Source organism: Photobacterium alginatilyticum (assembly GCF_009910675.1).
Lineage (GTDB): Bacteria > Pseudomonadota > Gammaproteobacteria > Enterobacterales > Vibrionaceae > Photobacterium > Photobacterium alginatilyticum.
Genome location: NZ_RSEJ01000005.1, coordinates 173,014 through 221,420, shown reverse-complemented (window position 1 = coordinate 221,420; position 48,407 = coordinate 173,014). Strand labels below are relative to the sequence as shown.

The window sequence follows — 48,407 nt, the reverse complement described above, 5'->3', positions numbered from 1 at the left end:
CTGGACCGTGTCTCAGTTCCAGTGTGGCTGATCATCCTCTCAGACCAGCTAGGGATCGTCGCCTTGGTGAGCCGTTACCCCACCAACTAGCTAATCCCACCTGGGCTAATCCTGACGCGAGAGGCCCGAAGGTCCCCCTCTTTGCTCCCYTCTMSYWAAAGAAAGGAGATTATGCGGTATTAGCCATCGTTTCCAATGGTTATCCCCCACATCAGGGCATATTCCCAGGCATTACTCACCCGTCCGCCGCTCGCCGCCCACAAACGCACCCGAAGGATTGTTTATGTCGCTGCCGCTCGACTTGCATGTGTTAGGCCTGCCGCCAGCGTTCAATCTGAGCCATGATCAAACTCTTCAATTAAAGTTTTGTTGGTCTCTCGACCGGCTCAATGAATACTGATTGAGTTTCCATTACTAGAAGCTAGTAACGAGAACTCGAATTGACTGTGCCAAATAACCGAAGTTATTTGTATTGGTCACTCAGTTCACTGATAAATCTTTTGACTAATCATTTCACGAGTGCCCACACAGATTGCATGGTCAAATTGTTAAAGAACATTGTTATCTCGACTTTCTAACGAGTAGTTTGTCGTGACAACGGAAGCGAATTATAGGGAGATATTTGGAAGAGGCAATAGTTTTTTTAAGAAAAAACACCAAGCGAACAAAGTTTATACAGTAACCCTGTTTTTTGTATAAATCAGAGACAAGACTCGTGCTAATTAAACTTGGTTCGCATTGTTGATAATGCCAAACTTTGCTTTTCATCCCGCCTGTCAGACCATGTCACAGTAGTTTGCAATTGCTTCGCATCACCTGACATTACTGATTTATATGTCCGCACCCAGTCATAAGTCCCTTCGGCTCGGCTAATAGTGCCGCTGGCACCAGAGATAGAGGCAAAACTCAGGCTCTGAACATACTGCATGTCATTTTCAGCTATCTGCAAGGCAACCAACCCCATCTGTACATACTCACTTTTACGCTCAAGGAAAGTTTGCATTTTAACCAAACCAAGAGTCGCGATAGCCACGACAGACATGGCAACGACAACTTCCACCAGCGAAAAGCCGTAACCCCTTCTCTGCTGATAACTAATCACGCCAGGTTCCTTCTTTCCATTTAACCGCGCTGCCACCGGGTGTCGCCCCTCCCCCCGGAGAGATAATACCTTGCCACTTGCTGATATCGTATTCAGCCCAGAGCGAGCCAAACACTTCAAAAACCAAATCAGGCATATCCACTGCCAGTCCACCAAACGCATAAAGGGCGCCGTGAGTATAGAAGGCTTTATTTTTATAAGAGTCACCATGAGCAGAACTCGAGCAAAATCCCGCCTTCTCACAAGAGGTAACCATATCAGCCGTCATCACGCTATCCGCTCGATCTCCAGTTTTAAACTGATAGACCAGCCCTGAAATACCCACCTGCCCGGCCGAATAAATAATGCCGTCGCGTACAACGATCATCACTTCCATGTCTGGTTTATTATCTGCTGGCGTATTCAAATCTATCGGCATCCCATCTGTTGCCGGTTTGTCACTACTCCCTAGATTACAACTACCATCAATCCAGATACGTTTAGCACCATTTTTATAAGCCTCATTAATTTTATCGGCACAGTTTTCAACCATCACACTGGTGTTATCCTTGTTAATGATGGCTGTCTGATTTCCCGTAAATTGTGAGTCCCGCACTTCTTTCCATTTATCTCTAGTCACCCCAAACAAGTCTTTGAACATATCCATTGCCGGGTCTTCATTAATATCGTTCGCCAGGTACTCCCCCTCTCTTGTCCCCACCATATTGAAGCTCTGATATCCGGGCGCACAGGAAAAGTTACCAAGCTTAGCGCTGTTATTTAGTGCAGCCAGATCGACGCTGGGGGGAACCTGACCTTCGCTATACCCATCATTGTCGCGAATAATCAGCTTGGAGTTTGCAGTACTGTCGCTATGCACAAAATTCTTCTTGTCCTTTACCACCATGGTAATGCACTCGTTTTTCCCATCCTTAGTGTTTTTATTAGGGAGCAAGGCAAAATCGCCCGTCAGGCGAAGCATGGAGGAAGTCTTGAATATTCCGGGCATCACAGACTTTGTAGTCACTTCTATATCTTTTGAAACTGTACGCTCACCATTTCCACCATTTCGCCCATTACTTTCTGATGCTTTACTTTTAAGGGTAAAATGTGGAGAGTTAATCATCGGCGGGTCAACCTCTACTTGCACATCAAGCCTCCCCCGCTCGCCAACGGGCAAGACCTCTTTTTCACAATCGCTATAACTTTGCAGGGGAGGTGGCACTCCGGCATTTTGTTTATTCACGGCAAACGCACATTCCAGTCCCCCCTGCGCAGCCCAGTGAAGCTTCTTGGCCGCCAGGGTATTTTGGAAACGCTTGACAAGAAAAAGGCTGGTATCGGCAGATTCGAAAAATGCATAGCTGCCGATCAGCAACAAGATGACAGCCACCATCAACGTTAGAAAACCTGAAGTTCTGCTCACTCGCTTCATCCTTTTTCCTTAATTCATCCGGTGAACTTTGAACGCCATTTGTTCATCATGACCATCAAACTGCGATTGTGCTTGGATCACAACGTCATAAAGCGGCGAAGCACTGCCATCAAAATAGAGTGAAGTAACCGTCATACTATTACTGTCAGTAATCGCTTCTCCTGATTTATTGACCCCCTTTCCGCAAGCCTCAGTTACATTAGGTATAGGTATTGAAATATCATGAATTTTTTTCTCAAGTGTATACAAGCGTATAGCCTTGTCATCCGCAAAGTAAAACACAGTGGAATAACGCACCTTCTCCACTCCCGAATCCTCAAACTCATAGGCATAGGCAATGCACTGGCCTGATTCTAAGATCTCAAGTTCTGAAGCCGCGCCAGCCCACTTTACCTGCCCTTCGCGGGTGCCTTTTATGGCATAGCCGGCTCTGCGTATGTCATCAAGGATAAAACGTGAAACATCATAGAACTCGTGGAAAAAATACGAACCGTCAGTAACCCGTACCGCCGTTTGGGTACCACTCAAAAAGGTCGAGACCATAAGGGATAAAGCCAGAATACCAATAGCCATGGCGACAAGGCTCTCAATCAGCGTCATCCCCTTGCAGTTAGCAGGACTCAAAGCCCGGTATTCCATTCTTACTACACCGCCTTATTCGTGACTTTTTACTCACTATCACTTCAATCCTTTGATCCGCTGTCATACCATCGGTTTTCAACTCATAGGTCATTCCTTGGTTGACCATGCTGCGGGCTCCATCAAATGAACTGTAGTTTCTGTTACTGCTTATTAAAATCGAAGGGAACTGACCGCCATCAACCACGGCTAACGCCTGTGTCCAGTCCGAGGCAGAACATCCACCGGGCGTAGCGGCATTTGATGTCATTACTACGCACCACCCGGAATTTGTCGACGAGCTCATATTGACATTGTGAACATAAATAGTCTGGTTGGTGCGAACAGCTTCGGTACGCGCCAAATGCAAATTGGTCGCCAACTGATTGGCCAAACGCCTGAGCTTGTAGTGCTCAAGCGTCGATGTAAAAGACGGCGCAGCCGTTGTCAGCAAGACGGTGATGACAGAGAGAGTTATCAGCAACTCCAATAGGGTAAAGCCTTGATGTGATACCCAACTTCGCATGCAATCACCTTGATTAATACCAATTTAATTGCATATAGATTATCACTCTAGAACAATAGCCTTACTTTATATCAATGAGTTAGCGATGCACTTCAGGAGATCGTGGTGAGCCAGATTCACAATTGCCAAAAAGGTATGACACTGATCGAATTATTGGTCGTGGTTGCCATTGTCGGGATTATCAGTGCGTTCGCCTACCCGGCCTATACCGATCATGTCACTAAAAGCTATCGAGAGGACGCCAAAGCCGGACTCGTCCGGTTGCAGCTATGGATGGAAGAGCAATACACCACCAACGGCAGTTATCCGGCAGCTGTCGATAACACCAGCTGTCCGGGCTGCAATCTCAATCTGAAGCGGTATGACTACGGTGCAACCTCTGGTGCCGGGGCCAATATCTATAAGTTATCAGCCACTCCCAAACTAGATGATACATGCGGGACGCTTTATTTAAACGCTGCCGGTGTGGGATCCGCATCAGGAAGCGGAGATTGCTGGTAAGAAAGATCGATAGAACACCGGTAAAATGCAGGCACAAAAAAGCCGACTTAACGTCGGCTTTTATCATGGCGTTCGCCAGTGCTTAACCAGTCAGGTCATCAAAGAACTTTTTCACGCCGTCAAAGAAACCTTCTGATTTAGGCTTATGCTTCTTTGCCGCAGAGCCACCCAGGGTCTCTTCCAGCTCTTGCAGAAGCTCCTTCTGACGAGAGCTCAGGTTAACAGGCGTTTCAACCACAAGCTTACAGATCAGATCGCCAACCGTACCGCCACGTACTGATTTCACCCCTTTGCCACGCATGCGGAACATACGGCCAGTCTGGGTTTCAGTAGGCACTTTCAGGTTAACGCGACCGTCTAGGGTCGGTACTTCAACCTCACCACCCAGGGCTGCCATGGTAAAGCTCACAGGTACTTCGCAGTACAGGTTGCTGCCATCACGCTCGAAGATATGGTGCTGGGCAACGTGAACCTGTACATACAGATCGCCTGCCGGTGCACCAAACTCGCCCGCTTCACCCTCGCCGGATAGTCGGATACGGTCGCCCGTATCAACACCCGCCGGGATCTTCACAGACAGAGTCTTGGTTTCTTCCTTACGGCCCTGACCATGACAGGTGCCACAAGGCTCCTTGATGATCTTGCCGCGACCGTGACAGTGCGGACACGTCTGCTGGACAGCAAAGAAGCCCTGACGCATCTGCACCTGGCCCTGACCGTGACAGGTGCCACAGGTTGTCGCTGACGTACCTTTCTTGGCACCGGAACCGTCACAGGTATCACAGTGAACCAAAGTAGGAACACGGATCTCTTTGCTACAACCGCGAACGGCTTCTTCCAGTGTCAGCTCCATGTTGTAGCGCAGATCAGCACCACGCTGAGCACGCTGCTGGCCACCGCGACGGCCACCGCCACCACCGAAGATATCGCCGAACACATCACCGAAAATATCGCCAAAGTCAGCGCCGCCGCCGAAGCCGCCACCGCCGCCCATACCACCCTGCTCAAACGCAGCATGGCCATACTGATCGTATGCCGCTTTCTTCTGAGGATCGGTCAGGATCTCATAGGCGGTTTTCACTTCTTTGAATTTTTCTGCAGCCTGCTCGTCACCCTGATTACGGTCGGGGTGAAACTTCATCGCAAGGCGCTTATAGGCCTTTTTAATATCACGTTCTGACGCGTCACGGCCAACGCCAAGAACCTCGTAAAAGTCACGTTTAGACATACTTAACTGTCACCTGCCTGAATACAGCTACGGGCGCAAGAGTATTCCTCCAACGCCCGCGCGAAAATAAGATTATGAATTAACTATCTTATTTTTTGTCGTCTTTAACTTCTTCGAACTCAGCGTCAACAACGTTGTCGTCTTGTTGAGCTTGCTGCTCGCCAGCTTCACCAGCACCAGCTTGTGCCTGCTGAGCTTGAGCCTGCTGCTGAGCAATTTCCATTAGCTTCTGAGAAGCTGCGATTAGCGCCTGAACTTTCGCGTCGATCGCTTCTTTATCTTCGCCTTTGCGTGCTTCTTCTAGTTCAGAAACAGCGGCTTCGATTTTCTCTTTCTCATCAGCTGGAAGTGCTTCACCGGCTTCTTCGATCTGCTTGCGCGTACCGTGTACTAGCTGGTCAGCCTGGTTACGTGCAGTTACCAACTCTTCGAACTTCTTGTCCGCTTCTTTGTTAGCTTCTGCTTCTTGTACCATTTTCTCGATATCTTCATCACTCAGGCCGCCAGAAGCTTGGATAGTGATCTTCTGCTCTTTACCTGTGCTCTTGTCTTTCGCAGACACGTGCAGGATACCGTCGGCATCAAGGTCGAAAGTAACTTCGATCTGAGGCATACCGCGAGGTGCTGCCTGGATACCTTCAAGGTTGAACTGACCAAGAGACTTGTTGTAGTTCGCCTGCTTACGCTCACCCTGTAGAACGTGGATAGTTACCGCGTTCTGGTTGTCTTCTGCCGTCGAGAATACCTGGTTCGCTTTTGTAGGAATCGTGGTGTTCTTCTCGATAAGCTTAGTCATTACGCCACCCATGGTTTCGATACCAAGAGATAGTGGAGTAACGTCTAGCAGTAGAACGTCTTTCACGTCGCCCGCAAGAACACCGCCCTGAACAGCCGCACCAACCGCTACAGCTTCATCCGGGTTCACGTCTTTACGTGGTTCTTTGCCGAAGAATTCAGATACTTTAGCCTGAACCATTGGCATACGAGTCTGACCACCAACAAGGATAACGTCAGTGATATCGCCTACAGACAGGTCTGCATCAGCCAGAGCAACTTTTAGTGGCTCAAGAGAGCGCTGAACAAGATCTTCAACCAGAGACTCAAGCTTCGCACGAGTCACTTTGATGTTCATGTGCTTAGGACCTGTTGCATCAGCAGTAACGTAAGGTAGGTTTACGTCAGTTTGCTGTGCAGAAGACAGTTCGATTTTCGCTTTTTCAGCAGCTTCTTTAACACGCTGCATCGCAAGAGGATCGTTCTTAAGGTTGATACCCTGCTCTTTGTTGAACTCTTCTACCAGGTAGTTGATCATGCGGTTATCGAAGTCTTCACCACCAAGGTGTGTGTCACCGTTAGTCGCCAGAACTTCAAACGTTTTCTCGCCTTCAACTTCATCGATTTCGATAATAGAGATATCGAATGTACCACCACCAAGGTCGTAAACAGCGATAGTGCGGTCACCGCCTTTCTTATCAAGGCCGTAAGCCAGTGCAGCTGCTGTTGGTTCGTTGATGATACGCTTAACTTCAAGACCTGCGATACGGCCGGCATCTTTAGTTGCCTGACGCTGAGCATCGTTGAAGTAAGCAGGAACAGTAACAACTGCGCCAGTCACTTCTTCGCCCAGGAAGTCTTCTGCCGTTTTCTTCATCTTCTTAAGTACTTCAGCAGATACCTGAGGAGCTGCCATTTTCTGGCCTTTCGCTTCTACCCATGCATCACCGTTGTCAGCCTTAACAATTTTGAAAGGCATAATTTCGATATCACGCTGAACTTCTTCGTCTTCAAAACGACGACCGATCAGACGCTTGATAGCGAATAGTGTATTTTCAGGGTTAGTTACCGCCTGACGTTTAGCTGGCTGACCAACTAACGTTTCACCATCTTGGGTGTAAGCGATAACAGATGCCGTTGTACGCTCACCCTCTGCATTCTCAATTACACGTGGTTTTTCACCATCAAGTACTGCTACACAAGAGTTAGTTGTACCCAAGTCAATACCAATGATTTTACCCATCAGGCTCTCTCCGAAATTCATTTAGTTCTACTAACCTGCCCGAAGTCAGATTGGGGCAGGCGGTGCGGACTCAGCCGCAGAAAATTGATTTACGATGTCGTATGACTACTAGATAAGGGCAGCCATTTTGTTTTCAAGGGCAACATCGAAAAAAAATTCAAAAAAATAAAAACCCGCTTAAAAATTGCGGGTTTTCCGATCCTAGCCGCTCAGCTTACGCCTGAGTATCAACGTTGCCCGCAGCAGCTTTAGATACCATTACCATTGCAGGGCGCACAACGCGGCCGTTCAGCTCATAGCCTTTCTGCATAACCAGGATAACCGTGTTCGGCTCGTGCTCGGCACTTTCCTGGATAGACATCGCCTGGTGGAACTCAGGGTTGAACGCTTCACCCATAGGGTCGATTTGCTTCAGGCCGAACTTCTCGACGGTATCCGTCATTGTCTTCAGCGTCAGCTCGACACCTTCAAGCATTGGCTTGATCGCTTCGTCGTTCTTGTCTGACATTTCGATCGCACGTTCCATGTTATCGATAACCGGCAGCAGCTCTTCGGCAAACTTGTTCAGGGCAAATTTACGTGCCTTGTCAACTTCCTGCTCGGTACGGCGACGCATGTTGTCGATATCAGCGCGAGCACGCAATACACTGTCTTGCTGCTCTTTCACTTTCGCTTCGCTGGTTAGCAGAGCCGCTTCAAGTTCAGCAATACGTGCTGCCTGAAGCTCTTCTGCAGTCATTTCTACTACTTGTTCCTCAGCAGATTCAGTTTCAGCTGCATTCACAGTGTCTTGCTGCAGCTGTTCGTCCTGTACTTTTTTCTCTTCGTTGCTCATGCGTTCGCTTCTCCGCCAAGATTTATTGTTCGTCAATGGAGTGGAAAAAACACACAGTTCCCACCCTTAAAAAACGGTCATGCGCATATTATGGGGATGAAGTTCAATGATTCAAGCCGAGATCGCTCACAAAGCGCGACAAGTGTCTAAACCTAGCGCTATACTGGCTCCACTATCATTTGTCGGATCAAGGACATGAAGCGCATTTTTCAGACAATCGCGTTAATTGGTAAGCCGAGAAACCCTGACGCCCTGCAAACCCACAAAAGTTTGTACGACTGGCTGAACAACAAAGGCTACGAAGTATTGGTCGATCACCGTCTGGCTAACGATCTGGACGTCCCGCAAGCCTCACTATGCGATTTGCTGACAATTGGCGACAAAGCCAACCTGGCCATCGTCGTCGGCGGTGACGGCAATATGCTCGGTGCCGCCCGGGTGCTTTCCCGTTTTGATGTGGCCGTGATCGGCGTCAACCGTGGCAACCTCGGCTTTCTGACCGACCTTGCCCCCGATGATTTCGACTCGGAGCTCGAAAAGGTACTGAACGGCGAATTCATCACCGAAAAACGCTTCTTGCTAGAAGCCGAAGTGCACCGTCACGGGCAAATCAAAAGCCGCAACGCCGCCCTGAACGAGGCCGTGCTGCATCCGGACAAGATTGCCCACATGATTGAATTCGAAGTGTATATCGACGAGACCTTCGCTTTCTCTCAGCGCTCAGACGGGCTCATTATCTCGACGCCGACAGGTTCAACCGCCTATTCATTATCGGGCGGCGGCCCTATCCTGTCACCGAGCCTCAATGCCATTTCCCTGGTGCCGATGTTCCCGCACACGCTGTCTTGCCGCCCACTTGTGGTCGACGGCAACAGCCGGATCAAGCTGCTGGTTTCACCGACCAACGGCAGTACCCTCGAGGTCAGCTGTGACGGACAGGTCTCCCTGCCGGTCAGCCCCGGTGACGAGATCCTGATTTACCAGAGCCCGGACCACCTCAAGCTGATCCACCCGAAGAACTACAGCTACTACAACGTGCTGCGCGGAAAGCTGGGCTGGTCGAGCAAACTGTTCTGAGCCCCTTTCCCTTCTGAGCCCTTTCCCTTCAGAGCTAAGCCAGCCATTGCGCTGGCTTTTTTGTGCCTGTAATTCATCACCTTAACTCACATCAAACTTTCTGAGAAAAAATTCACCCAGTATCTTTACTGTGTATAGATACAGTATATACTGTATGAAAAAACAGGTGTTGATTTAAACAGGTGAACACATGCTTGCACATATGACGATCTCCAACTTTGCTATTGTCAAAAACCTTGAATTTGAACTAAAACCGGGAATGACCACCATTACCGGTGAAACAGGCGCAGGTAAATCTATTGCCATTGATGCGCTCGGCCTATGCTTGGGAGATCGGGCAGAAGCCAGCATGGTGCGGCCAAATGAAGACAAAGCCGAAATCTCGGCCGCCTTTTCATTGCAGAACAACCAGGCAGCCCGTCGCTGGCTGGAAGACAATGAACTCGTCGACGGCGAGGAGTGCATCCTGCGTCGGGTGATCACCAAAGAAGGCCGCTCCCGTGGCTTTATCAACGGCAGCCCGGTACCGGCCTCGCAACAGAAAGCCCTCGGCCAGTTGCTGATCAACATTCACGGTCAGCACGCCCACCAGCAGCTGATGCGTGCCGAGCACCAACAGCAAATGCTGGATCAATATGCCGGTCATCACCTGTTGATGGAAAAAACCCGCAAGGCCTACCAAATTTGGCGTCAGGCCAATAACGAGCTCAAGCGCCTGACCCAGAACCGGGAAGAGAACGAAGCGCAGAAACAGCTGATCCAGTATCAGGTCAAAGAGCTCAATGAACTGGCCCTTGGCGAAGACGAATTTGCCGAGATCGAAGAAGAGCACAAGCGCCTGTCCAACAGCGGCGAGCTGGCCGTTTCCAGCCAGACCGCACTTTCGGTACTGTATGACAACGACGAAGGCAACGCCCTGCAGTTGCTGCAAATGGCCAGCCAGCAGGTCATTACCCTCGGCGAGCTGGACAGCAACCTGAGCACCATTCCGGCCATGCTGGAAGAAGCCATTATCCAGGTTCAGGAAGCGAGCCAGGAGCTGCGCTGCTACCTAGACAATCTGGATATGGATCCTCAGCGTCTGATCTACCTTGAAGAGCGTCTGGCCAAAATCATGTCACTGGCACGCAAGCACTACGTGATGCCCAACGAGCTATACCAGAAACACCAGGATCTGCTGAAAGATCTTGAAGCGCTGGACTGCAGTGACGAGCGTCTGGAAGAGATGGCCGAGCAGGTCGAGCTCCAGCGCCAAAAGTTCCTCGCCACGGCAGAAAAGCTCAGCAAGAGCCGCCAGCGCTACGCCAAGGAGCTGGACAAGAAGATTTCCAACAGCATGCACGAACTGAGCATGGAACACGGTATTTTCAAAATTGATATCCAGAGCGATGCCGAAGGGATGCTCAGCCCGCTGGGCTTTGACAACATCACCTTCCTGGTCTCGACCAACCCCGGCCAGCCGCTGCAGCCGCTGGGCAAAGTCGCCTCCGGTGGTGAGCTGTCGCGTATTTCCCTGGCCATCCAGGTAATTACCGCGCAGAAAGTCGAAACCCCGAGCCTGATTTTCGATGAGGTGGATGTCGGTATCAGCGGCCCGACCGCGGCTATCGTCGGCAAAATGCTGCGTACACTGGGCGAGTCTACCCAGGTAATGTGTGTGACTCACTTGCCGCAGGTTGCCGGTTGCGGCCACCAGCAGATGTTTGTTGCCAAGAAATCAACCAAAGGCCAGACCGAGACCAACATGTACCCGCTGGATGACAAAGCCCGGGTTTCCGAGCTGGCCCGCCTGCTGGGCGGCAGCGAAATCACCGAAAGAACACTCGCCAACGCAAAAGAATTGCTGTTTGCGGCCTGATATCAAACAGAATATTGTTCAGACCGGTATTATTGAAATAAACTTAAGCCGTGATGCAACTAATTAGCTAGCTCACAGTCTCAATTACAGTTTTTTTCTTAACCGCTTTTTTACTTCTGCCCAGAGCTTGTTTATCATCGCAGCAGTAAAAGCGAATTTGCCGGGATGCTATGAGTTGGAAAAACATTGCTGCACTAACGTTAGCAGTAAGCCTGTTAGGTGGTTGTTCAGTCGTTGAAAGGCTGGTTTATCGAATTGATATCAATCAGGGTAACTACCTTGATCAAAACGACATCAATACCCTGCGTTACGGTATGAACAAAGAACAGGTGAGCTATGTTCTGGGATCGCCAATGTTGGTTGAACCTGAATATCCAAATACCTGGTACTACGTCTACTACCACAAGCCGGGCCATGACGAAGCCATTCAGAAGAACCTGGTGCTCACCTTTGATGCCCAAAACAAACTCACTGGGCTATCCGGTGACTATCAGTCGGGACCAAACTTTATGGATCCGATTAACTGATACCACTGAAATAAGTGATGACCACAAAAAAGCTCGCAACTGCGAGCTTTTTTATTGTTTCCGGTATACAGAATAAGGCTTTATTCGGTCGCCTTGGCGTCTAGCGCCTCCTGCTTGGCCTGTTCGGCACGCTTGCGGCGGATCTCTTTCGGATCGGCCAGTAACGGACGGTAGATTTCAATCCGATCGCCATCGTGCACCGTCGCATTGGGCTTCACATTACGACTGTAGACACCCACCTTGTTCTTCTTCAGGTCAATTTCCGGGTACATTTCCAGTACGCCGGACTGCTCGATAATCTCATGAACCTGGGTATCGGGGGTGATCGCCAGCTTGATCACACGCTGGGCCTGAGGCAGCGCGTACACCACCTCGACATGGATCAGCTTTTCTTCAGAACTCATAAACTTCTCTGGCTCGTTGGGTAAACGCATTCACCATATTATTGGTTAGATCGCGGAACACCTTGCCAAACGCCGCTTCTACCAACCCGTTGGTAAATTCAAAATCCAGTTTCAGCTCAACCTTGCATGCCTCGGCATCAAGCTCGGTAAAGTGCCAGCCGCCAACCAGACGCCGGAAAGGGCCTTCCACCAGCTGCATGTCAATTTTATTCACGCCAATCAGCTGATTGCGGGTGACAAAGGTTTTCTTGATTCCTGCCTTGGATACATCGACAGATGCCATCATATGCTCGTCAGAACTTTCTAATATCTTAGTGCCGGAACAGCCCGGCAAAAACGCAGGGTAAGACTCAACATCATTAACAAGTTCAAACATTTTCTGTGCACTAAAAGGAACCAGTGCAGAGCGACTAATCTGAGGCATAGTTTCTCCTTTACCCATAACAAGTGCCTCAACTCTCAAGTATTTAGCGACTTAGCAGCCAAAACCTAGGAGAAGAGGTGGGGCAATGATACCATTACTCGGCTATTAGCCAAAATTCGTGCAAATCCAGCCTTAAGGCGAACGCCTTCAAGGCCTGCGGATACTGCACTTCGACCTGCCGATAATCTCATCCGGCAGGGACTGCAAAAGAGTGAACAAAATATCTATGGCAAAGAAAAAACCAAGCAAGCCGGGTAGCAATACCATTGCGAAAAACAAATCGGCGCGTCATGAGTATGCGATTGACGACGAATACGAAGCAGGCCTGGAACTGCAGGGCTGGGAAGTGAAAGCGATCCGCTCGGGCAAAGTAAACATTTCCGAGAGCTACGTGTTCCTGCGCAACGGCGAAGCCTTCATTTCCGGGGTACAGATCACCCCGCTGAACGCCGCATCGACCCACGTTGTTGCCGACCCGACCCGTACCCGCAAGCTGCTGCTTAACCGCCGCGAAATCGACAAGCTACTGGGCGCGGTAAACCGCGACGGCCAAACCATTGTGGCTCTTTCCATGTACTGGAAGGCATCATGGGTTAAACTAAAGATAGGTACAGCGCGAGGCAAGAAGCTGCACGACAAGCGTGCCGACAAGAAAGATCGTGATTGGCAGCGCGACAAGGCACGTATTATGAAGAGCAGCATGCGCTAAGAAGATGCCGAACCGGCTAAGCGGTGGATTTTTCTCCATAAGAGCCGGTTCAACAGGGTTTTATGTTGACCCTATCGCATTTTCTGTTACCATCGATCGAACTCTGGGGCTGATTTAGGATTCGACAGGATCACGAAGGCTTTGGGAGCATGCCGAGGTGCGGTTGGCCTCGTAAAAAAACCGCAAAAAAATAGTCGCAAACGACGAAAACTACGCACTAGCAGCTTAATACCCTGCTGAGAGCGCTCCTGCCCTAGCTTCCGCTTGTAAGACGGGGAATAACAGGGGTTCAAACCCAAACGAGATAGCGAGGGAATCTTTGACTAGAGAGATGAACCGCGAAATATGAATTCTGGTATGTACTTGCATAGCGTGTCTGTTCGCAGTGCACTTACGAGAATAAAGACAGACTAAGCATGTAGCGCCTCTGGTTAGACTGGTTTTGGACGCGGGTTCAACTCCCGCCAGCTCCACCAAACGTTTGGAAACGGGACATCTTCGGATGCCCCGTTTTTGTATCTGCCATTTATATGAATGACACTAAGAGCCCGCTAAAGCATTGCCTAGCTGGCTTTATTGCATTTCCATGGCTGGTAACCTCCATTACCAGCCATTTGTGTCAATCACATCTCTCAGCGCAAACTGCAATTAAATATGAAAACGCTCCGTGTAGTTGCTCAGCTGCTGTCCAACTTCAGATAGGTGATCGGCCAGTTGCTGGTTGTTAGTGGCGTTGTCGCGGGTTTTGTGGGAGGTGTCTGCAACATGGACGATGCGCTGGTTCATGTCATCGGCGACATCACTTTCTTCCCGTGTGGCGGTGGCGATATGGGCATTCATTTCATTGATGGCCGCGACGGCTTCGACGATACGCTCTAGGGCTTCATCGGCCTGTTTCATGTGTTCGACACCAGCAGCGGCCTGCTGCTGGCCAGCACCGATCACGTCTACAGCCTGATGGGCCTGCTTTTGCAGCTTCTCGACCATCTGCTGAATTTCGCTGGTTGAGTTGGCCGTTCTGGCAGCCAGGCCACGCACTTCATCGGCAACAACGGCGAATCCGCGTCCGGCTTCACCGGCACGGGCGGCTTCGATGGCGGCATTTAGTGCCAATAAGTTGGTCTGCTCGGCAATGTCGTTGATCACTTCCAGTACCTTGCTGATCCCCATGCTGTCGGCATTGAGGGTATTGATTACTGTCCCTACCGACTGCACCTGCTGATTAAGTTCATCGATAGTACCGGTTGCCTCCAGCATCACAGTGCGGCCGCGGTTGGCTTCTTGTTCTGCACGGTTGGTGTATTCCGAGGCATTGGCGCTGCTTGAAGCGACTTCCTGAATGGTGGCAGAAATTTCATTCATCGCCGTCGAGATCATCTCGATCTCCTGATATTGCTGCTGCATGCCGCTGGCATTTTCAGTGGCTGCCTTTTTCAGCTGCAGGCTGGAGACGCTCAGCTGTTCGCTCGATTTGATGACGCTGCCCATCATGCTGGCAACTCCCCAGCGGGCCTCGTTGTAGTCGGTATAAAGCGCGCCGATTTCGTCGCCACTGTCATCAGACGGCAATGGCTTGGTGAGATCGCCTTTGGCGAACAGCTGCAGCGCTTCACGCAGTGGCAACAGAGGTTTCATCAGATATTCGTGAACGTATAGATACAAGCTTCCGGACAGCAGCATCAAGACCAGGATCAAGCCCAACGTGATCTGCATATTGACCGTCACACTGGTATTGCTGGCCGTCTCCATCATCTTCACCGCGGTATTCATTTCCTTGAGAATAACCGGAGAACGCTGATACAGCTCTCTTATCAGGGTGGCATTCTCTTCGCTTCGAAGCTGGCTTTCATCTATCTGCAGCAGCTTTTGGATACCGGCGCGATATTCAAGCCATAGCTCGTTCACCTTGCTAAGCTGGGCTTCAATCTCAGGGGTCTTAGGCGCTGAGATACCTTGCTCCTTGTCGCCGTTTCTCAGCACGTTCATTGATGACTCAAACAGTTTAATTGTCTTGTTAACTCCCTCTTGCTGTTCCATGCCGGACTGTACCAGCAGGACTTCCTTGGCAACCCGTTGGGACAGCATTCGCTGGCGTCCGGCTACGTTAATGGTTGCCGCATCAGCTTCCATCCCGTAGTAGATAATCCCCATCGCGCTGAACCCGGATAGTACTAAGATGACACTCAGCAGCAATAGCTGCGCCTGGATACTCTTAAGGCCGATAGTCTGAAGTAGCTTTCTTATTATTTTCATTCTTTTTATTACTCTTATCTTTAGATAGTTTTGATGTATTTCAGTAAACGCTGCCATGGTGCCGCTTACACCACGTCGAATTGGCACTCCGCTCGCCAAGGCAACCCGACTTACTGAGCAGTAGCTATCAGGGCAATCACTGAGTTTTGACATCAGGCTGGTTTTGATCGCGACACAACCCGTCAAACAAATGACAAAAGCGTCAAAACACGGACATACTACATTAGAGGTATCAATCAGGAATATGGTTTCAAATCAAAAAGTAGTGTGAATTATGGATTATTTGTCGCATATTTGATCAGGCGTCAGGTTTTAGAAAACTAGACAGGCGCCTCGTCAAGCAATTGACATTAGTTCGCATAAAAAAAAGCCCCTAATACGAATTAGGGGCTTTCAGCTATCTATCTAGTTTTGAGCAAGACAATCCATAACCATGCGACAATTTGATACTGATCGTATGTTGGTATTGATCGCATGCTCAGGCTTGGTGATTACATCTGCGAGAACACATTCATGATCACGCCGCCTGTGATGATCAGGCCCATTGCCAGCATGGCCGGGAAGTCAGGCTTCTGCTTGTAGAGGATCATCGAGAAGATGGTTACACCGATAATACCGAAGCCACACCATAGCGAGTACGCAATACCGACAGGGATATAACCCATCGCCTTGGTCAGCGCGAAGTAACACAGGCTGTATGCACCAATCACCAGTGCCGACATCGCCGGATTACGGAAGTTGTTGGTTTTCTTGATGTATGATGTACCTGTGATCTCAGAGCAAATTGACAGTGCCAGCCACAAAAATCCTACGTTGAACATGGTGTCTCTCCTTACCCTTTCGCTTCTTCAGTGTTAAGTTCGATTGCTTCTTCTTCGCTTTCTTCTTCACCCATCTTGGAGAACAGGTTCATGATGATGATCCCGCTGGCGATGACCAGCATGCCGATCATCGCGGCCATATCCGGATGCTGGCCGTAGAACACCATGCCCAGCGTCGAGACCAGCAGGATACCGGTGCCAGACCAGGTGGCGTAGGCAAGACCAACCGGCAGGTATTTCACCGCCTGGGACAGCGAGTAGTAACACACCACATAAAGCAGAACGATAACTGCCAGCAAGGCTGTTTTGGTAAAGCCTTCACTGGTGTCGAACATTTTCAGGGTTGAGGTGGCCGAGGTTTCAGAGGCGATAACCAACGCCATCCAGAGCCATTTTTTTACAGATTCAGACATAAATACTCCTAAAGTTTTCTTTCAATTTTTGTTTTCGAATTAGATAAAGCGTTAGCTCGCCTGCTGAGCCTTTACATACTCCTGAGCCAGATCGGTTAACCGGTCCTGCTCGGAAAATGCGGCGATCCCCTGCTCCATCACCTCGGAAAGGGTGATAAAGCGTGGCGATGCCGATTCAGCCGGCACACTTGCATTTGTTCTTACATTTGTTGTTATTGCGTTCGTTGCTCTTTCGTTAGTAGAAAGCGACTGGCAGCCCTGCTCCTGTGGTTCTGCGTCAAATACCGCTATCGAACCAAGCGTTAAACCCAGTGCCTGTACCGTCTGACGCTGTGCTGTCAGCCTTGCGGTCATGGCCGGGTTATTGGCCAGTCCCTTCAGCTGGTTCAGCTCGCTGTCTAACCGGCACTGATAATCCAGAGCGGCTGTCGGTATCCCTTTCATCAGAGCGGTTTGCACCAGTACAGCACCCGGCGATCCGAACAGGCCATTGGCGATCTCGGCCAGCGTTGCCGGATCGAGAAACGGTAGCCACACCGCCTCGAAGCCGGACAGAAACTGCACCGGATCGCTGCCGTCCCACGTCAGGATCTCCCCCACTTCCTGCCACTGAATCGCTGAATGCGCGGCAGTTGCCGAAGGCGGGATGTAGATGGAAAACCGGCGCTGCTGGCACTGCTGAAGACGCGCAATGATCAGGGACTGATAGTCCGCATCACCGCCCAGAACAACCAGCGTGCGAGGCTGCATGCCCGCGAGCACACGTTTCACCAGGGCTTCAATCTGTTGCTCGTTCATTCCTACCTCTCTTAGCTCAGTCATTTGTCTGGCTTAATTACCGAGCCAGATAAACGTCTTCTCCCGAGCGGATCCCTGCCGCATTCGCTTCATCGGTGTCGATATGGAACTCCAGCGCATACGAAGGGCTGACTCGCACCACCACCTGCTCGAATACCACGCCGCAACCGCCACCAGCACGCACCTTCACCCGCTGGCCGTTCTCGACCTGAAAGCGAGCGGCGTCTTGTGTGCTCATGTGGATATGGCGCTGGGCACAAATCACTTTCGAATCGAGATGGCAGTAACCCGCCGCTCCGACCAGCAAGGCATCTGCCGAGCCAGTCAGATCGCCCGACTCGCGAACAGGCGCCTTGATACCAAGGGTGTAACAGTCGGCTTTCGAGACCTCGAGCTGCGTTTGTGGCCGGGCCGGACCCAGCACGCGTACACGCTGGATCGAGCCCTTAGGGCCGACGATAGTGACGCACTCTTTGGCTGCGAACTGACCCGGCTGCTTGAGCTCCTTGATAGGCGTCAGCTGATAGCCCGCCCCGAACAGCGCTTCGATGTCCTGCTGGCTAAGGTGAACGTGGCGGTTTGACACCCCGGTAGGAATGCCAAGCTCCGACACCGCACCTGCCATGACCGAGCTCAATACCGCTGCTTCCTGTCGGCAGCTCGGCGGCAGTTTCTGCTCAATCTGTGCCATTAACGTTGCGCTGATCATTTGCGTGGTCCTTGTTTACGGGTTCGGGTAGAACGCTTCGCCGCCGGTTTGTCGCCAGCCGCCTTGCGGCTTGTTTCTGGCTTAGGCTCTGTTTCCTGTGCAGCTTCTGGCCCTTTAGTAGTTGTTGGCTCTGGCTTTTGCTCGGGCTCGGGCTTTTGCTCTGGCTTAACCAGCACCTCAGGTGCAGGCTGCGCTTTTTCCGGTGTTGCAGTATCGACTTTCGGTGCAGGGGGATCGGCTTTCGGTGCAGGTTCACAATCTGCATCGGCAACCGGCTCCGGCTCCGGCTGAGCTGATGATGTGTTTTCCAGCATCGCCAGCACACTCTCGTCAGGGCGGGCAATCACCAGTGACGCCACGACGCCCTGCGCCGCTTCGACACCGTTTTCTACCGCCGCCGAGATGGCACTGATCTCGCCGTGAAACATCACGGACACCAGTCCCGAACCTATTTTCTTGTAACCCACCAGATTGACGGCTGCCGACTTGCAGGCCGCATCAGCGGCGTGAATGGCAGGCGTCAGACCCCGGGTTTCTATTACGCCCAAACTGGTCGTCATCGTTTCCTCCTTAATGTCGAACCAAGCGGATATCGAAATCGAACTGGGTAAAGAAGGCGCTTAACTGGTCTAGCTCTTCGTCGCTATAGCCAAGGTCTTGGGTGATTGGGTAAATCATGTCGAGCTTGTCGTATTTGGTTTTGCCAAACTGGTGGTATGGCAGCACGTCGATACGCTGGATGTTGCCGCGCTTGGCAAGCTCCATGACATAGCTGAACGCCCCGGTGATCGAATCGTAAGAGTCGTTGTAGCCGCGGATCAGAGGCATACGGATCACGATGTTGGCACCAATATCGACCAAGTATTCGAGGTTGCGTTTTACCCCTTCGTTACCAATTCCGAGCAACTGACGGTGCTGGTCGGTATCAATTTGCTTGATATCAAACAGGAACAGATCCGTGCAGGTAGCCAGTTTCTGGTAGCTCTCCAGGCTGGTGGTGCCCTGGGTTTCAATCGCGGTGTTGATCATCTGCTTTTTGCATTCGGTCAGCAGCGCCGTGGCGAAATCCGCCTGCAGGCTCAGCTCGCCGCCGCCCAGCGTCACCCCGCCGCCGGAAGACATGTAGAAGTCGTAGTCCTGCATGATGATTTCCATCAGCTCGGAGACCGTGACATCTTTGCCCATCACATCCAGCGCATCGCCCATGCACACTTCTTCACACTTACGGCAGCCAATACAGTCCACCGTCCGGTTGATTTTGTGGACTGCCTTGCCGTCCGCACCGGTGCTCATCATGTGCACACCAGCAGGACATACCTGGGCACACTTGCCGCATGCGACACACTTGTCCTGGCTAAACATCACCTGGAACTTGCTGCTCAGCCCCTCGGGGTTGGCGCACCAGTCACACTGCAGGTTGCAGCCCTTGAAGAAGATCAGCGTCCGGATCCCGTCACCGTCATAAATGGAATATTTCTGGATATTGAATATCCGTCCTGTTAGCTCTGCGTCTTTGCTCACTTGTGCTATCCCAGTCATTGTTTTTTCTCCTCACTTCGCTCGCGCTTAGTGGCTTTATAAGGGGCCTTGCGGCCCCTTGGGCTGGGTTAGAATTTTTCCAGTACGGTACGGCTGATGATTTCGTCCTGAACTTCCTTACAAAGCTCGACGAAGTAGGCACTGTAGCCGGCAACACGCACGATCAGGTCGCGGTATTTCTCAGGCTCCTGCTGGGCTTTCTTCAGCACTTCGTTGTCGACGTAGCTGAACTGCATCTGGCCGTTACCAAGAATGGAAGCGGTTCGCAGCAAGGTGATCAGGCCGTTCTTGCCTTCCGGGGTATCCAGCAGGCCTTTGAGGAACTTGAAGTTGTGAACCATACCGATGTTCATGGTTTCAACGTTCATCTTGCTCACCGACTTGATAATCGCCGTCGGGCCCTGCTTGTCCGCACCCTGAGTCGGGCTGATACCGTCAGACAGCGGCATCCACGCCAGACGGCCGTTCGGTGTCGCGTTGGTCAGTTCGCCAATCGGGGTGTTGTTAGAGATAGACAGGGTGCCGTGGCTCAGACGCGAATAAAGCATCTCGTACTTGCCACACTCACGCTCGGTCCACTCGGTGATATCCAGCGCGAAATCATCGGCGTAGTTATCATCGTTACCGAACTTCGGTGCGTTCAGGCAGTCACGGCGCAGCTCTTCGAAGCCTTCGAAGTTAGCCAGCATCGCATCGCGCATTTGCTCCAGGGTGTACTTCTTGTCTTCAAAGACCAGCTTGCGGATCGCCGCCATTGAATCGACGTACGTTGCCAGGCCAGAGAAGATCAGACCCGGACCGTAGTTGACCACGGCACCACCGGCACTGACGTCTTTACCCTGCTCCATACAGCCTTCCACCAGCAGTGACATCAGCGGCTTAGGCGCCACATCACGGTGCACGCGCTGGCTGATCACCGTACCGACGGCAGACAATTTGACGATATGGGCGATTTGCTCCTTCACTGCCGCATCAAAGGCGTCGAAGGTTGTCATGCTATTCAGATCACCGGTATCCAGGCCCTGATGGCTATCGAACAGCACCATGCGGCCGCGGTTCAGCACGAACTCAATCGCGATAGGCCACTGGGTGTAACCGGTAGAAGTCCACTGGTAGATACGGCCGGATTTCTGCGGCTCTACACAGCCCATCAGGCAGTAGTCACGGGCATCTTCGAAGTCGTAACCTTTGCGCAGCATCATCTTGATGTGTGAGTCATCGAAGTGACATGCCGGGAAGCCCATGCCCGCCTTCACGACATCAACGATTTTTTCCATGTAGTGCTGTGGCGACTGGTTGTGAATACGACACGCCAGCGACGGCTGGTACACCTTCACAAAACGCACCGCATCCATGATCAGCAGGGTCAGATCGTTGGTCGCATCACCGCCCATACGCTTCTGGCCGCCAACGGTCAGGTTGATGAACGGCTGGTAACCGGCGAAGTATTTCGCGCCCAGCTCGCTCGACATCCACATCAGCTCGGCACACTTGATGATAAAGGCCTGCATCATCTCCAGGGCTTGTTCCTGAGTCAGACGACCAGATTCAATATCCGCCTGGTACATCGGGTAGCAGTACTGATCAAGACGGCCCAGTGACAGACCTGTCTGGTTCTCTTCCACCTCGAACAATGACTCGACTGTCCAGATGCTCTGCAGCGCTTCCTGCAGGGTCTTCGGCGGGTTGGCCGGAACGTTTTCATTGGTTTCAGCGATGGTGAACAGCTCGGCACGGCGCGCCGGATCCGTTTCGGTCAGTGCCAGTTCGCGGGCGTGGTTTGCCAGACGCTTGGCATAAGCCATCACACCTTCACAGCTTTCGATAGACGCCTTGTAGAAGTAAATCTTGTCGATGTCTTCCGGGTTTTCCATGCTCAGCTGAGCCAGTTTTTCCTCGGCATCGGCCTTGATGCCGTTCATGCCTTTAGTGAACAGCAGGACGTCGTAACCCGGACAGGTATCGCCACCACCGTTGATCTGGTGGTAAGACAGATCACTGACGTAAGTCTCGCCACTGAACTCCCACAAACCGGCTTCGCGGTACTGGGCTTCACAGATCTCATCTAAAGAGCGGCCTTCCCAGAACGGTACGATCTCTTCGCGGATCACCTTCTTGTCTTCTTCGGAGATCTCGAACGGATCCTGCGGACGGGTGCTCATGGTATCGAGCTCGTCACGAACCCAGCGCCATGCGATATCCGGCGAGAAGGCACCGGCACGCGGCTTGCCACATGGGTGGCCGACAATCAGCTCGTCATCCTGGATCAGCAACGGCGCAGTTTCACAGGCCACGCGGAATGCCTTGGCACGCAACAGGATTGGCGGCAGGCCCTGGTGCTGCTTGGTCACCTCGGTGAATGCCAGCGCACGGTAGATAGAGACGCTCGGACGGGCTTTCAGGTAGTTATGACGCAGGCGCTGCATACGCGGTGTCAGGCCTTCCATCTCTTTGACTTCAGACTCGGCGGTTGTTGCAATCTGCGGAGCCGCTGCAGTAACGGGTGCACCACCGGCCTGGTACAGGCGAACCGCCAGTTTGCTATCAAGGCTTGCCAGGTTGTTACGGGCAGCCAGCAGCATCTTGGACAGATCGTTGATCATCAGCTGGCTGTCCTCGAAACGGCCGCCCTGTACCATCCAGTCGAACATCGGGTAACCGTCGACCGCTTTTTCTGCGCGCACTTCAGACAGCTCGCTCAGTTTCAGCCACAGGCTTTCGATCACTTCATAGGCCTGCTGCTCGGTGATCACACCGGCCTGCAGATCACGCTGGTAGTAGCTGTATAGCGCCTTGTCGAAACCTGCTGCACCCACGGCGTAGCCACCGTTGTCCAGATGCATCATTAGCTGGAACAGATAGAAGGCCTGACAGGCTTCCTTGAATGTCTGAGCCGGTTGCGCCGGTACGCGGCGAAGGATCGCGGCGGTTTCTTTCAGCTCGGCCTGACGGTACGGGTGGGTTTCCGTTGCCGCCATACGCTCCATTTCGGCAGCCAGTTTGTTGGCCAGTGCCACGGCACCGTTGCAGGCAAAGATCATCGCCTTGCCCTGATTGACTTCGTCCATGCCGCTGCGGCTGATCGCGCTGCCGATGTTTTTCAGGCGCATCTCGATGTGCTGTTCCAGTACCTGGAAACCAGAGCTGATCACCGACATGTAGTCAGGGCTGTGGGTTTTATCGCAGTTAAGGAAACCAAACACAGACTCGTTGTTCAGTTCGTCTTCGGTGTGGAAGATTGCACCGCGGGCCTGAGACGACTGGCTGCCGACAATCAGTTCATCCTGACCGATATGGACAGGCATCTCAGCCATTAGCTGGGAAAACTGATGGGCATTTTTGACCATCGGCGGCATACCGGCGATATCGTCGCCCATTGATGCCAGAATGGTTGCACGCTCGGCGCTAATAGTACTTTTTTGCGCAAGCAGTCTTTCCGCCAGCATTTTTACACGCGGCGTAAGGGAATAGTTGGCCATAATTCAGCCTCTCCTAATAATATGTTTCACTGTCGGCCGGGCCTGGACGGCCCGCCGTTTGGGTATTGGATTGTTATGCGCTATGGCATTGCCTAGGTGTGAGCAATACCTGCAAACGCTTGTCGGTATAGGGTTTCCAAGTGGTGGGTGTTCACCTCACGCGGATTGGTCGGGGTACAGCTATCTTTCAGCGCCGGACCGACCAGGTCGGGCAGCGAGGCAAAGAACGCCTGCTCGGCCACCTCGCAGTCGCGGATGCCTGCCGGCATATTCATCTGCTCTTTGAGCACATCAATCGCCACGATAAGGCTCATTACACCTTCCCGCGTAGAACGGCTCGGCAAGCCAAGCTGCTTGGCCAGATGGGCATATTTTTCTGCCGCCAAGGTCTGGCAGTCGCCGTGCAGGTTGGCGTTAAAGGCCACAACATGCGACATCATCAGGGCGTTCGCCCGTCCGTGCGGAATGCCGAATACGCCACCCAGCGCGTGGGCCAGGCTATGGGTGATCCCCAGCGAGGCATTGGTAAATGCCATACCGGCAATGCACGAGGCATTGTGCATTTTCTCCCTTGCTTCGAGGTTGCTGCCGTTCTGGTAGCACTCAAGCAAGTGGGCGAAGACCAGCTGCACGGCCTTTTCGGCCAGGGCATCGGTAAAGTCAGACGCCATCGTCGAGACATAGGCCTCCAGCGCGTGACACAGCACATCCATCCCGGTATCGGCGGTAATGCCCGCAGGCACCGACTTCACCAGTTCAGGATCTAAAATGGCGTGATCGGGCAACATAAACTCGTCGACCACTACCCATTTTTCGCCCTTTGACTTAATCACCGAAAATGCCGTGACTTCCGATCCCGTGCCGCTGGTGGTCGGGATAGCGACAAAGCACGGCTTTTTCGCCAGTTTGCCACTTTCCCACAGGGTGTAGATCACCCCTTTGGCCGCATCGATCACCGAGCCACCACCCAGCGCGACAACCACATCCGGCGCATCGGCATCCATCTGCTTCATGCCGTTGACGATGACCGAGATGTCCGGATCCGAGGTCACATCAGCAAACAGGCTAACCACCATCTGGTTGGCAAGCAGACGCTGGCGGACCATGTCGGCCATGCCAAACTTGACCATCGCCTGATCGGTAACGATCAATGCGCGCTGACCCGTCAGTGTGCCCAGCTTGTCTAGGGCGCCGTTGCCAAAATGGAGCGTCGGCTTAATCTGAAATTCATTCATGCGCTCTGTTATTCCTTATTTGTCCTGATGGACTTTTTCCACGATGGCAACGATTGACATGGCCTTGTACTGCTGTTTGTGCAGCGCAAAATATTCCTCAACCAGGACCAGGTCGCGAATGCCGGCTCCCACACTGTCGACGGCTACATAGGTACGGTCCTTGATGGGCTCGAGATCGTCCCCCAACGCCGTTACCAGCAAGAGGTTGCTGCCTCGTAGTTCGTCATTTTTCTGCGGGGCGACGACATGCCCGGTTACCTTTGCGAGAATCATAGTTTTGCCACCTTCTGTTGCGTTGCTACCGGTTAGGACGCCATGCGACCCATCACCTGCTTGATGATGCGCTCGACATTTTCTTCCGTTATGTCATTCCGGGCGTCAGTACCAGCGTCATTGCAGGCAGGAGCCGGAACGCCGCAGCCAAAGCGGTCATCCGCCGATGTTGTTGCTGCAGGTGCAGGAGCGGCGACAGGTGCCGGGCCACCGGTAAAGCGCGTATCTTCGAAGATGCTGGCCGGTGCACTTGCAGCCACAGCAGGAGCCGGAGCAGTAACAGGCGCAGCTTGTACTGGCTGTACCGCTGGCGCGATAGACGCTTCAGGCTGGCGAAGGTCGTCAATATTGCAGACGCCGTAGCCGACCTTGCGGACATTGAGCAGGTTCATCGGGCCGACGTTATCTGAGCTCGAGCCGCCGCCAAGAGCGCCGCAACCTAGGGTCAGAGCGGGGATCAGGTTGGTTGTCGCACCAATGCCGCCAAGGGCTGCCGGGGTGTTGACCAGCATCCGGAACACCGGTTTTTCCAGCGCAAACTGGCGCACGATGTCCTGGTTCTGGGTGTGGATCACCAGGGTATGGCCCATGCCTTCGTTGGTCAGCAGTTCCACCACGCGGTCACACGCCGAGCGCCAGTCTTCCTCGATGTACAGGCCCAGTACCGGGCAGAGTTTTTCACGGGAGTACGGGTTTTGATGGGATACGCTGTCCTGGCGCGAAATCAGTACCTTGGTGTTAGCCGGTACACTGAATCCGGCAATCTCTGCCAGTGATTGTGCGCACTTGCCGACGATAACCGGGTTAATCATGCCGTTCGGACGCAGCAGGATATTCGCCAGTTGTTGCGACTCCTGCTCATTCATGAAGTAAGCGCCCTGAGCCAGCAGCTCCTGGTGCACCTGCTCATAAATGCAGCGTTCGGCGATGATGGATTGCTCGGATGCGCAGATCACACCGTTGTCGAAGGTTTTACTGGTAATGATGTCACTGACCGCCTGCTTGATATCGGCGGTACGCTCGATAAAGGCCGGGCCATTACCCGGACCACCGCTGATTGTCGGTGTGCCCGATGCGTAAGCCGCACGCACCATGCCTTCGCCACCGGTTGCCAGGATCAGCGAGACATCCTTGCTGTGCATCAGCTCTTTGGTCGCTTCCATTGTCAGCAGCGTCACACCGTCGACGATACCGGCAGGGGCTCCGGCTTCCATGGCGGCGCGCTTGACCAGCTCAATCGCTTTCTGGCTGCATGCCTTGGCATTCGGGTGCGGCGAGAAGATGATCGCATTACCGGCTTTGAGCGCGATCAGCGTCTTGTAGAAAATCGTTGATGTCGGGTTGGTCGACGGAACCAGCGCGGTGATCACCCCAAGCGGTACACCTACTTCCATCACCTTGTTCACCGGATCATCGGAAATGATGCCAACCGTTTTGATCGGCTTGATATGCTCGTGCACCTTGGTCGACGCAAAGGTGTTCTTCAGTACCTTGTCCTGCCAGCGCCCGAAGCCAGTTTCCTCATGGGCCAGTTTCGCCAGCTCTTCGGCATGGCGAGCCGCTTCGGCCGCAATGTGCGCGACAATACTGTCGACTTTTTCCTGCGAGAACTGCGCAAACTGAGCTTGAGCCTGTTTGGCCTGTTTTAGCAGCTCACGGGCTGCCTGGATGGATTGTAAATCCTTGTCTAAAGTCATGATCTCTAGTCCTTCACTAATGCGTGAATGAGGGGAGGAAGGATTGCCTTACAACGATTGGGTAAGGCAAACTCGCCCCGGCATCTTGCACAGCGGCAACGTTAGGCCTTGTGCTGGGATGCAATTTTCTCGATGTCATTGTGTGGGCGGGCAATCACGCGAGATGACACCACTTCACCCACTTTCTGAGCCGCTTCAATGCCTGACTCAACGGCAGCGTTTACCGCACCGACATCGCCTTTCACCATGACTGTAACCAGACCGGAACCTACATTTTCGTAACCAATCAGCTCGATATTGGCGGCTTTGCACATGGCATCAGCAGCTTCAATACTTGGAACCAAACCCTTTGTTTCGATAAGACCAAGTGCATCTTTCATAGAACTTTCCTTTTATTCAGTCACGGTGTACTGAGAGACAATTTTTTCGATATCGTTATGCGGGCGGGCAATCACCAAAGACGTGACAACCTCGCCGACGCGCTGCGCCGATTCCACACCGGAGTCCACCGCAGCCTTCACCGCACCGACATCACCACGGACCATGGCCGTTACCAGGCCAGAGCCCACGTTTTCATAGCCGATCAAATCAACGTTGGCGGCTTTGCACATCGCATCAGCGGCTTCGATACACGCAACCAGTCCCTTAGTCTCGATAAGCCCTAAAGCATCACTCATTGTCAGATCCTCCGTTAACGCTGCTTATGCTTTGTGTTTAATAACGATTTTGTTGATATCGTTATGCGGACGAGCAATCACCAGCGAAGTCACCACTTCACCCACGCGCTGTGCCGATTCCACACCAGAGTCAACCGCCGCTTTCACCGCGCCGACATCGCCTTTCACCATCGCTGTTACCAGACCTGAACCCACGTTCTCGTAACCGATAAGTTCTACGTTTGCTGCCTTGCACATTGCATCTGCAGCTTCTACACAGGCAACCAGCCCTTTTGTTTCAATCAAACCTAATGCATCACCCATATTTATTTCCTCCGTACATAGGTCTCGAGTAAGCGTTATTGAGAAAAGGCCTCCAGGCCTTTGTATGTGGTTTTCTTATGGTTTTATTGGCCTGTTCCAACCACGAAAACACTATATTCCTCAACAAAAACAAATGGCATTAAACTCCAAGAATATGGGCAACTTAGTTGTTTGTTCTACCACGAAGGCGAATTCACGCCCTGATTCACAGAACCATCCTGATATTTATCTTTTGGCGATATTGGCAATCAACCTGAATAAGCAGCAAAAACGGAGCTAAATCACAGTAATGACAACCGTCGTTATAACCGAACAGTCAGCATGAAAATTCCGGCATGTTTACCCGGTGAAAGTATTACCAATAAGCCAGGTCAAAAGCTAAAGCGGAAATAAAAGCAGCAGAGAGAGTAAATATTCATCAGAGAGATGAATTAAAAGAACCAAAAATAGAAGTAGAAGTAGAAGTAGAAGTAGAAGTAGAAGTAGAAGTAGATAATTAATTTGAAGGGGTAAACAAGGAAGAGGTTATACCGAAAGTCGGCCGTCAGTGGGAGATGAACATAGCCGTCGACAACCAGTAGATTATTGACGGCTTAAGCCCTAGATATAAAGACAATTAATAACTTGAGATTGAATAATACAAATAAGAAAGAACGGGTCGCTCTATTTGTCACTTAACGCGCAGACAAACAACGGCGAGTTGATCGAGCTCAGCAATACGGTTCTGTAGCTAAGCTTTTCGACTTTGATCAGCAGTTCGTCATGACTGTCAGACATTTCACGCATGAAATAATCAAACAGCACATCGGGGGATTCATCAATTGAGGATTTGGTCGAAGACCAGCTATGCACCTGATAATGGCGTTCATACCCTGAGACTCGCTCACTGGTATAATCGAACTGAACATATCGTTGCAAATACAGCCACCCCGCCTTGGAGTCGGAATAGCCCTCGACAACCAAGGAGCCTTTGCCACGGTCGCCAAAGCGAAAGTGAACATTCGCATTCACGGTTTCTGTCACCGTGTCTTCGAAGTGCATGATCGCCCGTGCCGTACAATTCAGATCACCAGATTGCGAGGGGATCACTTTGGATACGAAGGGCAAGCTACAGAGGAAAAATAAAATCAGCGCGTAGAGAAAAAAAATCTTACCGCTTTTGCGTGTTAGCATTATTTCTTCCAAGAATAATAAAAATAGTTATCACAGTAGGCGTAGGGGTTATTTTCGTTTTCGGCACATCGCGCAATGTAGGTTCGCCCTAACCCATTGCTTTGCAACTTATCCCCATAGTAAAAAATGAACCTTTCATGCTTGGCACAAGACAGACCCAGCTTGTCGCGCACCGCCTTGAAGTTGGTGACGTATTTATCTCCCATCGCACTGTTTATCATCAGCTCAGGCGAAAAGAGCTCGCACAGACCGCTCTCGACCTCTGTCAGGCTGACAATATGCAGTGAGCGCTCAGTAATGATGGCCGTCCATAACAAGCCCAATGCCGCGATAAACAATATCGCGCTGGCTATCATCCAGTTCCGTTCCTGCTGCTCGGTTTGTGGCGGGAACTCTTGCTCCTTGATGCCTTTTACCAATGGTTCGGGGGCTATCTCTTTATCATCACTCGCCTGCTGCAACAAAGGGTGCAGATGATTATCATCAACAACCTCAATCACCAGTTCGGGATTAAACTCCAGCCGCCCACGCGGAATGGTTACAATCACATTTTCAATATCGTAGCTGCGAAAAGATTTTCTCAACAAACTCAGGTATTGATTCAAATTACTGTTTGATGAAATAAGACCGTTGTCATCCCATACCTTTTTCATCACTTCATCGCGCGTCAGCACGCCCGGGTGCTGAATTAAAAAAAACAATAATGCATTGGCGGTAATAGAAAGCTGAGTGTCATCTGCCGCTTGTCCTTCAAGCTTTAGCGTGCCATCTATTGCATCGTAATATAGAAACCCATTTATTTTATACTTCATTGGTATAGGCTAATTCCGCTCAAAATGACCGCAATTCCCCGTATCCTGATTCTTTTCCATGACAATAAAATATACAACTGCCACCAACCCTGTATTTATCAGAGTAAAAATGGACCCGTGGATAATAACAATCGCAGAATCTAATTGGAGTGGGGAAATAATCGAAGGTGAATCATACCGTCGGGATGAGAACTCTATTTTTGATGCAGATCAAGAGAAGCTGGTCAGACAAGATCACATCGCTCTATTATGTCTACCAAGTCACATGAAACTATTCACACTGACTGAAAAATAATCCACCGGATATTTATTTTCTATAATGAAATATATCAATATTCTTTATTGTGAAAAAATAAATGATATAAGCGGTTATCGAGTTAGTGAACGGTGGCTAACAACTCTTTTTATTTCCACTCGATATTTTCAACATTATAACTTAGCTGTTACTTTTGCTGATTATACTTAAGCAACCTCAAGAAGCTCGTTTCATGGCCCAAACCTCGATAGAGATTTACCAAAACGTATTTAGCTGTGATGGCAGCGTCAGGTTGACCTGCAACGCAATCATACCCTGTCAGCATCATTACGACTTACCTCCACCAGCAAAATCAGCGTGATGAAAAGCGCTTAGCGCGCGATGAAATCACCCGCTTCAGCGTAATAAAGCCAAAGAAAATAACCTTGAACCAGCACCGGGCCGAGCCTCATTTTCTAGCCCAATTTATCTGAGCTGGAACATAGAGCCCCCTGATAACACAAAAAGAACAATAAAAACATGGCGTTATATTGATTAACTACTGTTTTCCCCAATGCCTATTGTCATATATTGACAACAGGGCATGAACGTTCAGCGATCTTGCTTCCAGTTTCTGGTTTGCCGCCTGATCTTATTTCGCCGTTAGAAATTTGTTCCATTTTTTACCCATCACTACAAATAGGTATATTCCTTTAACGAAATCAATCGCACTTTTTATGCTTCATAGCTCCCTTCGAAATCGTTATCAGTAAAATAGTTTATAACTTTTAAGAATGCCATTTGCATTTAAATTCTGTGAGCAGGAAGCTAGAGATTATGGAATATTTAGAGAGAATTAAGCGATTAGCTAAAATCCAGGGGATCAGCCAAAAACAACTTGGCGAGGCTTTAGATCTTCAGCAAGGTACAATGAGCCGCAAACTATCGGGCAAATACGGTATCGAAGTCCGTGAACTTGAAAAAATTGCGCAGACCCTGAGCACGTCTATCAGCTACCTGCTTACCGGACAAATTGATACCGGTACCCAGGCCACAACGGCGATCTCCGACGAGTCGACCCAGGGTTCAACCAGCACCTATATCCCGATCATTCACCGCAAGGATTTTATTTCCTACAGCCAGGGCGGCTCTGTGGATGTCGTTAGCAAACGTGCCATTCCGCAGCACCTTGATCGCGAAGAGTGCCTGGGGCTGTTGGTCGACAACGAGAACATCTCCCAGTGTGCTCCGGTAGGCAGCTACGCGCTGGCAACACGTAAGGCTTCATATCGTCCGAAGCAACCGGTTTTTGCTTCTGTACGTGGCAGTGAGCCGGATTTCTACCACATGACCCAACTGGCAGACGGTGTTGTTTTTTCAACCTCACAGCCTGATTTTCCGAACCTGTTTGTGAATAACGACGAGTTCCAGATCCACGGCTATATCATCCAGTCTGACTGGGCATACGACCGTTAAGGCTTATCTGTCTAATTACGTGACTTCATGCCGGTAAACCGTAAAATAGCCGGGTGGAGGTAATCGTATGTCATCAGTTATTGTCGCCTCAGCGAACCCGGCCAAGATATCGGCCGTCGCTGAGGCTTTTTCAGCCGCATTCCCAGACCAGACCTTCTCTTTTGAAGGGATCAGTGTCGCCAGCGAGGTTCGCGATCAGCCAATGTGTGCTGACGAGACCCTGTCCGGTGCCCGCAACCGAATCACCAATGCCCGCCGCAGCAAACCAGGTGCCGACTACTATGTCAGTATCGAGGCCGGTATCGACGGCCAGTTCACTTTTGCCTGGATGGTGATTGAAAACGCCCATCAGCGGGGCGAATCCCGCTCAGCCTCCCTGCCGCTGCCCCCCGAGGCCCTGGAAAAAGTCCACCAGGGGATCGAGCTGGGTGATGTCATGGACGAAATGTTCAACCAGCACAACGTCAAACAGCAAGGCGGGGCAATTGCCATGCTGACCAACCACAAGCTCAGCCGCAGCTCGGTCTACCAGCAGGCACTTATCCTGGCCCTGATCCCGTTTATGAACCAGGAACTCTTCCCGGTGTAAAAACCAACCGGTGCCAGGCTTCTAGCTTCTATAAGAAAGCAGATATAAAAAACCCTGCCGAGTGGCAGGGTGATGTGTCCATGCAGCGCACCAGCGAAAAGCTGGTACTACGCAATCAAAGCGCCTTCTTGGCACTCTGCTGTTGCAGCAAATCAGACAACCAGGCTTTGGTTGCCTCATCATGATGCTTCAACTCATTGGATCCGCGGGTGATCGTCGCGACACCCACTCCCAGCAGTTCACTGATCTTACGCTGGCTGCGATCTCCATTTAACAGTTCATAGAAAATATTGATGCGGGACAGCAGCACCGTGCGCTCATCCGGTGTCAGCAGCAATTTCAGCAAGGTATCATCTTTTTGCTCGGTCGCGGCCTGATGCAAAATATCGATCACCTGCTGCCAGTCAGTAAATTCAGGTGTTTCTGGAGTAGAAGACATTTAAACCTCATCAATGAGTACAGTTCTCAGTCAGGATTCTACCGCGTTCTGGATACGCAACCAAGCCAAGGTGACATATCGACTAGTACATGGCTTCTAATTCATTCGGCTTAAGCAACGGGTTTTTATCGCCGGTCAGATCGCCATAGTAGACTTCAAACATCAGAATGTTCTGCACATAGCCCCGGGTTTCGGTAAACGGGATCGCTTCAATAAACTCAAACACATCCAGTTGTTCATCGGTTTCCTGACGCCAGCGTTTCACCCGGCTCGGACCGGCATTGTAGGCCGCAAAAGCAAAGATGCGGTTGTTGTCGTAACGCTCCAGCATCATCTTCAGATACCCGCTGCCGAGACGAATGTTCACTCCGGGATCAAACAGGCTTTTCTTGCCCTTGTAGTTACGTCCGAGCTTTTGCGCGGTCTCCTTTGCCGTGCCAGGCATTAGCTGCATCAGGCCACGCGCGCCGACCGGTGATACCGCCTCGACATTGAGGGCACTTTCCTGACGGGCCAGTGCCATCATCGTCGTCGCCGGCAAATCTCGTTTCTTGCTGAAAAAGTCGAACCACCATTTATGGGCTATCGGGAACCGCAGCTCGACATAATCCCACAGCTGACCGGAGATCGTCGCCTGCACCGCAAAGTGATGCCATTTGTTGGCCGCAGCATAGGTGGCAAGCATCACCACCTCGTCATTATTCATATGGTCCAGCAGGTAGTGCCATTCCCTGTCCGCCGCAAAAATCTTGTCCAGTGCAATCAGCTCCTTGATCCGTCGCAGTGCCTTGCCGTACTCGTAGGTCAGCGACATCGACTGGTTAGGGTTCTTGACCGGATAAACAATGGGTTTGTTCAATACCGTGGCGGCCGCAGCACTGTAGAAATCACGCTGGCCGAGAATAGATCGGTACAGCTCCTCGGCAGCGGCCTCATTCCCCGCTTTGGCCTGTAACTTGGCACGCCAGAAGGTCCAGCGCGTCGATGCCTTGTCCGCCTCGGACAGACGATCTATCCAAAGCCCGGCATCTTTCCAGTCTGCCTTGCGAATTGCCACCCGGATCCGGCGCTCCAGCAAATTGGTACTGTTACTGGTGGCGACCTTGTCATCTCGCCAGCGCAGTAGCGTCTCGTCCTCGGTAGAGAACAGCCGGCTGGCAGTATAGTCAGCCAGTCGCTGGCGCTTGGTCTTGGAATAATGCTGACCGTCCATGGTGCGCTGGTATTGCCTGACGGCCTCTCTGACATCCTGCCTTGCCAGGCGCTTGTAGGCCAGCACCGTCAGGCTCTGGTTAAACGGGGTCACCTTGCTGCGTTTGGAAAAAGCCGCCACGCCATCGGGATTATCGTACAACGCCAGTACTTCTCTCCCTTTGGCTTTCCCGCTGCCCGACAGCTGCTTGTTGAGATACTTGAGGCGATTTCGGTGGCCTTCTTCATACACCAGCAACATACGATCGAGGATCAGGGTATTGGTTCTCTGGCCTGCTTTCTGCCACTTGTTCAAAAGCGGGTCGCAGGCATCACTCAGCGACTTGCCGGTCAGCCAGAGTGACTCCGCACCCTGCCAGGCCACTTCGGTATTGCCCAGTTTGCTTTGGGCATAGTAATAGTGGCACTTCAGCACCTCCCCGCGGGGTGGCATCGGCTGCACCTCGACAAAGTTCTGCCAGCGCTTGGTGCCGGCCAGGTACTCAAGATAACGGGACTTGATGGTGGTACTGAACGGCAGATTTTTGTATTCCTCAATAAAGTCTTCCACCTGCTTGGGCGTCTTCATAAACAACAAACGAGAAAAGTCACGATAGTCGAGATAAGGGGTAAGAGGGTAATCGTCCAGCTTGTCCCTGAGCTTGCGGTACTCGTCGATATTGTCCTCTTCCAGCGCGATACCAGCTTGCTCATACCAGTCGCGCTGCTGCTCAAGATCGGCAGCCAAAGAGGTGGGGGCGGCAACGATGCCTGCTGTGATAATTACAACCGAGAATGCCTTACGAAGAAAATAGCCAATCACAACACAATCCTATTCTGGCCCTGCCAGCAGTGCCAACTGAAACATGTATACCCAATACTATGCTTATTTGCCTGAACAACAAGTGATAACACGATCCAGGAACCGGCTGGTATTTATTCATCTTAAACGCTAATTATGAACAATGCTGTTAAACTTATGTCCAGAACAGGTAAAATACCCCTCCACTTTATATTAGAGATTGCAAACGGATATGGCTGAATACGTCTATACCATGTCGCGCGTGGGCAAAATTGTTCCGCCTAAGCGCCAAATTCTGAAAGATATTTCCCTTAGCTTCTTCCCGGGCGCCAAAATTGGTGTTTTGGGCCTGAACGGTGCCGGTAAATCCACCCTGCTTCGCATCATGGCAGGTATCGATACCGATATCGAAGGTGAAGCTCGTCCACAGGCAGGCCTGAAAGTCGGTTACCTGCCTCAGGAGCCGGTACTGGATGAAGAAAAAACAGTCCGCGAAGTGGTTGAAGAAGCGGTATCAGACGTTAAAGAAGCGCTTGTTCGCCTTGACGCAGTTTACGCCGCCTACGCCGAGCCGGATGCCGACTTCGACGTGCTGGCCAAAGAACAAGGTGAGCTGGAAGCCCTAATCGAAACCAAAGACGGTCACAACCTGGATATGCAGCTAGAGCGTGCGGCCGATGCACTGCGCCTGCCTGAGTGGGATGCCAAGATTAAGGTGCTGTCCGGTGGTGAGCGTCGCCGTGTGGCTATCTGCCGCCTGCTTCTCGACAAGCCAGATATGCTACTGCTCGATGAGCCGACTAACCACCTGGATGCAGAATCTGTTGCTTGGCTGGAACACTTCCTGGTCGACTACAACGGTACTGTTGTGGCGATTACCCACGACCGTTACTTCCTTGACAATGCTGCTGGCTGGATCCTGGAACTTGACCGTGGTGAAGGTATTCCATGGGAAGGTAACTACACCTCTTGGCTAGAGCAGAAAGATGCCCGTCTGAAGCAAGAGTCATCGCAAGAGAAAGCCCGTCAGAAAACGATCGAGAAAGAACTTGAGTGGGTTCGACAGAATCCGAAAGGCCGTCAGGCGAAATCAAAAGCACGTATGGCGCGCTTTGAAGAGCTTAACAACAACGATCACCAAAAACGTAACGAAACCAACGAGCTATTTATCCCGCCAGGTGAGCGCCTGGGTGATAAGGTGCTTGAGGTGAACAACCTGACCAAGTCATTCGGTGACCGCGTTCTGATTGACGATCTGTCTTTCAGCCTGCCGAAAGGGGCTATCGTCGGTATCATTGGTGCCAACGGTGCGGGTAAATCGACCCTGTTCAAGATGCTAAGTGGCGTTGAACAGCCTGATGCGGGTACCATCGAGTTGGGTGACACAGTCAGCCTGGCGTCGGTTGACCAGTTCCGTGACAGCATGAACGACAAGAACACGGTATACCAGGAGATTTCGGAAGGTGCGGAAATCATCCGTATCAACAACTTCGAAATTCCTGCCCGTGCTTACGCGTCGCGCTTTAACTTCAAAGGCAGCGATCAGCAGAAACTGATTGGCGATCTGTCCGGTGGTGAGCGTAACCGTGTTCACCTGGCGAAACTGCTTAAAGCCGGTGGCAACATGTTGCTACTCGATGAACCGACCAACGACCTGGACGTAGAAACCCTGCGTGCACTGGAAGAGGCGCTGCTTGAATTCCCTGGCTGTGCCATGGTTATCTCGCACGACCGCTGGTTCCTGGACCGTATCGCAACGCACATTCTTGACTACCGTGACGAAGGTCAGGTTAACTTCTACGAAGGTAACTACACCGAGTACACCGACTGGCTGAAGAAAACGCTGGGCGCGCAAGCAGCCGAGCCACACCGTATCAAGTACAAGCGTATCTCCAAGTAAGGGTCCCCCTTTCTTGTCAAAAGGCTGCAAAATGCAGCCTTTTTTTATAAATAGCCTCTGCGATCAGACATTTCAATTGATCTCACTGCCGGACTAGCACATTTTTGTGATCCGATTCCTGGAGAAATGTCGCATTTCTCATTACACTTAAGTTACTAATAATCAAAAAAGTATTGTTATGGCTGAACGACGTCACTTCATACGCATCCTCTACCGGACTCCGGCTAAGCTACAGCAGGCGCAGGAACAGTGGTCTGCCGAAGTGCGTGATCTGTCGCTACAGGGGATTCTGCTAACTTGCCCGCCGGACTGGACACCCAGACCGGAGGAGAACTACTGCATCAGTTTCTGCCTGCATGACTGTGATATCGAGCTGAAAATGGATACCCGGCTGGTACATCACGACAGCGACTATCTGCGCATGCAGATCCTCCATATCGATATCGAAAGCGCCAGCCACCTCAAGCGCCTAGTCGAACTCAATATCGGCACGGATGAACTATTACATCGAGAACTAGAACAACTGGCTGATTTAAAAAAGCACCTTAACGAGTAGTAGTCATTCACCATGTCGGAAAATATCTGTATCTCGGTCTCCGATCACCGAGGCACCTCTCATTACTTGATCAATCGCTTCAAGAAGCGCTACCTGGCCCTGACGATGAGCCTGATCCTGGCCATCATTGTGGCTGGCAGCTTCAGTGTCTATCAGCTCTATCAGCAGAACCTGCTTTCCAGCCAAAGGCTTAACGAGCTCAACCTCCAGACCGAGCAGCTCACCACCTCGCTGTCCGAAGAAAATGCAGCCAACCAGGCGCTGACCCAGGAGCTGGCGACCAAGAAAGCCGCCCTTGGCATGCTGACCCAACGTATCGATGACGTCGAAACGATCCTCGGGCTGCAGACCGGTGACGGCGATGCACTGCCGCTGGAGCAGCGCGTCGACAGTGCCGCCATCAGCTCGGCAGTCAGGGGAACGCTCTTCAGGCTGCTGCCAAACGGCAGCCCGACACCGGGGATCAGAATGTCATCCGGTTTTGGTACCCGTATCCACCCGGTAACCGGAAAACGCAAGCGCCACCGCGGGCTCGACTTTGCCGCCAATACCGGCACACCTATTTATGCACCGGCCGATGGCGTTATCGAGGTCACCCGCCCGAGTAACAAGGGATCGGGAAACTTTTTGAAACTCAACCACTCACTGGGATTTGCCACCACCTATTCCCACATGAGCAAATTCAATGTCAAACGCGGCAAGTTTGTTCGCAAGGGGGATTTGATTGGCTGGTCGGGAAATACGGGGCTGTCGACCGGACCGCACCTGCACTACGAGATCCGTTTCCTCGGCCGCGCCCTGAACCCGCGCCCGTTTGTCGAGTGGACACCGGAAAACTTCAAATCTTTGTTTGAAAAAGAAAAAACCGTGCAGTGGGCCTCATTGCTGGAGATGATTAACAATGTGGTCTCGATGCAAGTCCAGCTCACCCATGCCCCAGAGCCCCTTACCCCGATTGAAACGGCGAGCAATCAGGCGTTGGCTTCCGGTGAGCAGCGCAAGCTGTAGTACCGAGCAGATTTAACCAGTACAAAAACGAGAGCCAGTTTGGCTCTCGTTTTATATCAGCTACATGGCAACGCGCTCAAACGCCGTCAGTGCCTCCTGCAGATCCTCCACCGCAATGATTTCGATCCCGTTGACCTTCCGGCTGGCATTGGCCTTTGGCACGATAGCACGGGTAAAGCCCTGCTTGGCCGCCTCGCGGATCCGCTCAAGGCCATTGGCTGCCGGACGAATATCGGCATTGAGGCCAATTTCGCCGAACACCAGCACATCCTGCGGAATCGGGGCATTCTTGAAACTGGAGAAAATCGCCAGCAATACGGCCAAGTCCGCCGAGGTTTCCTCGATCTTGATCCCGCCGACACAGTTAACGAAAATATCCATGTCCGAGAGCATCACCCCGCCATGGCGCGCAAGAACCGCTATCGACATCGCCAGACGGTTGGAGTCATAACCGACCGTCAGGCGGCGCGGATTCTCCGTCACCGAGTTATTACACAGCGCCTGTACTTCCACCAGCAAAGGGCGCGTTCCTTCCCATAGCGTGGTACACACCGAACCGGCGTGGTTCTTGTCGGAACGGCTCAGGAAAATCGCCGATGGATTTTTAACCTGCTTCATACCGGTTTCCGTCATCGCAAAAAAGCATGACTCGGAATCGGCACCAAAACGGTTTTTCGAGGTCCGTAACACCCGGAACTTCTCATCCGATGTTGATGACAGTGCAAACAGACCATCCACAATATGGATCAGCTGCATCGGACCGGCAACATTGGAATCTTTGTTGATATGACCAACAATAACGAAGGTCACCCCCTCCGTCTTGGCAAAGCGGGTTAGTGCTGCCGCCGACTCTTTCACCTGACTCGGACTGCCCGCTGCCGATTCGTTATGGGCAACCGTCATGGTCTGGATCGAGTCAATAATCACGAACTCCGCTTTTTGCTGGGTCACATGATTCAACACCTGCTCAACGGAGGTCTCCGCAACCACGCTGATCTTATCGATATTCTGAGTCCCCAACCGCTTGGCACGCTGCGAGATCTGATGAATCGATTCTTCGCCCGACACATACAGGGCAGATTTGTCTGCCGCTACAGCGCCGATGCTCTGCAGCAGCAGGGTCGACTTACCCGCACCGGGATCGCCGCACAGCAAAAGAACTGAGCCCGGTACGATACCGCTTCCCAGCACGCGGTCCAGCTCGGAGATCCCGGAGCTGAAACGGGGAAGATCTTTGCTCTCGACTTCAGAGAGCTTCTGAATTTTTGTTGCAGCCCCGGCATAACTGCTTGTGGCGGCCTGCGCCCCGGTCCCGATTGCCGAGCGGGTCTTCGGAACGGTAAATTCTGTAATGGTATTCCAGGCGGCACAGGCACTACACTGCCCCTGCCATCGAGGAAAATCCGCACCGCAATCACTACACACATAGGCACGCTTTGTCTTGGCCATGTTTCCCCTTTACTCGTTGATCGTCAGCACACTATTTGCTGCAGGAATAACTTTACTGGTACATCCAGCAAGAAATACTAACGACAGACTAAACTTTTGCTGCAAAATGCAGATAATAGACTAAGGACTAATGTATCAGAAAGAGCTATGTTGCTGGACGATTATAAAGGATTGATTGAACAACTTATCCCTGTCTATGACAGTGAGGATTTTGAGGACGTCTTTCAGATGATGACCCAAGAGGCCAGTGGCCCGGCCCGGCTCCAGATCAAAATGGAGCTAAACCGGATCATGGCCCCGTGTCATCAGCTTGTCGATCTTCGCGGCCGGGTCAAGGGGGAATGCCGCCCCTATGAGTTAAACGGCCTCAAACACTGGCTCGATGACGTCGCAATCAATACCTACCACAAGCGGATCAAGGTCTTTGGCGGCAAGTATCGGATCGGGCTATACGAAGCCCTGATGAATACCCGCAACAACTTCCGCGTCCTCCACCAGCAGGAAAAGCAAGATACCAATACCGCAGAGCAGCCTCAGCGAGATACCCAGTTTGATGCCAACCTTATACGCTTTGGCCACTATCTGACCCGGGGCGAGAACCGTCTTCAAATTACCACCCAGGTCAACCTGGCACTGCCTTTCAACCAGTCGGTTCACGGCGTGACCTCGGATTTGTCCTACTCCGGTGCCAAGTTCAAGGTACCGGCGGCATTTAAATACAACCTCGGCCAGACCATTGTCGCCAAGTTTCCGAAAATGGCCGAGAAGTTCAATGATCCCCGGCTTGACCTCGGTACCGAATACCGAATTCTCGGCATTGATGATCACAAGGAAAATGACAGCTTCAAGTGGCTGCGACTTAAAATCACCAGCGACAACACCGTCATCAAACAGGCGATTGACCGCAGCCAGCAAGTCTTGCAGCGCCGTACCCGCAGAAACCATGAAGACAAGGTTATTCAGGTCCGGACCAAGGGGTATGAACACTGCTACCTCAAGCACACCACCAGCATGCCGCTGTTTTTTGCCGGTGACGAGCTGAAGTATTGCCTGCTAACCGATCATAACCGGCACATCTGGGATAGCTGGCATGATGAGAGAAACCAGCCGGTCATCAACCACCTGCTTTCCAAAGAGCGCATGGCCAGCCTTGGCAAGGCGGGGCTCAAACAGTGCAGTACCTTAATTTATAGCTTCGCTCACGAACATGACCGTAAGCACTTTTTCTACTCGGCCGCCTTGCCGGAAATGAGCATAGAAGAACGGCACCTTTTCTGGCACGTCGGAGCAACCAGAAAAAGCTGGCAGGTGACCCGCCTGACCGTTCACCCTATCAGTGAAGAAGACCTGAAACGACTGCAGGATATTGCCCCCGAGATGTTTGACCAGCTGAGCAAGCTGACCCACATCGGCATTTTGCAGGATATCACCAATGAACAGGCGCAGCAGGACTACCGCCTGCCGGTCAAGCCCAAGCTGCCGGGCAAAGCCCTCCAGGCCTTCCGGCACGTCAGGAACCCGGTATCGACAGCCAAGGCGATCTATTTTGATCCCAAGCCCCAGCGCAGCGAGTCGCGGTTTAAGTTCCAGACCCCAATAGAGCTGCACCACCCGGACTTTCCGGCTGTTACCGGTATTACCCTCGATTTCTCGATTCGCGGCCTGAACCTCGATCTCAGCCAGCCGCTCCCTATCAAGCGCGGCGATGAGGTCACCATCAAGTTTGTCGATCTGCTCAAGCTCGACAAAAATGCGCCGCTGAGCCATATGCCGTATAAGGTGGTCAGGGTAAGCCCCGACTTTAGCAACATCCAACTCACCACTGGCAGTGGTGACTGCGCATTGAAGGGAGAGCAGTTTCTGCGCCGCCTGATCCAGCACAACGAAAGCAAGTTCAAGCTGCTGGAAGAGATCCTCCCGACCGGCGAGCTGCTATTGGCGATGCACCAGATGCTGCTAACCCGCCTCAACTGCATTCCATACTTTACGGAAAAGCTCGACCACAAGATCAAGGTCAAGGCCATCGGCTGCAACTTCCCGATACCGCCACTGCCGAAGCTGTTCAACCAGGTCGCCGGCGGGCAGGATTATTCGCTTGAGCCTATTTTCAAAAACCGCCTCAAGCGAATGCTGGCCGAGACCATGCGCCCGGTCGAGATCCGCAAACCCTATGTTCACGAACTCTATCTATGGATTGAGAGAAAGGGCAATACCATCACCCGCCTGGACAGCAAACTCACCGAAGAATTTGGCACCATTGACGAACGGATCAATTTCATCAAGGGCGCCAAGGCGAAAGGGGAATTCATGGCACTGCGGGTAACGGCCGTGCCGGTGCTGAATCCGATGACAGCCCTGACCGGTATCGAACTCGGTGAACTGGCCCGAATGGCCCTGCACCGTGCCCGGGCACTGGAAGTGGAATTCAACTCGCTCATCGGCTGTGGCGAGATTTATGATATTACCGATGAAGTGCAGATCAGGCTGGAAATCGGTTAGAGGTACTAGGTACTAGGTACTAGGTACTAGGTAGAAGATACAATAAGAAAGCGAGAGGTGTACGCCTCTCGCTTTCTTTTTAGCCCAAGGCTATGTAATAACAACCTAAGAAATTAAGCTCTTCCTAGAAACTCGCCTCTAAAAACGAGTACCTTCCGTCTACCAACTGATCCCCTGTGGCATCAGTGAGGCAGACAGAATACACATCACTCCCCCTAGGTCCGCATGGCGGATCACCGCGGGGGCTTCTGCCTCGACTTTCGGCTTGGCGTGGTAGGCAACGCCCAACCCTGCAGCCTTGAGCATCAGAAGATCATTGGCACCGTCACCGACGGCAACGGTATTGTGCAGGGCAATCTCGTGCTGATCAGCCAGCTCGCGCAAAATATCGGCCTTGACCTGGGCATCAACCACATCGCCAAGCACCTTGCCGGTCAGCTTGCCATCGACAATGTCCAGCGTATTCGACTGGGCATGGACCAGCTGTAATTCGTCTTTGAGGTAGTCCGAAAAATAGGTAAACCCACCCGAGGCAATGGCGACTTTCCAGCCATAGTGATGGAGGGTTGCCACCAGCTCGCGCAGCTCCGGCATCATCGGCAGTGTCGAGCGCACTGATTCCAAAATCGATTCATCAGCACCCGCCAGTGTTGCCACCCGCTGACGCAAGCTTTGTTCAAAATCAAGCTCGCCCTGCATTGCCCGCTCTGTCACCTCGGCGACTTGCTCCCCGACCCCGGCCAGCACGGCAATTTCATCGATACATTCGATCTCAATGGCCGTCGAGTCCATATCCATCACCACAAGGCCGGGTTCGGACAGGTCAGGCAGCTCGCTACTAGAGACATAATCGAGCTGATACTTAATCAATGCCTGTTCCAGCAAGGCCGACAGCTCATCCCGGATCAGCAATGCATCATACGATCCCACCTTCCATGCGGCGACCACATCCAGCTCATCACCGACATATGCCGCAATGTCCGCCAGCAGCTCAGGCGTTATTCGCCGCCCGTAAACCAGCAAGCCGGCTTGTTGCCTTATCAGGTTAGAGGCTGAATTTATGCTGGGGAAGCGCTGTTGCAGCGAAGTGTGTTTTTTAACTTTTAGCACGCTATCTACATCCATGTTTAAGTTTGGTCATATTAATCCACTGCTACCAAAGTACCCTATTGCAATTTATTAGGGCAAGCCCCAATATGGCATTCGTGCATTTCGGCTTAGATTCCACTATATGTTGATATGATGATACTGAAAAAAACGCGACTACAGCGAACATGGCAACTTCTGGTATTGATAGCCTGCCTGGGCGGCTTGGTTACCATGCTGGAATATGGCTCGGACTTAAATCTCCGCAGCTACCGGGCGCTCAGCGAGCAGACCCAGTCTCTGTCACGCATTATCGTTCGGCAAGCCGCCGGGACGGCAGCCAAAGATATTCTTGATAACAATCAGGACAAGCTTCAGGCGCTGGTTCAGCAGCTCTCCGAGGAGCCACTCATTCTTGATGCCAGCATCTACGATCTGGAGGGTATCGCTATCGCCAAAACAGAAGAGGCGATGCCGTTGGAGCAGGTTACGGGGATTTCGACCCCGCTGTCTGTTGCCAGCTTTGGCCGCCAGCAAATTGTCGAGCCGGTGATGGCCGACAAGCAGGTGATTGGCTTTGTCCGTATTACCTTAGAGCACGGCAAGCTATTGGAAGATGCCGCCAGTCAGGTTGAATACATGACCAATATTATTCGGGGACTGATATTGGCCGCCTTGTTCATCGGCTTCTTGCTGGCCTTCACCTTCGGCCGCCGCAAAGATATCTGGCACTTCCCGTTCCTGCTAACGTCAAATGCCAAAGATTAACAACAGGTACGAGTGGCGAGTCACTCGTATCTAGAAGCTCATCACCGATGTTCGCGTATAAAAAAAGACGGCCTTGGCCGTCTTTTTTACATATCCTATCAAACGTGCTTATTCAGCATCACCTAGCAGAACAGACTCAAGTGCAATTTCCATCATGTCGTTGAACGTCAGCTGGCGCTCTTCAGATGTTGTTGCTTCACCACGTAGGATGTGATCTGAAACCGTACAGATAGTCAGTGCTTTAGCACCAAACTCTGCTGCCAGGCCGTAGATGCCTGCCGCTTCCATTTCAACACCAACGATGCCGTATTTCTTCATCGTCTGGAAGAAATCGAAATCAGGGTTGTAGAACAGGTCTGCAGAGAAGATGTTACCTACTTTAACGTCGATACCCTTCGCTTTTGCCGCTTCTACTGCGTTTTGCACCATACCGTAATCAGCCAGTGCTGCGAAATCGTGATCGCCGAAACGGATACGGTTTACTTTAGAGTCAGTAGATGCACCCATACCGATAACAACATCACGCAGGTTTACATCGTCACGTACTGCACCACAGCTACCAACGCGGATGATTTTCTTCACGCCGAAGTCTTTAACCAGCTCGGTCGCGTAGATTGAGCATGAAGGGATACCCATACCGTGACCCATAACAGAGATCTTACGGCCTTTGTACGTACCTGTGTAGCCGAACATGTTACGAACGTTACACACTTCTTTTGCATCGTCCAGGAACGTTTCAGCAATGTACTTGGCACGTAGCGGATCACCCGGCATCAGAACTACGTCTGCGAAATCACCCATTTCTGCATTAATATGTGGAGTAGCCATCGAAATTTCCTTCCATTTCTCCGTCGGCCCGATTCTAACCAACGGCTGTCATTAGTATTAGGTTGCTGTTTCGAACTATAACAACTATAGAACGAAACAGCGGCAGGGATATGTTATATGCGTTACAGGAACGACTTACCGTATTCCATGTCCGACGTACCGAAGTACTCAGCCAGGGTCTGGCCGATATCGGCAAATGTCTCGCGGCGACCCAGTGAACCTGCTTTCACTTTAGGACCTGTTACAAGAACAGGGATGTGCTCACGGGTGTGGTCAGTACCTTCCCATGTTGGATCACAGCCGTGGTCGGCAGTCAGGATCAATACATCGTCTTCCTGAAGCAGCTCAATGATCTCAGGCAGGCGCTTATCGAAGTATTCCAGTGCAGCCGCGTAGCCAGCAACGTCACGACGGTGGCCGTAAGCTGAATCAAAGTCAACGAAGTTGGTGAATACGATAGTGTTGTCACCCGCTTTCTTGATCTGCTCAAGGGTTGCCTCGAACAGAGCCGGGATACCGGTCGCCTTCACTTTCTGGGTAATACCGCAGCCGGCATAGATGTCAGAGATCTTACCGATAGAAACAACGTCACCGCCTTTCTCGTCAACCAGTTTCTGCAGTACAGTGGCTGCTGGTGGCTCGACAGACAGATCACGACGGTTACCCGTACGCTCAAACTGGCCTTTGCCGGCACCGATGAACGGACGCGCGATCACTCGGCCGATGTTGTACTCTTCCAGCTCTTCACGAGCAATCTGGCAAAGCTCCATCAGGTTATCCAGGCCGAATGTCTCTTCGTGACAGGCAATCTGGAATACAGAGTCAGCAGAGGTATAGAAGATAGGCATGCCTGTCTTCATGTGCTCTTCACCCAAGTCATCAAGAACCTGAGTACCTGATGCGTGGCAGTTACCCAGGAAACCTGGCAGGCCGGCACGCTCAAGAATGCGATCAGTCAGCTCTTTCGGGAAGCTGTTTGAGTGATCAGTGAAGTAACCCCAGTCAAACAGTACAGGTACACCGGCAATTTCCCAGTGACCTGACGGCGTATCCTTGCCTGAAGACAGCTCTTTAGCATGACCATACGCGCCGGTGATTTCAGCAGCCGCGTCAAGACCTTCAGGGAAAGTACCTGATGACTCTTCACACGCCTTACCCAGACCCAGCTTGTTCAGGTTAGGCAGGTTAAGCGGACCGCTACGGTCGCCGTTGTCAGCCTCGCCACGGGCACACTGCGCTGCAATATGACCCAGGGTGTTCGAACCTACATCGCCGAAATCAACAGCATCTTCTGTTGCGCCGACACCGAAAGAATCAAGTACAAGAATAATTGAACGTTTCATTTTGACTCCATTAAACATCTTCAGGGCGAACGCGACGGTAAACCTCAGGAGTAGGCTCAGGCTTCTGCTCTGAAATCGTGATGTTCTCACGAACAGCCTTCGCAGCTTCTTCCCATTGCGCTTCGGTACGCGCATGGATAACCGCTAGCGGGGTATCAGCATTCACTTCAGTACCCAGTGCGATCATATCGCTCAGACCCACAGCATAGTCGATAGTGTCGGATGCAACGCGGCGACCGCCACCCATACCTACAACAGCCATACCCAGACCACGCGTATCCATCGCGAATGCATAACCTGTGCTCTCGGCATAAACAGGTTTCACGATTTCTGCTTTATCCAGGTAGTTGTCGTAGTTTTCCATGAAGTCAACCGGACCACCAAGACCTGCAACCATCTTACCGAAACACGCTGCGGCTTTACCGTTATCCAGTACTTCCTGCAGTTTCGCGTTCGCTTGTTCCAAATCAGTAGCCAAGCCACTGTTTACAAGCATTTCGGCACACAATGCCATGGTCACGGCAAATAAGCGAGGGTTACGGTATTCACCGGTCAGGAACTGAACGGCTTCACGAACTTCCAGTGCGTTACCCGCAGTAGAAGCCAGTACCTGGTTCATGTCGGTTAGCAGTGCGGTCGTCTTGGTACCCGCACCGTTTGCTACGGCAACAATTGATTTTGCCAGCTCTTCAGATGCTTCGTAAGTTGGCATGAAGGCACCAGAACCCACTTTAACGTCCATAACCAGCGAGCCAAGACCGGCAGCCAGTTTCTTAGACAGGATTGATGCCGTGATCAGCGAGATGTTGTCAACAGTGGCGGTTACATCGCGAGTAGCATATACACGCTTGTCCGCTGGTGCCAAATCGCCAGTCTGGCCGATAATTGCCACGCCAGCATCTTTTGTCACCTGACCAAATACTTCATTGGTCGGCGTAATGTTATAGCCAGGAATAGATTCTAGCTTGTCCAGCGTACCGCCGGTGTGGCCCAGACCACGACCAGAAATCATTGGTACATAACCACCACATGCAGCCACCATTGGACCAAGCATTAGCGATGTTACATCACCAACACCACCGGTAGAGTGCTTATCAACAATCGGACCGTCAAAATTCATATGATCCCAGTTGATCACCATGCCTGAATCACGCATTGCACATGTTAGGGCTACACGCTCGTTCATGGTCATGTCGTTGAAGTAGATTGCCATCGCAAAAGCAGCAATCTGGCCTTCAGAAACAGTGTCTTTAGCAACACCCTGGATAAAGAAGTTAATTTCGTCTGCAGATAGTTCGATGTTGTCGCGTTTTTTTCTAATGATTTCTTGTGGTAAATACATGGTATTCCCCGGTCAGATAATAATGTAGGGCAGATGACAATTTACCTTGCGTAACCCTTTTTATTGGAAAAAGTGGCTCACAGTATGATTCTCAGCCGCACAGGTGCCGCTCGCGCCGCAGCCGGGCAAGAACCAAACAGTAAATAGTCACAGGCAAAAAAAGTAAGGTGGCAATAAATGCCACCTTACGGGATTAGATTAGTAGCCGCCTTCAGCAGCTTTTTCGCCTTCACCTAGAGTGTGAAGTAGGTTAGCTAGCAGGCTAGATGCACCAAAACGGTAGTGCATGTTGTCAGCCCACTCTGCACCGTGAATACGGTCAGCCATGTCTAGGTATTGCTGTGCGTCTTCAGCAGTACGAACACCACCTGCAGGCTTGAAGCCAACAGTTTTCGCTACGCCCATCTCTTTGATCACGTTCAGCATGATCTCAGCGTATTCTGGTGTTGCGTTAACAGGCACTTTACCTGTTGATGTCTTGATGAAGTCAGCACCGGCTTTGATAGACAGCTCAGATGCTTTCTTGATTAGCTCTTCTGTTTTCAGCTCACCAGTTTCGATGATCACTTTCAGCAGAATGTCGCCACAAGCTTCTTTACACTGCTTAACCAGCTCGAAGCCCACTTCTTCGTTACCCGCCATTAGGGCACGGTATGGGAATACAACGTCAACTTCGTCCGCACCGTAAGCAACAGCAGCTTTAGTTTCTGCTACTGCAATTGCGATGTCGTCGTTACCGTGTGGGAAGTTTGTAACAGTTGCAATACGGACTTCAGGTGTACCTTGCTCACGCAGTTGCTTCTTCGCTACAGGAATGAAACGTGGGTAGATACAGATAGCTGCTGTGTTGCCTACAGGTGTTTTCGCGTTCTTACACAACTCGATCACTTTTGCATCAGTGTCGTCATCGTTCAGAGTGGTAAGATCCATTAGTTTAAGTGCACGTAGTGCAGCAGCTTTTAAATCGCTCATGACTATCTCCAGTCCAGTTATTTTCTACCAAGCTTATAGAAACTGTTCCATACGCTTGACGGCAATCTGTTGCTATACCGTCAAACGGCCCGCCTACAGCGAACAGTTAGATGAGCGGACTTGGTTCCTTGAAGACTCAGGGAAACAATGCGAGATTGCCGACCTGATTGATATCCTTTTCACCGCGCAAGAAGCTCAGGAAACCTGAGCCCTTGCAAATTTTTATGCCGTCCAGCAAACCGTGACAGTACTCCCATCACGACGGGGAAACGCTGTAACAGCAATCGTCAGTTAATGATGGTGCTCACGTATAATACCAAGCTCCGGTACGCCTCACCATCAAAGTCGTGTTTCCAGTGGTGGATAATGTGTTTACCGCAATAAAAGCATGTAAACATATGTTATTACTCAAAAATCCTATTTAAGTAAAGAAACGTTCCACAATCCACTGATAAGCAATACCTCCTGCGTATACCCCGAAAATTCCCATCACTCCGGAGAG

The 48,407-nt window shown here is 51.6% G+C and carries 45 protein-coding genes, 1 rRNA gene, 1 other RNA gene and 1 pseudogene (1 of these 48 running past the window's edge); 13 read left to right on the top strand and 35 right to left on the bottom strand.

Features of this window, described 5'->3' with window-relative positions; genetic code table 11:
- The 5 genes from EIZ48_RS07435 to EIZ48_RS07415 all read right to left on the bottom strand — a co-directional run.
- Positions 1 to 361: ribosomal RNA gene (locus EIZ48_RS07435) — 16S ribosomal RNA — on the bottom strand; the annotation flags it as partial.
- Between the two features lie 357 nt (positions 362 to 718).
- Positions 719 to 1,102: a prepilin-type N-terminal cleavage/methylation domain-containing protein gene (locus tag EIZ48_RS07430; RefSeq protein ID WP_160649720.1), complete on the bottom strand. Its 384-nt coding sequence runs from the start codon at positions 1,100 to 1,102 to the stop codon at positions 719 to 721.
- On the bottom strand, positions 1,095 to 2,516 hold the full coding sequence (locus tag EIZ48_RS07425; protein WP_160649718.1) for a hypothetical protein: 1,422 nt from the start codon (positions 2,514 to 2,516) through the stop codon (positions 1,095 to 1,097). Before EIZ48_RS07425 ends, EIZ48_RS07430 begins: the two co-directional genes overlap by 8 nt.
- Positions 2,517 to 2,525: 9 nt before the next feature.
- Positions 2,526 to 3,155, bottom strand: coding sequence for a PilW family protein (locus EIZ48_RS07420; protein ID WP_160649716.1), 630 nt, complete (start codon positions 3,153 to 3,155; stop codon positions 2,526 to 2,528).
- The gene (locus tag EIZ48_RS07415; protein WP_160649735.1) at positions 3,127 to 3,660 is read right to left on the bottom strand and encodes a GspH/FimT family pseudopilin; all 534 of its coding nucleotides are present in this window, start codon (positions 3,658 to 3,660) and stop codon (positions 3,127 to 3,129) included. Before EIZ48_RS07415 ends, EIZ48_RS07420 begins: the two co-directional genes overlap by 29 nt.
- A 105-nt stretch (positions 3,661 to 3,765) precedes the next feature.
- On the opposite strand from EIZ48_RS07415, the gene EIZ48_RS07410 reads away from it, so the two are divergent.
- Entirely contained in the window at positions 3,766 to 4,161 is a 396-nt protein-coding gene (locus EIZ48_RS07410; RefSeq protein ID WP_160649714.1) for a type IV pilin protein, read from the top strand.
- A gap of 82 nt (positions 4,162 to 4,243) precedes the next feature.
- On the opposite strand, the gene dnaJ is transcribed toward EIZ48_RS07410, so the two are convergent.
- The 3 genes from dnaJ to grpE all read right to left on the bottom strand — a co-directional run bounded on the left by dnaJ (position 4,244) and on the right by grpE (position 8,241).
- Positions 4,244 to 5,389 (bottom strand): molecular chaperone DnaJ, encoded by a 1,146-nt coding sequence (gene dnaJ, locus EIZ48_RS07405; RefSeq protein WP_075762451.1) that lies wholly within the window; start codon positions 5,387 to 5,389, stop codon positions 4,244 to 4,246.
- An 88-nt stretch (positions 5,390 to 5,477) separates the two neighbouring features.
- Entirely contained in the window at positions 5,478 to 7,406 is a 1,929-nt protein-coding gene (gene dnaK, locus EIZ48_RS07400) for a molecular chaperone DnaK (RefSeq protein ID WP_160649712.1), read from the bottom strand.
- A 214-nt stretch (positions 7,407 to 7,620) separates the two neighbouring features.
- Positions 7,621 to 8,241 (bottom strand): nucleotide exchange factor GrpE, encoded by a 621-nt coding sequence (grpE, locus tag EIZ48_RS07395; protein WP_160649710.1) that lies wholly within the window; start codon positions 8,239 to 8,241, stop codon positions 7,621 to 7,623.
- A 195-nt stretch (positions 8,242 to 8,436) separates the two neighbouring features.
- Between grpE and nadK the strand changes: the two genes are divergently transcribed.
- The 3 genes from nadK to bamE all read left to right on the top strand — a co-directional run bounded on the left by nadK (position 8,437) and on the right by bamE (position 11,703).
- A complete protein-coding gene (gene nadK, locus EIZ48_RS07390) occupies positions 8,437 to 9,318 on the top strand; it encodes an NAD(+) kinase (protein WP_075762454.1) in 882 nt (293 codons plus the stop codon).
- Positions 9,319 to 9,508: 190 nt separating this feature from the next.
- Entirely contained in the window at positions 9,509 to 11,176 is a 1,668-nt protein-coding gene (recN, locus tag EIZ48_RS07385) for a DNA repair protein RecN (RefSeq protein WP_160649708.1), read from the top strand.
- 170 nt (positions 11,177 to 11,346) lie between these two features.
- A complete protein-coding gene (bamE, locus tag EIZ48_RS07380) occupies positions 11,347 to 11,703 on the top strand; it encodes an outer membrane protein assembly factor BamE (protein WP_075762456.1) in 357 nt (118 codons plus the stop codon).
- A gap of 80 nt (positions 11,704 to 11,783) precedes the next feature.
- On the opposite strand, the gene EIZ48_RS07375 is transcribed toward bamE, so the two are convergent.
- Together EIZ48_RS07375 and EIZ48_RS07370 are read right to left on the bottom strand one after the other, a co-directional pair.
- Entirely contained in the window at positions 11,784 to 12,107 is a 324-nt protein-coding gene (locus EIZ48_RS07375; RefSeq protein WP_160649706.1) for an RnfH family protein, read from the bottom strand.
- Positions 12,097 to 12,531, bottom strand: coding sequence for an SRPBCC family protein (locus EIZ48_RS07370; RefSeq protein ID WP_075762458.1), 435 nt, complete (start codon positions 12,529 to 12,531; stop codon positions 12,097 to 12,099). Before EIZ48_RS07370 ends, EIZ48_RS07375 begins: the two co-directional genes overlap by 11 nt.
- Before the next feature lie 226 nt (positions 12,532 to 12,757).
- Between EIZ48_RS07370 and smpB the strand changes: the two genes are divergently transcribed.
- Both smpB and ssrA read left to right on the top strand, forming a co-directional pair.
- Complete coding sequence (smpB, locus tag EIZ48_RS07365) at positions 12,758 to 13,240, top strand: SsrA-binding protein SmpB (protein ID WP_160649733.1); 483 nt, start codon at positions 12,758 to 12,760, stop codon at positions 13,238 to 13,240.
- Between the two features lie 105 nt (positions 13,241 to 13,345).
- Positions 13,346 to 13,716, top strand: a transfer-messenger RNA (tmRNA) gene (ssrA, locus tag EIZ48_RS07360).
- Between the two features lie 172 nt (positions 13,717 to 13,888).
- On the opposite strand, the gene EIZ48_RS07355 is transcribed toward ssrA, so the two are convergent.
- The 16 genes and pseudogenes from EIZ48_RS07355 to EIZ48_RS07280 all read right to left on the bottom strand — a co-directional run bounded on the left by EIZ48_RS07355 (position 13,889) and on the right by EIZ48_RS07280 (position 29,422).
- Positions 13,889 to 15,493: a methyl-accepting chemotaxis protein gene (locus EIZ48_RS07355; protein ID WP_160649704.1), complete on the bottom strand. Its 1,605-nt coding sequence runs from the start codon at positions 15,491 to 15,493 to the stop codon at positions 13,889 to 13,891.
- A 491-nt stretch (positions 15,494 to 15,984) separates the two neighbouring features.
- Complete coding sequence (locus tag EIZ48_RS07350; protein WP_075762472.1) at positions 15,985 to 16,314, bottom strand: DMT family transporter; 330 nt, start codon at positions 16,312 to 16,314, stop codon at positions 15,985 to 15,987.
- 11 nt (positions 16,315 to 16,325) lie between these two features.
- A complete protein-coding gene (locus EIZ48_RS07345; protein ID WP_075762473.1) occupies positions 16,326 to 16,727 on the bottom strand; it encodes a DMT family transporter in 402 nt (133 codons plus the stop codon).
- Positions 16,728 to 16,778: 51 nt separating this feature from the next.
- The gene (locus EIZ48_RS07340; RefSeq protein ID WP_075762474.1) at positions 16,779 to 17,525 is read right to left on the bottom strand and encodes a hypothetical protein; all 747 of its coding nucleotides are present in this window, start codon (positions 17,523 to 17,525) and stop codon (positions 16,779 to 16,781) included.
- A 37-nt stretch (positions 17,526 to 17,562) separates the two neighbouring features.
- Positions 17,563 to 18,234, bottom strand: coding sequence for a phosphate propanoyltransferase (locus tag EIZ48_RS07335; protein ID WP_075762475.1), 672 nt, complete (start codon positions 18,232 to 18,234; stop codon positions 17,563 to 17,565).
- A 320-nt stretch (positions 18,235 to 18,554) separates the two neighbouring features.
- Positions 18,555 to 18,794, bottom strand: a pseudogene (locus EIZ48_RS29390) (BMC domain-containing protein); the annotation flags it as partial.
- 10 nt (positions 18,795 to 18,804) lie between these two features.
- Positions 18,805 to 19,773, bottom strand: a complete 969-nt coding sequence (gene cutD / locus EIZ48_RS07325; RefSeq protein ID WP_160649700.1) for a choline TMA-lyase-activating enzyme — start codon at positions 19,771 to 19,773, stop codon at positions 18,805 to 18,807.
- 68 nt (positions 19,774 to 19,841) lie between these two features.
- Complete coding sequence (gene cutC, locus EIZ48_RS07320) at positions 19,842 to 23,252, bottom strand: choline trimethylamine-lyase (protein WP_160649698.1); 3,411 nt, start codon at positions 23,250 to 23,252, stop codon at positions 19,842 to 19,844.
- A 92-nt stretch (positions 23,253 to 23,344) separates the two neighbouring features.
- Positions 23,345 to 24,487 (bottom strand): 1-propanol dehydrogenase PduQ, encoded by a 1,143-nt coding sequence (locus EIZ48_RS07315; protein ID WP_160649696.1) that lies wholly within the window; start codon positions 24,485 to 24,487, stop codon positions 23,345 to 23,347.
- 15 nt (positions 24,488 to 24,502) lie between these two features.
- Positions 24,503 to 24,760, bottom strand: coding sequence for a EutN/CcmL family microcompartment protein (locus EIZ48_RS07310; protein WP_075762480.1), 258 nt, complete (start codon positions 24,758 to 24,760; stop codon positions 24,503 to 24,505).
- A gap of 32 nt (positions 24,761 to 24,792) precedes the next feature.
- Positions 24,793 to 26,457, bottom strand: a complete 1,665-nt coding sequence (locus EIZ48_RS07305; RefSeq protein WP_192928486.1) for an acetaldehyde dehydrogenase (acetylating) — start codon at positions 26,455 to 26,457, stop codon at positions 24,793 to 24,795.
- 101 nt (positions 26,458 to 26,558) lie between these two features.
- Positions 26,559 to 26,837, bottom strand: a complete 279-nt coding sequence (locus EIZ48_RS07300; RefSeq protein WP_075762482.1) for a BMC domain-containing protein — start codon at positions 26,835 to 26,837, stop codon at positions 26,559 to 26,561.
- Between the two features lie 12 nt (positions 26,838 to 26,849).
- Positions 26,850 to 27,134, bottom strand: coding sequence for a BMC domain-containing protein (locus EIZ48_RS07295; RefSeq protein WP_075762483.1), 285 nt, complete (start codon positions 27,132 to 27,134; stop codon positions 26,850 to 26,852).
- Positions 27,135 to 27,158: 24 nt separating this feature from the next.
- On the bottom strand, positions 27,159 to 27,437 hold the full coding sequence (locus EIZ48_RS07290; RefSeq protein WP_015670698.1) for a BMC domain-containing protein: 279 nt from the start codon (positions 27,435 to 27,437) through the stop codon (positions 27,159 to 27,161).
- A gap of 663 nt (positions 27,438 to 28,100) precedes the next feature.
- On the bottom strand, positions 28,101 to 28,610 hold the full coding sequence (locus EIZ48_RS07285; RefSeq protein ID WP_160649694.1) for a FidL-like protein: 510 nt from the start codon (positions 28,608 to 28,610) through the stop codon (positions 28,101 to 28,103).
- A complete protein-coding gene (locus EIZ48_RS07280) occupies positions 28,610 to 29,422 on the bottom strand; it encodes a winged helix-turn-helix domain-containing protein (protein WP_160649692.1) in 813 nt (270 codons plus the stop codon). The genes EIZ48_RS07285 and EIZ48_RS07280 overlap by 1 nt, the downstream gene beginning before the upstream one ends.
- A gap of 1,072 nt (positions 29,423 to 30,494) precedes the next feature.
- On the opposite strand from EIZ48_RS07280, the gene EIZ48_RS07275 reads away from it, so the two are divergent.
- Both EIZ48_RS07275 and yjjX read left to right on the top strand, forming a co-directional pair.
- Positions 30,495 to 31,133: a helix-turn-helix domain-containing protein gene (locus tag EIZ48_RS07275; RefSeq protein WP_075762488.1), complete on the top strand. Its 639-nt coding sequence runs from the start codon at positions 30,495 to 30,497 to the stop codon at positions 31,131 to 31,133.
- 67 nt (positions 31,134 to 31,200) lie between these two features.
- Positions 31,201 to 31,722 carry an inosine/xanthosine triphosphatase gene (gene yjjX, locus EIZ48_RS07270; protein WP_160649690.1) on the top strand — a complete coding sequence of 174 codons (522 nt, stop codon included), beginning with the start codon at positions 31,201 to 31,203 and terminating at the stop codon, positions 31,720 to 31,722.
- Positions 31,723 to 31,837: 115 nt separating this feature from the next.
- Here yjjX and trpR read toward each other — a convergent pair whose 3' ends face one another.
- A complete protein-coding gene (gene trpR, locus EIZ48_RS07265; protein WP_160649688.1) occupies positions 31,838 to 32,161 on the bottom strand; it encodes a trp operon repressor in 324 nt (107 codons plus the stop codon).
- An 82-nt stretch (positions 32,162 to 32,243) separates the two neighbouring features.
- Positions 32,244 to 34,175 (bottom strand): murein transglycosylase, encoded by a 1,932-nt coding sequence (sltY, locus tag EIZ48_RS07260; RefSeq protein WP_160649686.1) that lies wholly within the window; start codon positions 34,173 to 34,175, stop codon positions 32,244 to 32,246.
- A 211-nt stretch (positions 34,176 to 34,386) separates the two neighbouring features.
- Here sltY and ettA point away from each other — a divergent pair, with 211 nt between their 5' ends.
- The 3 genes from ettA to EIZ48_RS07245 all read left to right on the top strand — a co-directional run bounded on the left by ettA (position 34,387) and on the right by EIZ48_RS07245 (position 37,618).
- A complete protein-coding gene (ettA, locus tag EIZ48_RS07255; RefSeq protein WP_160649684.1) occupies positions 34,387 to 36,054 on the top strand; it encodes an energy-dependent translational throttle protein EttA in 1,668 nt (555 codons plus the stop codon).
- A 178-nt stretch (positions 36,055 to 36,232) separates the two neighbouring features.
- Positions 36,233 to 36,610 carry a PilZ domain-containing protein gene (locus EIZ48_RS07250; RefSeq protein ID WP_075762493.1) on the top strand — a complete coding sequence of 126 codons (378 nt, stop codon included), beginning with the start codon at positions 36,233 to 36,235 and terminating at the stop codon, positions 36,608 to 36,610.
- 12 nt (positions 36,611 to 36,622) lie between these two features.
- Positions 36,623 to 37,618 carry a M23 family metallopeptidase gene (locus tag EIZ48_RS07245; RefSeq protein WP_160649682.1) on the top strand — a complete coding sequence of 332 codons (996 nt, stop codon included), beginning with the start codon at positions 36,623 to 36,625 and terminating at the stop codon, positions 37,616 to 37,618.
- Between the two features lie 60 nt (positions 37,619 to 37,678).
- Here EIZ48_RS07245 and radA read toward each other — a convergent pair whose 3' ends face one another.
- Complete coding sequence (radA, locus tag EIZ48_RS07240; RefSeq protein ID WP_075762495.1) at positions 37,679 to 39,067, bottom strand: DNA repair protein RadA; 1,389 nt, start codon at positions 39,065 to 39,067, stop codon at positions 37,679 to 37,681.
- Between the two features lie 147 nt (positions 39,068 to 39,214).
- On the opposite strand from radA, the gene EIZ48_RS07235 reads away from it, so the two are divergent.
- A complete protein-coding gene (locus tag EIZ48_RS07235; protein WP_160649680.1) occupies positions 39,215 to 41,566 on the top strand; it encodes a PilZ domain-containing protein in 2,352 nt (783 codons plus the stop codon).
- A gap of 159 nt (positions 41,567 to 41,725) precedes the next feature.
- On the opposite strand, the gene serB is transcribed toward EIZ48_RS07235, so the two are convergent.
- Positions 41,726 to 42,691 (bottom strand): phosphoserine phosphatase, encoded by a 966-nt coding sequence (gene serB, locus EIZ48_RS07230; RefSeq protein WP_160649678.1) that lies wholly within the window; start codon positions 42,689 to 42,691, stop codon positions 41,726 to 41,728.
- Between the two features lie 114 nt (positions 42,692 to 42,805).
- Here serB and EIZ48_RS07225 point away from each other — a divergent pair, with 114 nt between their 5' ends.
- Positions 42,806 to 43,420: a YtjB family periplasmic protein gene (locus EIZ48_RS07225; protein WP_160649676.1), complete on the top strand. Its 615-nt coding sequence runs from the start codon at positions 42,806 to 42,808 to the stop codon at positions 43,418 to 43,420.
- A 108-nt stretch (positions 43,421 to 43,528) separates the two neighbouring features.
- Here EIZ48_RS07225 and deoD read toward each other — a convergent pair whose 3' ends face one another.
- The 5 genes from deoD to EIZ48_RS07200 form a co-directional block, all read right to left on the bottom strand.
- A complete protein-coding gene (deoD, locus tag EIZ48_RS07220; RefSeq protein ID WP_160649674.1) occupies positions 43,529 to 44,248 on the bottom strand; it encodes a purine-nucleoside phosphorylase in 720 nt (239 codons plus the stop codon).
- Between the two features lie 122 nt (positions 44,249 to 44,370).
- Positions 44,371 to 45,591, bottom strand: a complete 1,221-nt coding sequence (deoB, locus tag EIZ48_RS07215; protein WP_160649672.1) for a phosphopentomutase — start codon at positions 45,589 to 45,591, stop codon at positions 44,371 to 44,373.
- 10 nt (positions 45,592 to 45,601) lie between these two features.
- Positions 45,602 to 46,933 carry a thymidine phosphorylase gene (gene deoA / locus EIZ48_RS07210; protein ID WP_075762501.1) on the bottom strand — a complete coding sequence of 444 codons (1,332 nt, stop codon included), beginning with the start codon at positions 46,931 to 46,933 and terminating at the stop codon, positions 45,602 to 45,604.
- Between the two features lie 198 nt (positions 46,934 to 47,131).
- Positions 47,132 to 47,905, bottom strand: a complete 774-nt coding sequence (deoC, locus tag EIZ48_RS07205; RefSeq protein WP_075762502.1) for a deoxyribose-phosphate aldolase — start codon at positions 47,903 to 47,905, stop codon at positions 47,132 to 47,134.
- 421 nt (positions 47,906 to 48,326) lie between these two features.
- A protein-coding gene (locus tag EIZ48_RS07200) for a XapX domain-containing protein (protein ID WP_075762504.1) crosses the window boundary here: on the bottom strand, positions 48,327 to 48,407 show its end. The gene runs 90 nt beyond the window's last position; the window shows 81 of its 171 coding nt (coding positions 91–171); its start codon lies beyond the right edge, outside the window — the gene reads right to left on this strand; the stop codon is at positions 48,327 to 48,329.

Coding starts and splice junctions, on each gene's coding strand:
- recN (WP_160649708.1), top strand. CDS start 9,509: ATGCTTGCACATATGACGATCTCCAACTTTGCTATTGTCAAAAACCTT.
- serB (WP_160649678.1), bottom strand. CDS start 42,691: ATGGATGTAGATAGCGTGCTAAAAGTTAAAAAACACACTTCGCTGCAA.
- EIZ48_RS07235 (WP_160649680.1), top strand. CDS start 39,215: ATGTTGCTGGACGATTATAAAGGATTGATTGAACAACTTATCCCTGTC.
- EIZ48_RS07290 (WP_015670698.1), bottom strand. CDS start 27,437: ATGGGTGATGCATTAGGTTTGATTGAAACAAAAGGGCTGGTTGCCTGT.
- EIZ48_RS07355 (WP_160649704.1), bottom strand. CDS start 15,493: ATGAAAATAATAAGAAAGCTACTTCAGACTATCGGCCTTAAGAGTATC.
- EIZ48_RS07425 (WP_160649718.1), bottom strand. CDS start 2,516: ATGAAGCGAGTGAGCAGAACTTCAGGTTTTCTAACGTTGATGGTGGCT.
- ettA (WP_160649684.1), top strand. CDS start 34,387: ATGGCTGAATACGTCTATACCATGTCGCGCGTGGGCAAAATTGTTCCG.
- EIZ48_RS07280 (WP_160649692.1), bottom strand. CDS start 29,422: ATGAAGTATAAAATAAATGGGTTTCTATATTACGATGCAATAGATGGC.
- EIZ48_RS07225 (WP_160649676.1), top strand. CDS start 42,806: ATGATGATACTGAAAAAAACGCGACTACAGCGAACATGGCAACTTCTG.
- EIZ48_RS07300 (WP_075762482.1), bottom strand. CDS start 26,837: ATGAAAGATGCACTTGGTCTTATCGAAACAAAGGGTTTGGTTCCAAGT.
- deoA (WP_075762501.1), bottom strand. CDS start 46,933: ATGTATTTACCACAAGAAATCATTAGAAAAAAACGCGACAACATCGAA.
- deoC (WP_075762502.1), bottom strand. CDS start 47,905: ATGAGCGATTTAAAAGCTGCTGCACTACGTGCACTTAAACTAATGGAT.
- EIZ48_RS07315 (WP_160649696.1), bottom strand. CDS start 24,487: ATGAATGAATTTCAGATTAAGCCGACGCTCCATTTTGGCAACGGCGCC.
- EIZ48_RS07305 (WP_192928486.1), bottom strand. CDS start 26,457: ATGACTTTAGACAAGGATTTACAATCCATCCAGGCAGCCCGTGAGCTG.
- yjjX (WP_160649690.1), top strand. CDS start 31,201: ATGTCATCAGTTATTGTCGCCTCAGCGAACCCGGCCAAGATATCGGCC.
- EIZ48_RS07310 (WP_075762480.1), bottom strand. CDS start 24,760: ATGATTCTCGCAAAGGTAACCGGGCATGTCGTCGCCCCGCAGAAAAAT.
- EIZ48_RS07375 (WP_160649706.1), bottom strand. CDS start 12,107: ATGAGTTCTGAAGAAAAGCTGATCCATGTCGAGGTGGTGTACGCGCTG.
- bamE (WP_075762456.1), top strand. CDS start 11,347: ATGAGTTGGAAAAACATTGCTGCACTAACGTTAGCAGTAAGCCTGTTA.
- cutD (WP_160649700.1), bottom strand. CDS start 19,773: ATGACTGGGATAGCACAAGTGAGCAAAGACGCAGAGCTAACAGGACGG.
- EIZ48_RS07275 (WP_075762488.1), top strand. CDS start 30,495: ATGGAATATTTAGAGAGAATTAAGCGATTAGCTAAAATCCAGGGGATC.
- EIZ48_RS07285 (WP_160649694.1), bottom strand. CDS start 28,610: ATGCTAACACGCAAAAGCGGTAAGATTTTTTTTCTCTACGCGCTGATT.
- nadK (WP_075762454.1), top strand. CDS start 8,437: ATGAAGCGCATTTTTCAGACAATCGCGTTAATTGGTAAGCCGAGAAAC.
- EIZ48_RS07340 (WP_075762474.1), bottom strand. CDS start 17,525: ATGAACGAGCAACAGATTGAAGCCCTGGTGAAACGTGTGCTCGCGGGC.
- EIZ48_RS07295 (WP_075762483.1), bottom strand. CDS start 27,134: ATGAGTGATGCTTTAGGGCTTATCGAGACTAAGGGACTGGTTGCGTGT.
- EIZ48_RS07350 (WP_075762472.1), bottom strand. CDS start 16,314: ATGTTCAACGTAGGATTTTTGTGGCTGGCACTGTCAATTTGCTCTGAG.
- EIZ48_RS07250 (WP_075762493.1), top strand. CDS start 36,233: ATGGCTGAACGACGTCACTTCATACGCATCCTCTACCGGACTCCGGCT.
- EIZ48_RS07245 (WP_160649682.1), top strand. CDS start 36,623: ATGTCGGAAAATATCTGTATCTCGGTCTCCGATCACCGAGGCACCTCT.
- dnaJ (WP_075762451.1), bottom strand. CDS start 5,389: ATGTCTAAACGTGACTTTTACGAGGTTCTTGGCGTTGGCCGTGACGCG.
- radA (WP_075762495.1), bottom strand. CDS start 39,067: ATGGCCAAGACAAAGCGTGCCTATGTGTGTAGTGATTGCGGTGCGGAT.
- EIZ48_RS07345 (WP_075762473.1), bottom strand. CDS start 16,727: ATGTCTGAATCTGTAAAAAAATGGCTCTGGATGGCGTTGGTTATCGCC.
- cutC (WP_160649698.1), bottom strand. CDS start 23,252: ATGGCCAACTATTCCCTTACGCCGCGTGTAAAAATGCTGGCGGAAAGA.
- EIZ48_RS07335 (WP_075762475.1), bottom strand. CDS start 18,234: ATGATCAGCGCAACGTTAATGGCACAGATTGAGCAGAAACTGCCGCCG.
- EIZ48_RS07370 (WP_075762458.1), bottom strand. CDS start 12,531: ATGCCTCAGATTAGTCGCTCTGCACTGGTTCCTTTTAGTGCACAGAAA.
- deoB (WP_160649672.1), bottom strand. CDS start 45,591: ATGAAACGTTCAATTATTCTTGTACTTGATTCTTTCGGTGTCGGCGCA.
- grpE (WP_160649710.1), bottom strand. CDS start 8,241: ATGAGCAACGAAGAGAAAAAAGTACAGGACGAACAGCTGCAGCAAGAC.
- deoD (WP_160649674.1), bottom strand. CDS start 44,248: ATGGCTACTCCACATATTAATGCAGAAATGGGTGATTTCGCAGACGTA.
- dnaK (WP_160649712.1), bottom strand. CDS start 7,406: ATGGGTAAAATCATTGGTATTGACTTGGGTACAACTAACTCTTGTGTA.
- smpB (WP_160649733.1), top strand. CDS start 12,758: ATGGCAAAGAAAAAACCAAGCAAGCCGGGTAGCAATACCATTGCGAAA.
- trpR (WP_160649688.1), bottom strand. CDS start 32,161: ATGTCTTCTACTCCAGAAACACCTGAATTTACTGACTGGCAGCAGGTG.
- EIZ48_RS07420 (WP_160649716.1), bottom strand. CDS start 3,155: ATGGAATACCGGGCTTTGAGTCCTGCTAACTGCAAGGGGATGACGCTG.
- EIZ48_RS07415 (WP_160649735.1), bottom strand. CDS start 3,660: ATGCGAAGTTGGGTATCACATCAAGGCTTTACCCTATTGGAGTTGCTG.